We start from the raw sequence: 56221 nt of genomic DNA on the forward strand, positions 1-56221 counted from the left end.
TGCCAGTGTGGCCGCGGCGCCCGCCGTGCAGCAGTGCAACGTCAGGAAAGCGCCGGTGGGCGGTAGCCGGCGCAAGAAGGGCACACCGCCCGGCCCGCGGCGCAGTGACATCGTCCACACAGGACGAGCGCGAGGAAGGCAGCTACCGCGCTCAGGGCGCAGGTCCGCACCATCCCCGGGACGGGTGGACACAGCACTCACGAGCTGGTACACGCCCTCGCCCAGGACGATGAGGACGAAAGGCCCGAGCCGTTCACTGAAGTGCCCGTGTCGAGGAGGGCGGGGCCTCGGCCAGGGGCGGGGGCTTCCGTCGGCTGCGTTCCTGCGGTGCCGTGCTGGCCAGGGCGAGTTTATGAGCGGGAAGGCGATGTCCGCGGCCGCTTGCGGGGCACGGAAGACTCGGGTGGCGTAGGTGACGCCGGCGTCAACCTGCCGTTCGGCAGCTCGGGGAAGGCCCAACGCGTCGAGCCATTGGGGTGTGCGGGATCCGCGTCCCGAAGCGTCGATGATCAGGTCAGCCGGCAGTGTCGTGTGTTCGTCGCCGTTGCGGGTCCGGACTGCGGTGATGTGAGCGGCATCGCCTTCCAGTCCCACCGCGATGGTGTTCTGTCGTAGGGTGATGCGCTCGTCTGCGAGAACGTGTTCACGAAGGACGCTGTCCAGCAGGTTGCGGGAGCATACGAGGTTGCGGTGGTGAGTGGCGAGGAAGCGCCTGAACCAGACCTCGTTGGGCGCACGGGAGACCATGTCGGCCATGATGTGAGCCAGACGTCCGCCGCGGGCGACGACCTCGTCGACACTGCCGGGTAAGAGATCGTTGATGGCCTGTACCCCTCCGCTCCAGACGAGGTGCGCATGCCTGGCCTGCGGCGTATCACGGCGTGCCGCCGGCCCCTCTGGCAGGAGGTCACGCTCGATGATGACAACGTCGGCGAAGTCGGTCAGAGCGGCGGCGGCAAACAGGCCCGTCGCACTGGCTCCGATGATGACGGCTGTGGGCCGGCTGGTGCTAGGAGACATCTGTACTGATGCTTTCTGTTCTGGTCATCCTCTGACGGAGGCATCCGGCGTCCGAGTTGAGGAGAGACGGCGGACGGCACCACCTTGCGTACGGCCAAGCAGAGAGGCCGCAACCACCGGTGCTCACGCTGCGCGCGGGCTCGGGTCTGCAGGGAGGGCCCGACCAGCGAGCGTTGATCGCACTGCCTGAGCACCTGGTGCCGGGTATCAACGTCCTTGACGCGTGTCCCGGCCGGTGGGCGCGTTGGCGTCATCGGTGTCGGCGGGCGAGGAGTACGCGGTTCTGACGTCGTCCGGCTGGCTGGTGGGTGAGGGCTCGCTCGGACGGGCGGCGGCTGGTGGTTCCGTGGGGTGCTCGCGCAAGTAGTCGGCGAACGGCTGGGGTGAACCGAGGTGTTCCAACTGTTCCGGAGGCACGGTGGCCGCGTCGACCCACTCGAACGTACGCGCTGCACCAGTGCCCTCTGGCGCGAGCACCAAGGCGGCTTGTGAGGCGGTCACGGCGGTTACAAGCAGGAGACCGGCAGCCAGGAGACCCCGACGCGAGCGGCGTGGCGTAATCATGTTTCACGTTATCCTTTTAGCCTGAGGTCAGGTCACTGGAACGCTCTTTGTCGGCCAAGAGACCAACCTCAAGGGCTGGTCCCGCCCCCACAACAAGGCGAGATCGATGTGCCAGCCGCCTCCACCGCCGCTACGAACGTGGAGCCAGCGCTTCCTGGTCTTCACCGCCATCGCCTGTGCCCTCATTTGCTACCGCAGACCGACCGCACCCCTTCACCTCGCGTCATTCAAGATCATGAGGTGCTCGGGGTGCGGAACGGGGACGAAGCCAGCCTTCGCGTAGACGTCGTGCGCGTCGCGTGTCGAGAGGAGCACACGCTTGAGTCGATAGGGGGCGAGGTGGTCACGAATTGCTGTGGTGAGCCATGTCCCCAGTCCCTTGCCTCGGTGGGCGGGAGCGACGTAGACATCGCACAGCCAGGCGAAGGTGGCGCGATCGGTGACCACACGGGCATAGGCGACCTGGTCACCGGTGGCGTCGTGGACGGCGAAGTTGAGTGAGCCGCGCACCGACTCCTCGACTGTTTCCCGGGTGCGCCCAAGTGCCCAGAACGCATCGGTTGACAGCCATCGGTGCACCAGATCCACGTCGAGGTGATCTGGGTCCATGGAGAGCTCGTACCCGTTGTTCCAGCTGTTGGCGATCATGGCGGGCCAGCGTAGTCATGAGCACTTGGTTTTTCCAAGTGACATGCCTCGAAGGAGATGCCCGCCAAAATGCTGCCGCCCGGGCGCGGTAGCGCGCGGACGACCGACGAGTCCGCCCTCGACCGGGGCGGCTGCCTGCCCGGCCTGGCTCACCTCGGGGCTGACGCCACCGCCGACTGCCGGTGCACCCCGTGCGAGGGCGGGGCCGGTGAAGTCGGGTCCGTGCCGGTACAACCCTCGCGGCCCGTCCCGAGTCTGATATGCGATGAGGTGAGGGCCTGCCCCCGAGCCACCGGGCCTCGGTCGGCACGGAGATGGCATACGATCCGCATGCTCGCCGTAAAGATCAAGTAAGAGGATGTACACGTCATGGCTGCCCGTGCCCCCTATCGTTCCCTTCACGGCATATCCGCCGTTGCCGCCCTCCTCGCGCTCGGCGCGGTGGGGTGCTCGGACGTCACCGACGCCGTCGACAGCGCCAAGGACGGCGCGAAGAAGGTGGCCCGCCAGCGCTCGGTGTTCTCGTTGGACACAGGTGACTGCTACAACCCGTTCGGCAAGGCCGAGGGGACGGCGTACACCGTCGAGATCGTGCCCTGCGGCGAGGCGCACCAAGGCCAGGTCGTGGGCGAGTTCTCGATCGACGAGGGTAAGGCGTACCCCGGCGACGACAAGGTCTCGGCAGTCGCGGACACCCGCTGCCCGGTGGAGGCGCAGAAGTACGCCCCGGACACCTGGGCGCTCCCCAAGGGCGCCGAGCTCTTCTACTACACCCCGACCGCGGAGAGCTGGGCGACGGGCGACCGCTCGGTGAGCTGTACCTACACCGCCGGGAAGGGCGCGCTGAGTGGCACGCTGAACACCGCGAAGTCCCTCAAGCCCGAGCAGCTCACGTACCTCGAGGGGGCCAACGCGGTGTACGAGGCCCTGTGGGGGAACCAGCCCGAGAAGGACTCCGTGGAGGACGACCTGCCCGGTTACAAGGCGCAGGCCAAGGCCGTCGCGGATGCTCTCCAGACCCACGTCGAGAGCCTCAACGGCATCGACGGCGCCGAGGTCGGCGCGCTCCGGACGACGCTGACGAAGGCGGCCGGCGACTGGAAGAAGGCCGCGGACGCCGCCGACGCCGACACGTTCTACGCCGCCTACGACCCGGCGTTCACCGGCATCGACCCGAACAAGTCGGTCGCCGCCCGCAAGGAGCTGGGCCTGGCCACCACTGTTCCGGCCGAAGAGGCCGAGGTCTGGGCCGGTTGACACTTCTGAGGTGCGGGCACCGGTCGGCCGGTGCCCGCACGTGTTCCGTCACGAGGCGGGATGAGCGAAGTCCCCCGTTCATCCCAGGGTGGCCGCACCCCTTCGTCGCCGACCTTGGATCGGGAGCCACCTCAGGGTCGTCGGTCCTGGACGTGGGCCGACTCGGACCCAAGCCCGAAAGCCATGTCCCGTTCCCGCGGGCGGGGAAACCCGGGCAGTGGTGCTGTCAGCGCATGCCTCTAGATTCACCACGTGACTGAGCCCTCTTACCTGGCTGAGGTCCGGGAGTCGTACGACACCGTGGCCGACGCTTACGCCGCCCTCGTCAAGTCCCCAACAGAACTGGACCCGCTGTCACGCTCGATGCTGACCGCGTTCGCCGAACTCGTGCAGGCATCTGGCCAAGGACCGGTCGCAGACCTGGGCTGCGGCCCGGGCAAAGTGACGGCGCACCTCGCCGGGCTCGGGGTGTCACCGATCGGCATCGACGTGTCCCCCAGGATGATCGAGCTGGCGCGCACCGCTTTCCCGGACTTGCCCTTCTCCGTGGGATCCATCACCGCCCTGCCGTTCGCAGACGACGTGCTCGGCGGCATCCTGGCCTTCTACTCCATCCATCACACGCCCCCCGAGCTGCTGCCGCTCGTGTTCGCCGAGTTTCACCGCACCCTGGCACCCGGTGGTCGTCTTCTCCTCGTGAGCCATGTCGGTTCTGGTGAGCACCGTCGTCCTGAACAGGCCTACGGTGGCCTGCCCGTGTCCTTCGAGTCCTATCGCCTGCCTCCAGGCCGGCATGCGCGGATGCTGAACCTGGCCGGGTTCGCCGTCGACGCTCAACTGGTTCAGGAGCCCGACGAGAGCCTGACATGGAAGATCGCCAGCTTTCTTGCCCACAAGCCGACTGTCGACAGGCGCTCCCCGGGGGCCGAGTCGTTCAGCTGACGACGATTTCCGGCTGGTAGAGGTCCAGCCACAGGGCGAGATCGAGGGCACGTTCCAGGCCGCGCCGGTCTGCCTGGCCGCTCATCGGCGCCTCCCGCTCGGCGGCTCGGCGCAGGCGGTCGGGGTCGACGAGGTCGAAGACGGGGTGGCCGCTACGGGCGAGCAGGTCCTTGGCCTGGTCCTGGAGGGCCGCCGCGTACTTGGGATCCTGAGTGGACGGGTAAGGGCTCTTGACCCGGTCGTACACGGACTTCGGCAACACGTCCGCGGTCGCCTCGCGCAGCAGGGTCTTCTCCCGGCCGTCGAAGGACTTCAGCGCCCAGGGAGTGTTGTACACGTATTCGACGAGCCGGTGGTCGCAGAAGGGGACGCGGACCTCCAGGCCGACGGCCATGCTGGCGCGGTCCTTGCGGTCGAGCAGGATGCGTACGAAGCGGGTCAGGTGGAGGTGGCAGATCCGGCGCATCCGGTACTCGAAGTCGCTCTCGCCTTCCAGGCGCCGGATACCAGCCACGGCGTCGCGGTAACCCTCGGCCACGTACGCGGGCAGGTCCAGTTTCGCCGCCAGGTCAGGACGCAGCACGTCTGTGTCCTCCCCCATGTGGCGGCTCATCGACACCAGCCAGGGGAAGGTGTCGGCACGGCGTGCTTCCTCGTCGAAGAACTGCAGGTAGCCGCCGAAGACCTCGTCGGCGGACTCGCCGGACAGGGCCACGGTGGAGTGGTCGCGGATCGACCGGAAGAGCAGGTACAAGGAGGCGTCCATGTCGCCGAGGCCGGCCGGCAGGTCCCGGGCGCGGATGACCCTGGCGCGGATCTCGGGGTCGGCGAGGGCCTGGGCGTCCAGGACGATGTCCTGGTGGTCGGTGCCCGAGGCGCGAGCGACGTCATGGACGAAGGGAGTGTCGGGGGTGCCCCGGAGTTCGTCGGCGATGAAGTTCTCGGTCTGGCCCGCGAAGTCCACGGCGAAACTGCGTACCTTCTCGCCGTGTTCGCCCAGCTGCCGGGCTGCGAGCGCGGTCATCGCGGATGAGTCCAGTCCGCCGGAGAGCAGGGTGCAACGGGGCACGTCGGCGACGAGCTGACGGCGCACGATGTCGTCGAGGAGCGAGCGGACGTGTGCGACGGTGGCGTCCCTGCCGTCCGTGTGCGGACGGGTCTCCAACTCCCAGTAGCGGCGCTGGTGCACGCCCGAGTGGTCGACCGTGACGACGGTGCCCGGTTCGACCTCGCGCATGCCGTCCCAGACGGCGTGACCGGGTGTCTTGATCATGGTGAAGAGTTCCCGAAGCCCGTCGAGCCGGACCCGTCGGCGGGCCAGTGGATTGGCGAGGATCGCCTTGGGCTCGGAGCCGAACAGGACGCCGTCCGCCGTCGGGTGGTAGTAGAACGGCTTGATGCCCATGCGGTCGCGGACCATGACGAGCTTGTTCTCGCGACCGTCCCAGAGGGCGAAGGCGTACATGCCGTTCAGACGCTCGGGAAGGGTGTCACCCCATTCGAGGTAGCCGCGCAGCACGACCTCGGTGTCGGAGTCGGTGGCGAACCGGTGCCCGTGGTCCGTGAGTTCACGGCGGAGCTCGGTGAAGTTGTACGTCTCTCCCGAGTAGACGAGCGCCACCGTGCCGTGGGGGGTGTCGACGCTCATCGGTTGCCGGCCGCCGGGCAGGTCGATGATGGCGAGCCTGCGGTGGCCGAGCGCGGCGGGCCCCTGCGCCCAGACGCCACGGTCGTCGGGTCCGCGACAGGCCATCGTCTCGGTCATCGCGTCCAGCGCCGCTTTCTCGGAGCCGAGATCGCGGTCGAAGGAGACCCAGCCGGTGATGCCGCACATACGCAACCTCCTGCGTCCTGCCCGCCAGGCGACCCTGCCCGACCAGCCGTTTCGCGACTGCGAGCGGATCGACGACGAACCAGTTGTAGTAGCCATCTATAGCTTCGAGCGTGCGACATGTGAGCTGGTGAGGTCAATGCTGTGGGTGCCGAAGGGACACAGAACTTCTCTTCATTTCAGCCATCCTTTGCGATCGCGATACCTTTTATCACCCTCAGGCAGGGCTTCCCGCCGCACCGAATCGGCCACGGGCAAAGTCTTCGCCAACCGTTGACCGCCGACGCCGCGGAATCCTGCCTCGGCCACCGCCGGCCGACCACGGTCGGTGCGCGGCACCGCGCGCTTCCGTCAACCGGCACCGCCCCACGAGGACTTCGAGCCCGACCCGGGCATGCTGGAGACATCTCTCTCCCCATGTGGGCGGATCGGCCACGAACTCTCAGTGCCGGCGAGCTGCATCAGCCCCGCGACATCAGCCCCGCGAGGAGGCGTTCGACGCCCCGGGCAGCCGGGCTGCCGTGCGGATGTGGAGGTGCATCCTGGCAGCGTCGGTGTCCAGTCCTCGGTCGGTGTAGATCGCGGCGGCCTCCCGCCAGCAGTCGATGGCCTCGTTCACGCGTCCGAGATGGGCCAACGAGGTGGCCAGCACGGCGAGGGGCACGGCAAGGGTTTCGTCCTGACCCCCGAGGGACGTGCGGCCGAGCGCGATGGCGCGTCGGCAGTGAGCGATCGCCGTGCCGTGGTCGCCGATGCCCTGCCAGCCTCTGGCGATGTCCGCGAGCGCACATGCCTCGCCGTCCGTGTCGCCGAGTTGCCGGCGTAGCGAAGCGCTGCGCATGCCGTGGTCGATGGCCTGCCGGTGGTTGCCGAGGTCGGCGTGGAGTGCAGCGGTGTTGCCTTCGGCCACGGCTTCCCAGCGTCCGGTGTCGAATCCCCGGCTGAGGGCCCGCGCTTCGTCGAAATGGTGCAGTGCCTCGGTGAGACGGGTTTGCCGCCGTAGCAATCTACCGAGTTCGGTGCGGGCGGCAATCTGGATGTGGATGTTGCCGACATCCTCCGCGAGTGCGCAGGCGCGGGTGAGGTCTGGTTGGGCGTCCGGGTGGTGCAGGTGGGCCAGCGCTTCTCCTCGAGCAAGCAGCACGTTGGCTTCGTGCTCGGTCCGACCGGACCTCTGGGCAGCGCGCAGGGCGGCAGTGGCGGTGTCGATGCGTTCCTCCCAGCCGCCCATGAGTACCAGAAACCCGAGCGCGTCGATGAGGTACAGGGCGTGCCGGTCCATGGCGCGGTCGACGGCGTGGTACAGGGCTGCGGCCAGATTGGCCCGTTCCGCGGTGAACCAGGTCCAGGCGTGGGCGCGGTCGGGCATGGCATGAGGGTGGGCAGGCTCAGCGGGGTCCGATACCACGCGCGTGCAGGTGGGGTACAGACGTCTGTCGGCAACGTGAGCCGTGTGGCTGTACCAGGTGAGCATCGCATCGAGGGCGTCGCGGCGCTCATCCTCGGTCTCCTGCTCATCGGCCAACTCGTTCGCGTACGCACGCAGGAGGTCATGGAAGCGGTACCGGTCGTGCGTGACCGGTTCGATGAGGTGCGCGTCGCCCAGCGCCTTGAGCAGGTTCCGTGCCTCGCGTGGCGGCAGGTGCGCGAGGGCCGCCGCGGCGGGCGTGGAGATGTCCGGGCCGGGGTGCAGGCCGAGACGCCGGAAGAGAAACACCTGCGATGGGGTCAGCTGTTCGTAGGACCAGTCGAGTACCTTGCGGACCGCGGCGTGAGGATCTTTGCCCCAGCTCAGTGCGTCGAGTCTGGAATCCCGGGCGGCCAGTTCGGCAACGATGTCGGCGACGGCGGCGCGCCCGTGAGCGGCCGCACGCCCGGCGGCGATCCGCAGTGCCAGCGGCAGACGCGCGCACAGCCGAATGAGCTTCTCCACCGCGGCCGGCTCTGCTTGGGCTCGGCTGGGGCCGATGATGCCGACGACCAGGCTCAGAGCCTCGGCCGGCGACAGCACGTCGAGCGTCAACCGGTGGGCGGCCTCGGTGACCACCAGACCGGTCAGGCTGTCACGGCTGGTTACCAGCACCATGCAGCCGGGTGTTCCCGGCAGTAGAGGGCGCACTTGCTCGGCGCTGTTGGCGTTGTCCATCACGATCAGCATGCGCCGTCCCGCCACAAGCGTACGGAAGAGACCGGAGCGCGCTCCGGTCCCGGCGGGCACCGCCGCGGGGGGAATTCCGAGGGCGACTAGGAAGTCGTGGAGGGCCTCCTCCGGGAGCGCGGGCTTCCCGGGGCCGTACCCGCGCAGATTGGTGTGGAGCGTGCCATCGGGGAAGCGGCCTTGGACACGGTGCGCCCAGTGCACCGCGAGCGTCGTCTTGCCCACGCCGCCTGTTCCGTCGAGTGCGGTGATCACCACGGCCTGCCCGTCGGCCGGCGGCAACAGGGCGTCGAGCTCAGCCAGGTGATCGGCGCGGCCGGTGAAGTCGCGAATTGCCTGGGGAAGTTGCCTCGGTACCGGCGGAGCGACGCTCGGAGGCTGCCTCGGGTTGGGCACCGCGCCGGCGGACCGGGCACGGTTCATCGCGCGGGATCGGGGCTCACCGCGCAGGATCAGCTCATGCAGGCGCTGTACGTCGGGTCCGGGGCCGACTCCGAGTTCCTCGACAAGCCGGGCTCTGAGACGGTGGAACACCTGCAGTGCGTCCGCGCGTCGGCCACAGCGGTCCAACGCCGTCATCAGCTGCACATGCAGCCCTTCACGCAGTGGATGGTCGTGCACGAGATCGGTCAGGTCCTCGATGACCTCCTGATGCTGACCGAGTTCCAGCCTCCATCGGACAGACAACTCCAACGCGTTGAGCCGCTGCTCGTCCAGCCGTGCTGCCACCCTGTGCAACGCCGCCGTGCCCAGTCCGTCGAGTGCGGGCCCACGCCACAGGCTCAAGGCCGTCCGGATCGCTCCGACCGCCAGCTCCATCCTTCCCTCAGCTGCCTGACGGCGGCCGTCGGCGACCCCGGCGGCGAACCGAAGCCAGTCGAGATCGTGCTCACCGACACGGATCAGGTAACCGGGCTCCTCCGTACGGATGAGCCGCTGCTCGGTGTCACCCAGCCGTTCACGCAGCGCAGAAACGGAGTTCCGCAGCTGCTTGACAGCCGTGGCAGGCGGCTCGTCCTCCCACGTCATCTCCGCGAGCCTGGACAGCGGCACCACCGAGTCCGGTGTCAGCAACAAGGCGGCCAGCACCCGCTGCCGACGCGCTCCGGGCACCGGCATCCGCTGTTGTCCGGACCAGACCTCAAGCGCGCCGAGTACGCGAAAGTCCATCCCCCGAACTTCCCTCTTCACCGAAAGCAACCGAATGGAAGCATAGCGTGCACGGGAACGCCCTCCCGACGCCGATGGTGACGCGGTGATGACGCCATGGGGACGGTGTACGAGACGGTGATCGACATCGCCACCCCTCCCCCCGCAAGCCGGGGTGGGGCGACAGGGCGAGGGCCTTCCCGAGCACGATCGACGCAGAGGACGAGACAATGAGAGAACTCAGGATCCCGACAGAGCCCCGTCAAGACCGGGCCGCCTCGGCAAAATCCACGCGGTGGCGCTACGCCACGACCGCAGCAGCGCTGGCCGCGACCAGCGTCGTAGGTCTGGTGACCGCAGCGCCGGCGAGCGCCGCGGTGAAGCAGACGTGCGGCACCTACATCTGCGTGGCCACCGCCTACCAGGGCACCCGCTACGTCCAGGACATCACCGTCTTCACCAGGGACGGACTGCCGGGGACGCTGCGGGCCTTCGCGGCCGACTACCGGAATTCCAGGGCCAACGACGACCGCCACGTGTTCACCGTCAACCGGGAACTCGGCCAGCCTGGAACTGGGCGATTGGCCGTCTGCGGAGGTCTGGACCGTAGCGGCAGAGTGATTGAGAACCACTGCGTCCTGATCCCCTGATCCCCTGACCCCCTGATCCAAGAAGTGCCTGCGTGCCGTGGGCGGACAACCCGTACCCGCCCACGGCTGCTCGTCCACCGCTGGCAGACGCACCACGGTGCAACGAGGCACGCGCGGCCATGACCGTCACCGCAAGGAACGGGGACGATCGCCGGATGAGCGCACCGTCCGCTGCCCAGACGCCAGGACGGAACTCACCCAGCACCTCGATCATGGTCGGCCGTCGTGCGCGGCCTCACCCTGCCAGCCTGTCGATCAGGCGGGCGAGCTGCGTGGGCGCCTCCAGGTGAACGAGGTGACCCTGACCGGGTAGTTCGTGGACCGTGGCGGCGAGGACACGCCGGCGGATGTTGTCGAAGGCCGTCCCATAAGGTGGGGTGCCCCGGTTCGCACCGCCGACGATCAGATCGACGTGGTCCGCCCGCCGGGCCAGGAGGTCAGGCAGCGGTTCGTTCACGGCCAGTGTCTCGTCGTACAGTGGCGCGCTCAGGCGACGGAGGGTCTCCCAGACCTCGCGGTCCGCCCGCAGGGCCTCCACCCGGGCGGAGTCGAGGCCAGTGATCTTCCGGTTGACGATGTCAACGGTCGTGTCCCAGTCTTCGTTCTCCCGCGCCTTCTTGAGGTCGGGCAGGGCGTGACGGCCGAAGGGCCGCATCACGGGCTCGTAGGCGATCAGCCTGCGCAGGGGGCGCTCGTCGGCGGTGAGCAGCGCGATCAGGCCTCCGTAGCTCCAGCCGAAGACCGCCGACGTGTCGGCGAAGGCGTCGAGGACGGCCTCCAGGTCCTCGACTTCGGTGCGCAGCGAATAGCTGTCGGTCAACGGCCCCGAGGGGGTGCGGCCCCGACGGTTGACGACCATGACGGAGGGCCAGGCGCTGATGGCCGAGGCGACGTGGCGCCACGCGTGCGCGTCGCTCATCACGCCGGGGAGGACCACGAGGCCCGGAGCGCCGGGGTCGCCGTGCACGTCGACCGTGACCCAACTGCCGCCACCGACCGACACTCTTTTCTGAATCGTTTGCTCCATAAACTGATTATGGAGCAAACGCTCTACAATGCAAGAGTGGAACAACGACAGCGGGGGCGCCCCCGAGCCTTCGACCGGGATCACGTGATCCTCGAGTCCGCCCGTCTGTTCTGGCGGAGCGGCTACTCGGGCACCTCGACGCGTGCCCTGAGTGCGGCGACCGGGCTGTCGACATCGAGCCTCTACGCCGCGTTCGGCAGCAAGGCCGGGCTGTTCGACGAGGCCGTGCGGACTTACGCCGAGCGCTACCGGGAGATCTACGCACGGGCCGTCGAGGAAGGGAACGTCCACACCGTGGTCGAGCGCGTCCTCGTCGAGTCGGCCGACGAGTTCAGCCGACCGAGCGACACCCACCCGGGCTGCCTCCTCAGCAGCGCCGTGATGACGGACAGTACGAGCACGCTCGACGCGAGCGCCTACTTCGCCGAACTCCAGAGCTCGAACGAACGGACCCTGCGGGAGCGTATCGAGCGGGCGACCCGGGAGGGCGACCTGGTCGCGGACACCGACCCCGCGACCCTCACCGGACTCGTCCAGTCCGTCTGGCACGGACTGTCGGTACGCGCCCGGCTCGGCGCGTCCCGTGAGGACCTGCTCGCGACGGTACGGCTCGTCCAAGACCTGATCCGTGAGCGGCTCACCCCGTGAGGGCCCAACCCCCAGATGTCGGTTCAGGCCCGGTCCCGGTGTCGGCAGCCAGGGCGCTGCCCGCCGGGAATCTCGATGCCGGGGTCGGCGCTGTGGGCCGGCCGCGCCCCTGGCTCGCCCCCGTTCGGGCGAGGGTCCTCGCCTTTCGGTCCGCACCCCTCTAACGTGGGCGGCAGCCGCCGAAGGGAGGCCACCATGTCGAACGAGCCACTGGGCCCGCTGGGTACGGCAATGCGGGAGGTCACGTTCCCGGACCAGTCCCGCGGGATCATCTTGGTACAGGCGGGAACACCGCAGGACGAGGCGGAGGAAATGGCCGCACGCGTGTGGGCTGAGTCTCCGAAACGCTGAAGACCTACGGCGGCACGCCCCACCCGTGACACGGGTGGGGCGTGCCGCTGCCTGCGACGGTCGCCGACAGCGGCAGCGGCAGCGATCCTGCTGGGACGGTAGGTCCCGGAGCGGGGGCGTGTGGTCAGGGACCGACGAGTGCCTTGAGGACTTGGCGGTCGGCCATGACCCGGTAGGCGTCCGAACGGATGTGACGGCGCGGCGCGACTTCAACGACGTGCCCCGGATGCGCTCGGACCGTCGCCTGCGCAGGGCCGCACCATCCTTGCCGAGCCGGACCTGGGACCGCTTGGCGGCTCACCGGTGAAGCTCGGGTCCGGACCACGGCTCTGGGAGTCCCCCGACGCACTGCTCGCCCGGTGCCACCGACCGTCACCGCCGTGGTCCTCAGCCCGCCGCCACCGGCTCCGTCGCGAGGAAGGCTTCCACGGCCTTCCTCGCGCGACGGTCGAACTCGGCGTACTGCGCCTCGCGTTCGGCTCCCTCGACCGACTCGCCGACGAGCAGGTTTCCCTCGGCGTCGAGTCGCTGCGGGCGCTCCTCGGCATCGGGGAGGAGCGCGACGGAGGAGTGGGAGAACCCGCAGTAGTAGGCGATGCCGTCACTCAGGCTGGTCTCCAGCACGGCACGCATCCCCTCCGTGACGGGATCGTCCGCGGTGGCACCGGCCAGGCCCAGCCACAGCATGCCTTTGCCGGCCAGACGGGGCTTGCTGCGGCCGTAGGCGAATCCGTAGTTCCAGACCCGGTCGATCCAGCCCTTAAGGAGGGCGGGCGCGCTCTGCCAGTACACGGGGAACACGGCGACGACGAGATCGGCGTCGAGAATGCGCCGCATGTGGGCCCGGACCTCCTCCGAGTACGGCTTGTCCCTGTCACCCCAGTCGGGCTGGTCCTCCGCGTTCATCCGCGGATCGAAGCCTTCAGCGTCCAGGTCGAGCAGGTCGACGTCGTACCCGGCGTCCTCCAGCTGCGCGACGGTACGGCGGGCCGTGTGCGCCGTGAGGGAATCGGCGCGGTGGTGAGCCATGACCACAAGGGCGGTTCCGGCTGGGCTGTCGAGGTACGACATCGTTTCTCCTGACTGGTCTCCATCGGGGCTGCCACCAGTACACGGGTGATCGACTGGATGATCCATGAGAGAAACGCTCCATGGCATAGGAGTTCGTCTACGATGGCCCACGTGGATCCCTTGAGTTCTCTGCTCAGCGGCATCCGAGCCGAGGGCTCGGTGGTCAGCCACGCGGTACTGAAAGCGCCCTGGACCATCCGCTTCGCCGACGGGGCCCCTCTCACCATGCTCAGCGTGCTGCGCGGTGGCGGCGCCCTGCGCCTGCCCGACGGAACCGAACGAGCGGTGCGCGCCGGTGACACGGCCCTCGTACGCGGTCCGGGCACGTTCCACCTCGCGGACGCGCCTGCCTCTTTCGACCGCCCCCACGTCGAGTACGAGATCGCCTGCTTCACGGAATCCGTCGAGTGCTCCGGCCAGGATCTCGGCGGCATCCGCTGGGGCAACGATCCGGACGGAGCGACCGCGCTGATCGTGGGCGCCTACCGCGCATCAGGCCGTCGCCACGAGCGACTGCTGCGTGGCCTGCCACCGGTACTGGTGGTCAGCGAGGATGCCGAGGTCTGCGAGTGGCTGGAGCAGGCCGCCGCCGACGCCGCCCTGCGCTCGGCCGGCTCGCAGGCGCTGATGGACCGGCTCCTGGACTGGGCCCTCGTGTGCACGCTGCGCGCCTGGTTCGAGCAGACGAGGTCGGACGCCCCGCACTGGTATCGCGGCCTGGCCGACCCGATGCTCGCCCCCGCGCTCCACGCCTTCCACGCCCGGCCCTCCCAGAGGTGGACGGTGGCCGCGCTCGCCGCCGAGGCCGGTGTCTCGCGCGCGTTGTTCGCCAAGCGTTTCACGGAGGTGATGGGCCGTCCTCCGCTCGCCTACGTGACCCAGTGCCGCATGGACGAGGCGGAGGCACTGCTGTCCGACACCGACCTCGCCATCGCCCAGATCGCCCGAACCGTCGGCTACGCCGATGCCTTCGGCTTCAGCGCCGCGTTCAAACGGCACCGGGGCCTGAGTCCCAGCGTCTTCCGCACCGCGGCGGTCTGATTTCTCCCTCAACGTCGAGCGAGGCGAGGGCGGTGGGGCGCATCGCCCCGGTGGCGGCTGGGCCCTCCGAAGTGGTCCACGACCGGCCCGTCCACGGTGGCCGCCAGGGTGGCGCAGAGGCGGGCGACCTCGAGCCACCCGGTCACCGTGGCGGACGCGCGGCAGCGCGGTTACCGGTTGACCGAACGCATCCCCGCCTCGTCGTACCGCTCCCCCGCCGCGTCCGGCAGCTCCTCGGCGATGCGCGCCAAGTCCTCCTCGGTCAGCTCGACGTCGACCCCTCCGGCGTTCTGCTCCAGGTAGCTGCGGCGTTTGGTACCGGGGATCGGCACCAGGTGCTCGCCCTGGGCCAGTACCCAGGCGATCGCCAGCTGGGCGGGAGTCGCCTCCTTCTCGGCGGCGATCTCCTTCACCTTGGCCGCCAGGCGCAGGTTCGCCTCCAGGTTGGCGTCCTGGAAGCGCGGGTTCTGACGGCGCCAGTCGTTCGCATCCAGCTCGTCCGGCGTGGTGAACCGCCCGGCGAGGAAGCCCCGCCCGAGCGGCGAGTACGGCACGAATCCGATCCCCAGCTCCCGGCAGGCGGGCAGCACCTCGGCCTCCACGTCCCGCGACCACAGGGAGTACTCGCTCTGCACGGCCGTGACCGGGTGCACGCTGTGAGCCCGCCGGATCGTCTCCGCGCTCGCCTCGCTCAGCCCGATGCACCGCACCTTGCCCTCGGTCACCAGTTCGCCCAGCGCGCCGACGGTCTCCTCGATGGGCACATCGGGGTCGACCCGGTGCTGGTAGTACAAGTCCAGGTGGTCGGTGCCCAGGCGCCGCAGGGAGCCGTGGACCGAGCTGCGCACGTGCTCGGCGGAGCCGTCCTGCGGGCCGATGGTGCTGGTGTCGCCGGGTACGGCATCGTCCATCCGGTAGTTGAACTTGGTCGCGATCACGTACTCGTCGCGACGGCCCCGGACCGCCTCGCCGACCAGTGACTCGTTGGTGAGGGGGCCGTACATCTGTGCCGTGTCGAGGAAGGTGATGCCGAGGTCGAGAGCGTGCCGGATGGTGGCGATGCCCTCGGCCTCGTCGGCGGAGCCGTAGAACGCGGACATGCCCATGCATCCCAGGCCGACGGCCGACACCTCCAGGTCCCTCAGACTGCGCTTCCGCATGACGTGTACGGTCCCTTCTCGCAGGTTCGTTCGTAGTCCCGGAGGCGCGCTTGCCCCTCCCCCATCTAGCGACAGATGGCGCTTACCGGCATCTCGAGCCGGCGCAACGAGCCCGTCGCGTCGTGCGGCCGCTGCTTCCCCGTCCTCCTCGGGCCGGCTCTCCGCCCGCCGGCCGGAGTGCCGGCCCGCGGACGCGACGCCCGCTACGACACCGTCGCCACGGCAGCCCCGGCCGCTGCGCCCCGCCTCTACTCCTGGTACTGCGTCAGGTCGATACTGAATACGGTCAGGTCGTCTCCGTGAACCGGATGCTGTGCGGCGCCTTCCGCCTGCATGCCGAGCTTGTCGATCACAGAAGCGGAAGCACTGTCACCCGTCCGCAGGACCGCGACCACGCGTTCCAGACCGCGGTCCTGAACGGCGAACTCCAGTGTGGCGTGGGCTGCTTCGGATGCGTATCCCTGTCCCCAGAAGACTCGCCCCAGCCGCCAGCTGATCTCGACCTGACCGGCCACCTCTGTCGGTGCGTCGGCAACGGACAGACCCACGGCACCCACCAGTTCGCCCGAGCCCAGCAGCTCGACCGCGAACACCCCGAATCCCTCCTCGTCCCACTCCTCCTCCCATGCCTCGATGTCCTCGGCGGTCTGCTCCACCGAGCGCGGCCTGCCGTCGCCGATCCTCCGCATCACGAGGGGATCGGCGTGGATCTCGGACAACGGGACGAGGTCTTCCTCCAGCCAACGGCGCAGGACGAGACGAGGGGTGCGGATCTCGGTCATGCCCCCATCCTGCCGACGCGGCGGCGAGAGCGCGAACCGCGACGTCAGGTGCCTGGCACGGCAGCGATGCGTCCGCGTCACGACTCGGTTCGGCGGCCGCCGCTCCGGACCGCGTCCGTACCGGCGGGCCGGCCCTCCCGGGGCTCGCTCTGCGGCCGCCGGCAGGCACGACGCCCCACAGGCGCTACCGCTGAGTAGAATGTTCCTTGTGCTTTCGAGTATCCCGCCCGTGCGTGGCGAGACGTACATACGCCGGGCCGTCGCGCGGGACGCCAAGCGGCTGACTCGACTCGTGCGCGGCTCCCGCGCCTACCAGGGCCAGTATTCCGCGATGGTCGCGGACTACCGCGTCGGGCCCGACTACATCGAGAACAATCTGGTATTCGTGGCCGTCGACTCCGAGGAAGCCACGGGCCGGGTGCTGGGGTTCTATTCGCTGGTGATCATGGCTTCGGAGCTGGACCTGCTCTTCGTCCAGGACGGAATGCAAGGTCGCGGCATCGGGCGGAGGCTGGTGGAGCACATGAAGTCCGAGGCGCGCGCGGCGGGACTGGAGCGTGTCCGTGTGGTGGTGCACCCCCCGGCCGAGGGCTTCTACCTCCGCGTGGGTGCGGTGCCCATCGGGACCGTCTCCGCCAACCCGCCCGCAGTGGCGTGGGACCGGCCCGAGATGGAGTTCCCGACCCTGTGAACGGCACCCCCGGAAAGCCAGGCGGTGGCTGCCGTCCGGGCCGGCGGGGAGGGGGTGTGCTCAGCTACTGGTTTCCTGGTTCTGGCTGTCCGCTGCGGTGTCCTCGGCTCCGGTCCCGGTCGGCGGTGCTTCGACAGGGAAGAGGATCGGACTGATGAGGTACTGCGAGCGGTCGGGCGACGGCTCGTTGGCCAGGTGGGGGGCGATCGCCTCCCGCATCCCGTCGATCATCCCGCGCAGTTCCGCAGAGCTGAGCCAGACGGCGTGCTGCCGGTAGCCGACCAAGTCGGTCACCGGGTCGGCCGTGTCGCGGTCGAGATACGCGGTGAACTCGGCTGTCAGGACCGCCAGAGCGGCAGCGAAGGCGTTGCGGTGGTCGTCGAGCGAGAGCGAATGGACCGTGTCCGTATTGATCCCGGCGCGGTCGCCGCGCAGCCGGTAGTGGCGCTCGACCGCGCCACGCACGCGTCGCTCCCGGGCGATTTCCAGGACCCCAGCGGCTGCGAGCAGGTCGACGTGCCGGTACACCGTGGCCTTCGAGACGTCCCGAATGCGGTCGCACAGCTCTGCGGTGGTCAGTTCCCTGCCGCCGCGCATCGCATGAACCACTCGCAACCGCACCGGGTGGGCCAAGAGTTCGAATGCATCCATCCCGCAACGATCTCACATCATGCTACCGTTCGCACCTCTTGAGAAAGGTTGTGATGGGATGCCTGACAGCGCTGCGACCGAGTCCATATCCGGCTCGGAACCCGCTTGGATGCCACCGCCCTACGCCGAGCCCCGCCGCTTCAGCGAGCACGAGGTCACCGTCGGCGCCGGCCCGCGCGCGGTGTCGGGCACGGTGAGCGTCCCCCGCGGGCAGGCCCCCGGCCCCGGCGTGGTGCTGCTCGCCGGTGGTGGACCGTTCGACCGCGATGAGACCAGTGGGCCGAACAAGCCGCTCAAGGACCTGGCCTGGGGGCTCGCCAGCCGCGGGACGACAGTGCTGCGCTTCGACAAGGCGACGTACGCCCACCCCGCTACGGCCGCGGCAACCGACCTGACGATGACGCAGGAATACGTGCCGCACGCCGTCGATGCGGTCGGCCTGCTCCGTAGCCATCCCTCGGTGGACCCCGAGCGGGTCTTCGTCCTCGGCCACAGCATGGGCGGCAAGGTCGCCCCCGCCGTCGCCGTCGCCGCACCCACGGTTGCGGGCCTGGTGATCATGGCCGGTGACACGCAGCCGATGCACCACGCCGCTGTCCGCGTCGTGAGCCATCTCGCCACCGTGCTTCCCGACCAGGTCCCACCCTCGGTCGTCGAGACCTTCCAGCGACAAGCCGCCCTTGTCGACAGCGCGGAGCTCACGCCCTCGACCCCCTCGGCGGATCTGCCGTTCGGCCTGTCCGCGCCGTACTGGCTCGAACTGCGTGACTACGACCCGGTCGCGATCGCGGCCGCACTCGGCAAGCCGATGCTCATCCTCCAAGGGGGACGCGACTACCAGGTCACTGTCGCCGACGACCTGGTGCGATGGCGGACGGGCCTGGCCGGCCGCCCGGATGTCGACATCCGTGTCTACGAAGCCGACAACCACCTGTTCTTCCCCGGCGCCGGACCATCCACCCCAGCCGAGTACGGAACTCCGCAGCACGTCGACCCCGCCGCCGTCGCCGACATCGCTCGTTGGCTGAGCCACGGCCAGGGATGAGCGTTCGCGCCGTCTGCGAGGCAGCAGTCGGGCAGCACCCTGGCGGGCCACCAGCACGCTTCAGCGCGTGCCGATGTCGTGAGCGGTGCCGTCGCTGACGGCTTGGAGTTTGTCGGGGTTGGCCACGTTGTGGATGGCGGTGATACGGCCGTCGGCGTCGAAGTCGAAGGTCACGGTGGCGATCACGCGCTCCGGCCCGCTGAACACCATGCCGGGCCCGCCGTTGACCTCCACGAGTTCGGCCTTCATGTCGGCGGGCTCGACGCCTTGGTAGGTAACGGTGCCGATGGCCGCGAACCAGGCGGCCACCGTGGACGCGCCCACCACCGGGCGCAGGGCCTGGCGGACCTTGCCTCCGCCGTCGGTCCACAGGGTGACGTCCGGGGAGAGCAGTTCCATCAGGGCGTTGACGTCGCCGCCGGTCGCGGCGGCGAAGAACCGCTCGGTGGCTTCGCGCTGCCGCGTCCGGTCGGCGGCGAAGCGGGGCCGCCGGGCCCGCACGTGTTCGCGGGCCCGGTGTGCGGCCTGCCGTACCGCGACTTCGGAACGCTCCACCATCTCGGCGATTTCGGCATGGCTGAAGTCGAAGACTTCCCGCAGCACGAACACCGCGCGCTCCAGCGGGCTGAGCGTCTCCAGCACCACCAGCATGGCCATGGACACCGACTCGGCGTCCGTGACGGCCTCGGAGGCGTCTCCGCCGGTGAGGATGGGCTCCGGCAGCCAGGGCCCCACGTACGTCTCCCGCTTGTGCCGGGTGGAGCGCAGCCGTTCCAGTGCCAGGTTCGAGACGATGCGCGTCAGGTACGCCTTGGGGTCGGCCACCTGTGAGCGGTCCGCGGCGGACCATTTGATCCAGGCGTCCTGGACCGCGTCCTCGGCGTCGGCCGCGGTGCCGAGGAGGCGGTACGCCACGGAGAACAACAGCCGCCGGTGCTCGTGGAAGACCTGGTGCCCGGAGTGGGCGGAGTGGGTGGTCGGGTTGGTCACTTGGCCCTCCGGAGCCGGGTGAAGCGGCCCCCGCGGGGCCAGAGCGCGCCCGAGGCGGGCATCTTCTTCATACGGCCGTAGGTCGGCCAGGGCGAGGCGGTCACCGTCTCCTTGTACCGGACGGCCATGCGTCCGGTCAGGCAGATCCGGCGCGGGCTGTCATCGGGGCGTGTGAACTGCACCACGGCGTCACCGCGTCCCAGGCTCACCGGTGTGTGGTAGTAGCCGAAGCGGAACGGCTTGGGCTGCTTGCCCTTGAGTGTCCGGTCGATCGACAGCGCGGCGTGCACCCCGGTGGGCATGCCGCTCTGGCAGGTGCCGTGCATGACGCCGTAGCCCTGTCGGATCGCGGCCGCGTCGCCGATGGCGTACACCTCGGGGTGGGACACCGACCGCAGCACGGTGTCGGTGAGGATGCGTCCCCGTTCGTCGACGGCCAGTCCGGCGGCGGCCGCCAGCGGTGACACGCGCGTGCCGCTCGTCCACAGCACCGCGTCGGCCGCGATGCTCTCCCCGCCCGCCAGCTCCACCGCGTCGGGCAGCACCTTCACCACCTCGACGCCGGTGCGTACCTGGACGCCCAGCCGGTCGAGCGCGGCGTGCAGATACGACTTCGCCCTCGGGGTCATGGCCGCACCGGGCTCCTGTCTGCCCAGGAGCACGACGTTCAGCTCCGGGTGCCTCTCGGCGATCTCCGCGGCCGACTCGATGCCGGTCAAGCCGCTGCCCGCGACCACCACCGTGCCGCTGCCGAGCCGTGCCAGGCGGTCGGCCAGCAACTCGGCGTCCTGGACGCTGTTCAGGGTGTACGCGTGGTCCTCGGCTCCCGGCACCGCCGGGGTGTCGGCGACACCGCCCAGCCCGTACACCAACGTGTCGTAGGGCAGCACCTGGTAGTCATCGATCCGTACGGTCCTCGCGTCCGCGTCCACCGCCGTGACCCAGCCGCGCACGAATCGCACCCCCATGCCCTCCAGCAGTTCCGGGACGCTCGGCTCGGCGAGGCGCCGACCGGTCGCCGTCATGTGCAGGCGCATGCGCTCGGTGAACCGCTCCTGCGCGTTCACCACGGTCACCTGCACCCCCTCGCGTCGCTGCACCCGGGCCGCCAGCTGGACTGCCGCGGCCATCCCCGCGTATCCCGCCCCCAGAATCACTACTCGGTGCGTGGTCGCCGCGCTGGTCTCTCGTCGTGCGCTCATCGTCCTGTCCTCCTTGGCTCGCTTGCCGACGCCCACCAGATGGGAGCAGGCGGCCTGGACGTGACATGGGGTGGATGTGATGCACGACACAGGCCGGACCGGGGTCGGTCGGATGGCAGGTGAAGAGGTCCGCGAAACGGCTGTCGGTGCGTCGGTGCCCTGGTCAGCGGGGAGTCTCCGCCGGGGAGACGACGGTGCTGTTGCCGGGAACCGCCTCGACGGGTGCGTGCCGAGGACGCGGCCGACGGCGCAGGGATGAGGTCCCGAACGTGTCGTGGGTACAGCCCGGTATCCGGCACTCCGACACAGCGCCCCGCCCTGTCGGCGCTGTGCGCGGGAGGACCGCCCGATCAGTCCACCGGCTTCGCGGACTGTGCCACCTCGTCGACCAGTCGGGCGACAGCCGGCAGGGCGATGCCGTGGACGGCTCCGGCACGCAGGACGGCTCCGCCGATGGCGTCGAGTTCGAGCGGGCGGCCGGCCTCGGCGTCGCGCTGCATCGAGGACCTCATCGTCCCGGGGACGCGGTCGAAGAAGGAGAGCAGGTTCTCCGCGGCGACCGGTGCTCCGGCGGCGCGGGCCACGGCCGCGATCTCGTCCAGGACCGTGAGCAGTTCGGGCCGATGGTGATCACGCACGGCACCGACGTCGGTGCGGTGGCGGGTGGTCAGCAGCGCGAACGGGGCGAGGAAGGCCAGCTTGTCCCAGAGCATCGCGCTCTCGTTCGCGCGTACCGTCACGCCCAGGCCGGCCTGGCGCAGCAGTTCCACGAAGTCGTCCGCGGGAGCGGCGAGTTCGATGTCGGCGAACGGGCTGGTGTGGGCTACACGGCCGGGCGCCGTGCGGGTGGCCTCCACCCGGACGGTGCCCGCGACGACCCGGGCGGACGGGAAGCGCTCGCGGAGCACGGGGAGATGGTCGATGCCGTTGAGCAGCGGGACCACGACCGCCGTGCCGAGCACGTCGACCGGGATGCGGTCGAGCGCGTCGGCGAGCGCGGTCTGCTTGACCGTCACGAAGACCGCGTCCACCGGCTCGCGCAACTCGGTGTCGGCCTCCACCGCCGCGGTGAACTTCCCGTACCGGTTGCTGTCGACGCGCAGACCGTCCCGGCGCAGCACGGCGGCCGTCTGCTCCCCCGCCAGGCAGACGACGCGGTGTCCGGCACGGGCGAGCAGCGCGCCCACCAGGCCGCCGACGCCGCCCGGGCCGAGGATCGCCACGGTCGTCCTGGTTGCGGTCATGTGTGCTCCTGTCCGGGAACCAACGAGTCGAGGGACCGGGCAGCCTGGGCGGGTTGCCGGTCGGGGCCGTGGCGGGTCGGCACCCGCGCACGTCACGTCCGCATCCGGATTGCGGAAGAGACAGTGAGCGGGTTGCCGCCCTGGGCCCAACACGATGATCGAACCTGGCGTGACCCAAGTCAATCCACGACTTTGCTGGCAGGCACCCCAGCTTAAGCTTGGGTCTCGTGACACTTGACGATCTCCGTGTCTTCGCCACGGTCTGCCGAACCGGTTCCCTCAGCGCTGCCGCCCGTGACCTGGGCTGCACGCAGTCGGCCGTCAGCCAGCACGTGAAGCGACTCGAGCGGAAGATGGGCCTCAGCCTGCTCGAACGCCACCCGCGCGGGATCGCGCCGACCTCTGCGGGGCGTCTGCTCCACACGGCGGTGACCGAGGGGCTGGGGCGCATCGACGAGGCCGTGCGACGGATCGAGGAACTCGCCCGCGCGGAAGGCGGATCGGTACGCGTCACCACCGGTGCCACGACCGTCCGGCACTTCATGGCCGCTGCCGTGGTCGACTTCCGCCGGCGCTTCCCGCGAGCCAGCCTCGAATTCCAGACCGAGACGTCCAGCCGTGGCTGCTTCGACGCGCTTGCCGCCGGTGCGGTGGACCTCGCCTGGATCACCCTGCGGTCGGCAGGCAGCGCCGTGGAGCAGCGTCCCGTCGTCCACCTGCCCTGGTCACTCGCCGTCGCGGTCAGCGACCCGCTCGCCGCCAAGTCCTTCATCGAGCCCGCCGACCTGCAGGACGCCCGGCTCATCGGGCTGCCCGAGAACTCGACGGCGCGTGTCCAACTGGGCTCACGGCTCGCCGAATCGGGCATTTGGCCGATCTTCGACACCAGTGTCACCGACTGGGACACCGCGATCCTGCTGGCCGAGCTCGGGCTCGGTCACGCGGTCGTTCCGACCCTGCCCGAGTGGACCGGGCCCGGCCACCCCGACCTGCGGCTGATCCCGATCCCCGCCCTCCCCGCGCTCACCGCGGGCTGGGCCGTCCGACGCTGGGACGCGCTCTCCCCACTGGCCCGCGCCTTCGCCGACACCGTCGCCCACCACTGCGCCCGCCAGTCCGGAAAGTGAGACGGGGAGATGGGACGACGGCCGAGGCAAGCGTGCTCGTGGGCCAAGCCGGTGCGGGGTGTACCGAAAAGCTCGGTGCGGACCGTGCAGGTGTGCACGCTCGGTGTGGGTGTCACAGGCCGTGAGCCGGCGCTTCCAGGATCCGGGGTGGCCGAGACCCTTCCTCCGAGCCGAGCTGGGGACCGAGGTGCTGGCGTCGGCTCTGTTCGGTGGACTAGGTTGTGGGGATGACTACCGGGACGGCATTGCGCCACACACGGATCGGTGACCCGGTGCTCCTCTGAGTGCCGTACGGGCCGGTGCGGGCCCGACGTTCGACCGAGGTCCTTGTGCTGCTGCGCGGGCTCCGCCTCCGTCGTGTTGATCGCAGGACACATCAACCACGACAGGAGAGAACATGCCCACCAAAATGCTGCGGATCCCCACCCCGGACGGCCAGGCCGACGCCTTCGCCGCCCTTCCCGACGACGACAAGCGGCACCCAGGGGTGCTGATGTACGCGGACGGCTTCGGCATCCGGCCCGTGGTGCGGGAGATGGCCCGCGACCTGGCCGGCCACGGGTACTACGTACTCGTCCCCAACTTCTTCTACCGGCACGGCCCGGCACCTGTGGTCGAACTTCCCGAGCACATCGGAGAAGAGACGCGGGCCGTGGTCATGAGCCGGATCATGCCACTGATCGAGGGACATACCGTCGAGCGGACCCTGCTCGACGCCGACGCCTACCTCAGCTGCCTGACCGCACAGCCCGAGGTCAGCGCCGGACCGGTCGCGGTGACCGGTTACTGCATAGGCGGGCTCCTGGCGGTGCGCACCGCCGCGGCCCACCCCGGGCAAGTGGCCGCCGTCGCCGGTTTCCACGCCCCCGTGGGCGCCGCCGGGCCCGACAGCCTGCGCCGGCTCACCGCCCAGGCCCATTTCGGCCACGCCGAGACCGACCTGACACCCGAGGCTCTCGCCGAACTCAACCAGGTCCTGGACGCCTCGGGTGTCGACTACACCTCGGAGATCTACCCCGACACCGTCCACGGCTTCACCATGGCCGACACCGACGCCTTCAACCCCGCCGCGCTGCAGCTTCATTGGGACCGTCTGCTCCCCCTCCTCGGCAGCACTCTGGCCGACCGTTGAGGCTCCGGCCGACAGCGACTGATCAGGGCCGCTGCGGCAGTAGGGATGAAGACAGGGAGACGGGGTGGCACGCGGGCACCGGCCGCGCGTCCGCCGCTCCGGCGTCTTGGGCGGTGCCGGACTCGCCACCGGTGAAGCACTGAGGGCAGCTCGGACACTTTGAACGTAATCGAAAAGATTTTCCTACGCGGGGATATCCGGAAGCATCGTGCTGGAAGGCGGCGTCGCACCGGGCGATGCCGCACATACCCTCAGCGCTTCGACAAGGGGAACCCATGCGTTTTCGTCGTTCTTTGGCTGCCGCGGCACTCGGCACCGCGCTAGGAATCGGTACCTTGGCAGCACCGGCCCACGCTGCCGAGCCGGTCAGTGACACGTCTTCCTCTGCCTTCGTTCCCGTCGGGAAGACGCAGGCTGACGACCCCTCCTACCCCTGGGCCTTCGTGGGGTACTACTACTGGAACTCCGACTGCCTCTCTGCCGGCGACCGGGGACTGCAGCTGCAGAGCTGGACGAGGTACCAGTGCATCAACGGCGGCTGGTTCCCCGGCGACGACTACGAACTCTGGGTCATCTGGAAGTGAGGTCCGAGGACGCCGCCGGCCATCACCCGCTGAGGGAAACGGACATCTGCGGCGGCGAACGTCTTCGCGGCGTATCGACGGCCCCATCCCCTGCGGGATGGGGCCGTCGTCATTGAGGTCGGCACCGTACGATCCGCGGCCGGCCACTCAGAGCCGGCGGGAGCGTCGTTCCCGGGACCGCCTCCCGTGCCATGGTCACCGGAAGCCTTCCGGTACCTTGCGGGCTTGCGACAGCAGGTCCACCACGGCGTCGCCTCGTTCTGTACGGCCGATCCGTACGTTCCGTCCCTCGCGGTGGCGTTCGAGGAGCCCGGCGTCCACGAGGTGACTGCAGTGATGGGTGGCGTTCGCGGGGCTGCAGTTGAGCAGGACCGCGAGTTCCCCCATGGCCAGCGGTTGTGCCGCCGCGCGCAGAATCACCGCCCGCAACTGGCCGACCACCAAGGACAGCGCATCCTTCGTCGGCTCGACGGGCACCGCAGAGCTTTCCCACAACCGGCCTATACCGGGCAGCGGATAGCCGATCCACACCATGTCCGTGCGGTCCATCGCGAACATGGAGGCACCGGGCCCCGACACGACGGGCACCAGGACCAGGCGTCGCTCATCGAGCGTGTAGGTGGTCCCTTGCGGGTCTGGCAACTGAAGGCTGTCGCCCGCCAGATGGAAGCGTCCACTCAAACCCTGGAGCACCGCCTCGGCACAACCCTGCACGAGTGCGGCACCGACTCGCTCCGTCTCCCTGCGGATGAGCCCTTCCGCACTTCTCCAGATCGGATGGAACTCCCGCCACACGCACTGGAGCAGACCGACATAGGCGTGGATCCACTGCTGCGGGTGATCCACGACGAGTCTCCATTGGGGCGGCACGGTGCCGCCGAACTCCGTTTCGAGTTCATCCAGGAGGGTGTCGGGCGAGAGATCGGCCAGCTGCGCGAACTGGGAGGCCGCGTCGCCGTCCGGCATACACACCGTCGGGGTCACGCAGTCCGGGATGACCGAGTATCCGGGGGCGAACAGAGGATTGAGCACGGTCGGTCCGACCCTGGACACCGCGGTGCGTATCAACTGCCGCCAGCGCCGGGGCACACCGTGGCTCCGTCCTCCGAAGACATCGGCCACCAAGGACAGCAGAGTGGCACCCTGATGAGCCACGAGGGACATCCTGACCTCATCAAGCGAGCCGAGACGCAGGTCCGTGTGTCTACCCATGAAGTCGCTCGCTCAGGTGCCCGCCCATGCCGCTCCCGTCGTGTTCTCCGAAGCCCTTGGGGGGCGGCGAAGACAGCCCTGCACAGGTACGCACGTCGCGTCTTCCCCCTTTGCCGCAGACGGCGTTGTCGCAGGCGGCGCCCCGTCGAGCCGCCGTCGGTTCTTTCTCGTCCGTGGCCCAGGTGACGAGCGTAGGCGCGGTCCGAGGTGCGAGGGCACCAGTACGTGCTCCCCGACTCTCCAGTTCGTGCACGACGCGGCGTTAGAGTGGCGACGCGGACGGGAATCTGGGGGTACCCGAATGGCGGACAGCAACTCTTCCCGCTTAAGCGGCGTGGAGCCGTTCGAGGCGGCCGCTTCGTCCCTGTTCGCTCCGTTGCGGGTGACGGATGCCGACCCGCCGGCGTTTCGTGCCGTGGTCGGCCACACGGACATCGGGCCGGTGACGGTGGCCCGGATCCAGGCCACCCCAGCGACGGTCATCCGGGACCGTCGCACCATCTCTTCCAGCGACCACGAGTTGATGCACCTCACCCTGCTTCACCGCGGTACCGTCGCGGTGAAGCAGGACGGCCGGACTGCCGCCCTGGAACCCGGTGAACTGTTCGCCTGTGACAACACGCGGCCCTACCGGATCATCGGCGCCGCCCCGACCGACATGACCGTCCTGTGTGTTCCGCGGGCGAACCTCGGCAGGCACGCGGACTCCATCGGTCGCCGCACTGCGCTTCCCCTGTCCGCCCAGGACGGGATCAACAGACTCCTCACCCGGACGCTGTCCACGGCCGACGAGGACCTGCCCGGGCGGCGGACTTGCGCGCACCTACCTGGCCGACGCGCTCACCGCTCTGCTACTCGCCGCCTTCGCCGACACCACCCCCGAGCACGCCCCCGTCGCCAGCGACCTCACCGACCGAATCCGCGTCTATGTACTGGCCCACCTTGGAGATCCCCGGCTCAGCGCCGAACGCGTGGCACGCCGGCACCGCATCTCCGTACGCCACCTCCACACGCTGTTCCAGGGCGCTGATCTGACCTTTGCCGCCTGGGTCCGGCACGAGCGTCTGCTGCGAATCCGCCGCGACCTGCTCGACCCGGCTTGTGCGAACCGATCCACGGTCGCGATCGCCAGGCGGTGGGGAGTACTCGACGCCAAACACCTCGGCAGAGCACTGAAATCCGAGTTCGGCGAGACCGTGAAAGACCTGCGCCGTGCGTCAGAGACAGTCGAGTAGGCCGCCGCCTGTGCATGACTTACCGATCGCCTCAAAACGCCGTCCTGCGGAGACGCCTACGGCCCGCGGAACAATCCCTTCAGTCACGGGCTGAGGGAGTAACTCCGCATGGAGTGCCGACTCCACAACTGCCTGCAGCGGGGACAGCTGTTCGGGGAGGTCGTCGCTTTTCCCGTCGCAACCATCGGCGCCCCAGCGGGCGTAGCAACAGGTGCTGCCTCGGCCCAGGTAGGCGCGCGAGCGGTCGCCCTGGGTTCCACCCGCCGGAATCGGTTCGCGACAACAGTTGGTTGCCACCCGTGGGGCACTCGGCTTGTCGCAACTGCTCGATCGACAGTCCCCCCCCCCGTCACCTGGAGATCGGGAAGTCGCCCAGTGATTGGTACTCATCGTGAGGACGGGACGGAGATGGTCATCATCATCGTCGTGGGGGTGTCACCGGCGTTGCTGTAGGTGTGGGCGGTGCTGGCTTCGAAAGAGGCGCTGGAGCCGGCCGGGACGTGGAAATCGGAGCCGCCGACCGTGAGAGTCAGTTCGCCCCCCGTGACGTGGATGAGTTCGAACGTGCCCGCGGGGTGCGGGTCGGAGGAGCTGCTGTCGCCGGGCATCAGCTGCCAGTCCCACATCTCCAGGGGGCCGGGGGCCTCGGCGCCCGCGAGGAGGCGGTTGTAGCTGCCGGCATCGGTGTGCCACAGCCGTACGGCCTGCTCGGCGGAGACGATACGGACCGCGGGCCCCTGTGCGTAGTCGAGCAGGGTGGTGATGCTGACCCCGAGGGCGTCACCGATCTTGACGACGGTGCCGATGCTGGGGTTGGTGCGGGCTTGCTCGATCTGGACGAGCATGCTGCGGCTGACGCCCGCCCGGGCAGCGAGCGCGTCGAGGCTGAGGCCGCGCTCGGTGCGCCAGCGCCTGACGTTGCCCGCCAAGGACTGGGTCAACTGTTCGAGGTCCGACACGATCCACCCACAAGGTTGTTTACTATTTTGGACGTTCCGGTTACTTTATCGCACTACACTGAACCAACCTGACCGTCCATTAAACTACACTGCGAGGCGAGCTGTGACCGCGTTGTTTGCCCTGGCCACCAGCGTCCTTTACGGGCTGGCCGACTTCGGCGGCGGGCTGCTGACGCGCCGCATTCCCGCCCTCACCGTGGTCGTGGTCTCGCAGCTGATCTCCGCGATCGTGCTCGGCCTGGTCGTCGCCGCCACCGGGGCGTGGGGCGAGGCAGGACCGCGGCTCTGGTTCGCCGTCGCGGCCGGACTGGTGGGACCGGTCGCCATGATCGCCTTCTACCAGGCGCTGGCCCTGGGCCCCATGGGCGTCGTCTCCCCGCTGGGCACCCTGGGCGTGGCCGTCCCCGTCGGCGTCGGTCTCGCCCTCGGCGAGCGCCCCGGCCTGGTGGCGGTCGGCGGCATCCTGATCGCCGTCACCGGCGTCGCCCTCGCGGGCGGACCACAGCTCAAGGGCGCCCCGGTGCAGCGGAGGGCCGTCCTGCTCGCGTTGGTGGCCGCACTCGGCTTCGGCACGGTCTTCGCGCTGATCGCCGAGGCGTCGACGACCGTCCCCGGACTCTTCCTCGCCCTGTTCGTCCAGCGCGTCACCAACGTCGTCGCCGGCGGTGCCGCACTCTGGGTCTCGGTGCGGCGCGGTACCCCTGCGCTGCCCGACACCGGCTTCCCGTGGACCTCCCTGCCGGCCCTCGCCTTCGTCGGCCTGGCCGACGTCGCCGCCAACGGCACCTACTCCATCGCCGCCCAGCACGGACCCGTCACGGTCGCCGCCGTGCTGGCATCGCTCTACCCGGTGGTGACCGCCCTGGCCGCGCGCGGCTTCCTGCGCGAACGGCTGCAGGGACTGCAAGCGGTCGGCGCGGGCCTGGCACTGGCCGGAACAGTGCTCCTGGCCGCTGGATGACCCGAAACCCGACCGACGCGACGAACCGCCACGCGCGCACCACGCAGGAGCACCATGATCACCCGCAGCGACATCACCAGCGCGCTCGACGCCGTCGGCATCACGTTCTCCCTCGTCGAGCACGAGGAGGCGCGAACGACCGCGGAGGCCGACGCCTTCATCGAGGGCTACGAAGGCGTCCGCACGAAGAGCCTGTTCCTGATCAACCGCAAGCGCACCGCATGGCCCGCTCCGTCCGCGCCCTCCTTCTCCACGAAGGTTCCGAAGACACCGCCACCACCGCACCGGCCCACTGGCGCTGGCGGGTGCGCGCAATCACCCGCAAGTTCCGCCGGGCGCCTGAGGGACGAGGCCAAGGGCTCGTCGAGGGCCCGGCGGTAGCCCGGACTACCGGGAGCCCGCCACCGGGCGCGACTTGTAGAAGGACTCCTCCAGGTAGGCGGCCTCGTGCGGCTGGTAGGGCGCCTCCAGGTAGGCGGCCTCGTCCTCGTCGAGTTCGACGTCCACCGCGGCGAGCGCGTCGGCCAGCTGGGCCGGCTTGGTGACCCCGACGATGGGCGAGGTCACCACCGGGTTGCGCATGACCCAGGCCAGGGCGACCTGGGCCGGGGACAGACCCCGCTTGCCGGCGATCTCGTGGACCCGCTCGGCCACCGCCTGGTCCCCGTCGCGGTAGAGGATCCTGCCGCCCTCGTCGGTCTCGGCACGCGCCGAGGCGGTGTCCCGGACCCGCGTCAGCCTCCCCCGCGCCAGCGGGCTCCACGGGATCACGCCGATGCCCTGGTCGGCGCAGAGCGGGAGCATCTCCCGCTCTGCTTCCCGGTGGATGAGGTTGTAGTGGTCCTGCATCGACACGAACCGGGTCCAGCCGTTCAGGTCAGCCAGGTACAGGGCCTTGGCGAACTGCCAGGCATACATGGAAGAGGCTCCGATGTAGCGGACCTTCCCGGACCTGACCGCGTCGTGCAGCGCCTCCAGGGTTTCCTCGATCGGGGTGTCGTAGTCCCAGCGGTGGATCTGGTAAAGGTCGATGTAGTCGGTACCCAGTCGCTTCAGGGAGGCGTCGAGCTCGGCGAAGATCGCCTTGCGGGACAGCCCGGCGCCGTTCGGGCCGGGGCGCATCCTCATCCAGACCTTGGTGGAGAGGACGACCTCCTCGCGCCGGGTGAAGTCCTTGACCGCCTGACCGACGATCTCCTCGCTGCTTCCGTCGCTGTACCCGTTGGCCGTGTCGAGGAAGTTGACGCCGCCTTCCAGGGCCTGCTTGATGATGTCCCGGCTGTCGTCCGCGCCCAGCGACCAGGGCTCGCCGCCCCGGTCGGGCTCGCCGAAGCTCATGCAGCCCAGAGCGAGGGCGGAGACTTCCAGACCGGTCGTTCCGAGTTTGATGTATCGCATGCCTCGGAACCTAGGAGTTGGAGTGCACTCCGACGCAAACACCTTGTCGATCGTGGCACCGCTCCGGGTGCCGTATCGCACGGCGTTCGCCCAGGGGCGCTGCTGGAAACTCATCGAAATCATGTCCCTGCCGCGGCCCTGGACGGGCCCGTTCTGACTCCTGACGGACGGCTGGGCGGCCTCGGGACGGGGGCACGGAGGGGGAGCCTGTCGGTGACCTCAGCGGGGTCGCAGCAGCCCGTTCCAGCTACCGCCATACGCCGGTTGACCTCGTCTTTTACTCCCCTCGTTCCTATGATCGACCTCGTCGAAAGGGGGCCGGGTGGACCGGACCGTACGCACCGTCGAGGACCTTCTCACGCTTTTGGACGGGCTCTTCACATCCGAATCCGAGGCCGGCCGCTTGGGGACCGGCGACGGCAAGGACTTCTGGGACGACTTCTACACCGACCGGTCGAAGCCGGTCCCGTTCTTCGAGGCGAAGCCGGACGAGAATCTGGTCGCGTACGTCGACCAGGGGCTGATCGCTCCGGGGCGCGCCCTCGATCTCGGGTGCGGGGCGGGGCGCAACGCCCTGCACCTCGCGTCGCGCGGCTTCGAGGTGGACGCCCTCGACCTCTCCCCGGCGGCCATAGCCTGGGCCGAGGACCGGGCTCGCCAGGCCGGGGTCGCCGTCCGCTTCTTCTGCGGTGACGCCTTCGCCTTGTCCACCGCCGAGTTGGCCGAGCCGTACGACCTGGTCGTCGACTCGGGATGCTTCCACCACCTGCCGCCGCACCGCCGCATCAGCTACCTGGGTCTTCTCGACCGTGTTCTGGCCCCGGGCGGGCACCTCGCGCTTACCTGCTTCGCCGCCGGCGAGCAGGGCGTGGGGTCGGAGCTCACCGATGCGGCCCTCTACCGCGAGCGCGATCTGCAGGGCGGCCTCGCCTACACGCCCGAAGCACTGCGGCGGATCTTCTCCGATCTGACAGAGGTCGAACTGCGGCGCATGCGGGTGGAGTCGCGCGAATCACCACTGTTCGGCGTGGCCTTCCTGTGGACCGCGTTGTTCCGTCGGGACGCGGCTGTCTCAGGCAGCGTGCACCCTGTTCACGACCTCGCGTAGGCGCTCGTCCTGAAGTCCGGCGAGTCAGCCCGCCGCAGGACCGTCCCGGGGCATGGTCTTCCGGCATGCCGCCGGGTCCCCTTTTGGCGGGCCCCGGCGGCGTGCTGGTGTGCACGAACAGCGTTGGAGTCGACCAGCCCGATCCAGTCGAGAGCCGAAGGAAGCGGCCTAGCCACGGTCGGGCCAGACCGGCCCCTGATCGCTCCAGGTGACACCCTTGTTGCGGCACAGACAGAAGGGATGCCCGATCGGGTCCGTGAAGACCTGCCAGCCATAACCGTTGGGGCCGATGAAGTCCTGCTTCAGCGTCGCACCGAGGGCGACGACGCGCCTGCTTTCGGACTCGATGTCGTCCACTTCGAAGTCGATGTGGAATTGTTTGGGGTGCTCGGTGTCGGGCCACTGCGGAGCGCGGTAGTCATCCACCCGGATGAACGCCAGCTCGATCTCGCCGAACCGGATGCCTGCCCAGTCCGCCGAGCTGTCGTCCTTGATCGGACGGCCCGTCACCGCGGAGTAGAAAGCCGCCAGCTCCAGCGTGTCCGGACAGTCGATGATGAAGTCGGTGAGTCGCAACATCCCGCGATCTTGGCACAGGCTCACCCCGTCCGGACCTCGCGTTTCCGCATCGCCTGCGGCTGGTGTGGTCGGCCCTGCGGCGGCACCCCTTATGACGCAGCGCGAGGAAGTTACTACTGGACCTGCTGGACCTGCTGGAGCCAGCGTGTCAGCTTGTCGAAGTATCCCGGGGCCGGCTCAGCGGCGTTCGGCAGCCGCAATCGGTGATCTGCTCCCGGGAGCACCTCCACCGTCAACGTCGCGCGATGGGGACGCGCCGTCCGGCAGACGGCCGTTCCGAACTCGCGGAGGCTGTCGGCAATGGGGACCAGCCGGTCCTCGCTGCCGAAGAACGCCAGGAGCGGGCAGCGCAGCCCAACGATGTCGCCGATCGGGTCGTGATCCTGTTTGCGTTTGAGGAACGTCCAGAGGTGTTCGTCATCGTGGGCGGCCCAGTAGTACGCCAGCCCGGGCGGCCGGCCGGCGGACTCTACGAGTCGCACCGCCGTTGCGAGGTCCGCGTCATTTCGGCCGGCCTCGATGAGACGGTCGTAGAGGTCCAGAGTGCGAACGATGTCGTCCTGGCTGTCCCGGCGTGTCTCTCGCAGGTGATGTGCCAACGCGTGGCGTTCCTGCACTGCCGGGCTCACTCCCGGGCAACTGCTGGTGACGACCCAGGGGATGTCCTCCCGTCCCGTCGCCGCCCGGAGAACCACCCACCCACCCTCACTGTGCCCGAAGAGGCCCACCTGCTCGGACCGCACCTGGGACTGGCGGCGCAGGAAGTCGACCGCGGCGTCCGCGTCGGCCGCCAGGTCGGTCAGGGTGGCGCCGCGCCAGTCACCGGTCGACCCGCCGACGCCTCGCTTGTCGTAGGAGAGCACGGCGATCCCGGCGTTCAGCAGGTGCTGACGCAGGGGCGGAAAGAACGTGTCGTTGTGCCGGTCGGACGGTCCGGATCCCCCGACCAGCACCACACCCGCACAGGTCGCCTCTCCGCACTGCGGCACTCCTAAGGAACCGGCCAGCTCCACCGACCCGTTGGCGAACACGACGTCTCGCGTGACGATGTTGTCCATCGCTCCAGTGTGCTGCCGTGCCCAGGTCCGTGGGAGAGTGCTCCGGTGCCTGGTGGCAGCAAGCCGGTGGCTGTCGAAACTCATCCTTCCGGTGCGGGGCAGGGCTCCTCCTCCGATTCCAAGAAGTCCATGACGGTCTGTGCGAACTCCGTCGGTCGGGATGAGTGGATCAAGTGGCCGGCCGGAATGGTGACGACGTGCCCGTGAGGAACACGACGGGCCAGCTCGGCGATGCCGTCCTGGGGCACGTGACTGCGTGGCCCGCCGGCCACGACAAGGGTCTTCGCGGTGATCCTGCTGAGGCGCTGCAGCCATTCCGCCTCGGGCGCGTCGATTTGCCGCCTGATGGCCAGCACCATGTCCCAGTCGAACGTCAGCTTCCCGTCCGGTTTGGTCGGAGTGGTCTGCTCCCGAGGGCGTGGGATGGGAACGTCCTCCAGGACGAGCCGGTCCACGCGCTGCGGACAGTCCTCGGCGAGCAGATAGGCAACTACCCCTCCCATCGAGTGCCCCAGCAGGTCCACCCGGTCGAGTGCCAGTGCGTCCAGGAATCCGAGCACGTCGTCCCGCATGCGTTGCAGCGAGTACTCCCCCAGCCAGTCACTCCGGCCGTGACCACGGAGATCGAGAGCGTAGACACGCCGGCTGCGGGCGAAGACAGGTGCCACCACGTCCCAGTCCGCGGCATCCTCGCCCAGCGCGTGCAACAGGACGAGCGGCGGAGCGTCCGACGGTCCCGAGGCCTGACAGGCCAGCCGGACGCCCTCCACGTGAATCGCGTGATGATCAACCATGCCGGGAAAATACCGGGACGCCCGCGCCGCGGAAGCGCCGTTCACCAACGGCCGAAACGACTTCTGCCGGCGGTGGTGGGAATGACCCTGCCTCTGTGACGTCTGTCGCGCTTCGGCTCAGCGGACCGGTGTCGAGACCGTCGTGCCGAGCCGGGTCAGAGTTCGAACTCCAGGTGCTCGATGTCCGTGAAGCGAACCTCCTCCAGTTGGCCTGCACGGCGGCCGTCGTCCTGGAAGTACACCTCCTTGATCGCTTCGGCGGCGATCTGCTGGAGCTGCCGGTCGTCGGCGCCCCGGTCCTGGGCGTCGAAAAGGCGGGCGGCGTACTGCGGCGGTAGCGCGACGGTCAGGTGCCGCAGCCGGTCCTCGTCCGTCGTCCCGATGGGCGCGGTGTAGCCGATCCGGGCACGGGTGTCGATGACGATGCCGTCCGTACTCGCCGCCTTCCGGCGCGCCTTGGCACGGATCTGCGGCTGCCACCGCTTCTTCACCTCACGCTCCAGGCGCGCGGCGAGCTCCGGCCGGGGCTTCTTGATCTGGTCCTTCACGTAGCGTTCGACGGTGCGCTGGGAGATGCGCAGCATCTGGGCGACCGCCCTGGTGCCCTTCAGCTGCTTGACCAGGTAGCGCATCTGCGCGCCCGCCGTCTTGGGTGCCGGGCGAGTGAACGCCTTCTGCACCGCGGCGTCCAGGCCGTTGTGGAACAGACTCATCGCGGTCCGCCTACTCCCCGGTGTCCTGGTCGGTGACCGTGCCGTCCTTGATGTACCGGGCGAGGTTGAGGTCCGGGGCGCCGAACTGCTCGCGCACGCCTTCGCCCCACAGCACCGTCTGCGTGCCCTCCCACTTCACCAGGCCCGGGTTCACTCCGAGTTTGAAACCGCCCGGCAGCGGCTTGCCGTCCCGGTAGGGCAGGAAGTCCAGCGGGGAGGGCCCGTCGGAGGCGTAGACGGCGCAGTCCGAGAGGACCGCCACGGGGTACTCACCGGTGAAGGCGGCGTGCTTGACGATCTTGCGGTGCATGTTGATCCGGGTACGGGAGATGACGGCGGCCCTGATGTCGGGGCGCCACGTCGGCCGGGCGAGCGCCCGCCACGGTTGCCCGGGCTTCCAGCCTTCCCCGCGCGGGCGTTCGCGCAGCTTGCCGATGCCGCCCTTCACCGTCGCCTTGATTGCGGAGACCACGATCGCCAGCTCGGGGTCACGCTGCCGGTAGCCGTCCATCGCCGCGAGGAACTCGTGCGGCGACAGGTCCGCGCCCACTCCGAGGTCGGCCATGGTGGCGAGATAGGCATCGCGCAGCCGGCTGTACCAGGCGTCCAGGTAGCGTCCGTTGTCGTGGCGCAGGTATGCCTCGACGGGGCGTACGTCGTAGCCCAGCTCCACCGCGTACGCCACGGTCGGTGTCGCGTACCAGGCCGGGCCGGTCGGGCGCTCGCCCTTCGGGGTGAACGGGCTCGGCAGCAGGTCGCCGTCCAGGTGCGTCCACTGCTTCGCCAGCTTCACACGGGACAGGTCGACGTGGCTGAGGTCGACCAGCCAGGAGCCGGGCAGTTTCGGATCGAAGACGGGCCTCTCGACGCGTGTCGGCGCGCCCAGGCCGACCGTGAGGCCGTTCGCACCGGCGGCGAAGGCCATGTTCACGTCGATGCCCACCAGGTGGGGGCGCAGACATTCGGCGTCGGTGAGCGGACGCGCCCAGTCGTACGCCTCCTCCACCAGAACCTCGGCCGGCGTGCGGCGGTGGAAGCGCGGCAGGTCCGCCAGGACCGGGTGTCCGTCGGGGGCCTCGCACGGCGCGCAGTCCACCGGTTCCCTGCCCAGCGAGCCGGGGTTGTGCTCGGAGTGGCGCGTGCCCGTCGCGTCCGGTTGGGACGCGCGGGTCGGCGGGTGCAGGGCGGTCATCAGTTCCAGGCCGGTCACGGCGGTCGATCCGCGTGGGGTCATCACGCGGGCGGCATAGGTGCCGAGCAGCCGGGCCAGGTCCGCCGGCGGCAGTCGTCCCGCGTTTCCCCAGTGCCGGGCATCGAGCGCGTCCCACGAGGGGATGCACAACTGCACGCAGGAGCGCTCCGCGCCCGGTGCGGGACGGTAGATCCGCACCCACGGCCCGAACCCGCGTTTCGTCAGCTGCCAGTGGGCGCGCGCCAGCTGCTTGACGACCTTGTGGCCCTCCGGCAGCCGCCCGGCCAGACGCTCCTGCCGGGTGAGCGTGACGGGCAGGCCGTAGTGCTCGCACGCGGCCTCGGTCAGCACGACCAACGGGTCGGCGTCCTTGCCCGGCCCCGACAACTTCGGCTGACCGAGGCGTCCTTCGCGCAGCGTCCACTCCACCAGTGCGGGCAGCGACTTCGCGGCGACGTCCAGGACCAGTCCTCCGACGCAGTGCGCCAGCACCTGGCCGTCTGCGTCGACGTCGACGACGGCGAGCGGGCCGTTCTCGAAACGCGGATCGGTGTCCCCGGCAGGGGTGCGTGCGGGAGCGGCCCTGCGCTCGGCCGGACGGCGCGCCGTCGGTCGCCCGGCCGGGACCGCCGGAGTCGGTGCAGCAGCAGGGTCGGTGGGGGCGGGTGCGGTGCGGCGTGACGGCGAGCCGGTGTGCGCGGGCTGCGCGGGCGGACGTGTGGGTCCGCTGCGGGCTCGGGCCGGTTCAGGCGCCGAGGCCGCCGAAGCCGCGGGAGCGGCCACAACGGCACGTGCCTCGGGGGCCGCCGTGTCCTCGGCAGGCAACGGGGCGTCGGCGGGGTACAGCCGGGCGAGCTGCTCGAGCATGCGGGCGTATGCGTCGCGCTCCGGCGGCCTCGGCTCGGTCTTGCCGGCCTCCCAGCCGCTGACCGTCGCCCGCCGCACCCGCAGTGCGGTGGCCACCTCGTCCAGCGTCAGGCCGTGCGCCTGGCGCAGCCGCTTGCGCTCCGCCGGGGGCGGCAACGGGGAGCGGGACGCGATGAGCGCGTCGACGGCGTCGAACAGCTCGGACATGCGGCACCTCCTGCCGCAACCCTAGCGCGAAGCGTACGCATCGCGTACGAAGCGCGTACGGATCCCGAAAACGGGGAGTGGTGGCGCGACTGCCTCCTGACGCGGGACCCGGCTCAGCCGAGACCGCGATGGGCGGCCCACAGCGTCCCGGCGCGGCCGGCGGCCTCGGAGATCAATGCCGCCAACTCCGGCTGGTCGGGCACCGGGAACGAGACGTATGCGCCCCGGCCACCACCGACCGGTCGGCCATAGGCCTTCGCGGCGAGACGGCCGTCCGGGAGGAGCCGGATGTTCAGTGTGGTCAGTTGGAACTCCTGACCCCGCCGGGTGTCCGTCCAGCGGAGCGCCTGCGGGATCGTGACGTTGACGGCCAGAGCACTCACTTCCAGGTCGCTGCTCATGGACGGGATGATCCCACACGGGCGGGCTGAGGACGTTGGTGAGGACCGTGGGCGAAGACCGCGGTGCGGATCGCCCGTAGGAGGATCGCCCGGTAACCACGAAGCGTCACCGCTCAACGAGCCGCTGTGTCGGGTGATGTCGCCGTCGGCGTCAGGCGGGCGGCGTCGGCGGGGTGCAGGCGTCCGCGACGGCCTGCGTGTCCCAGTAGAACGGACGGACCTCGGTGATCCTCCCGTTCCTGACCGTGATCGCTTGCAGGAGCGGGAAGCCGAGTTCGCGGCCGGTGGCGCGGGCGCGGGCCCGGATCTGTGTGAGCACGACAGCGGTCTCACCGGTGGCGAGAAACTCCTGCTCCACCATGTCGAACGACTCCCAGACCTCCCCCATCACGAGGAAGAACCGCCTGATGCCTTCGTGTCCCCGCCAGGTGCCTCCGTAGGGCAGGGCGTCTGCCTGATGCAGCTCGACATCCGGTGAGAAGAAGGGGGCGAGCAGGTCGAAGGAGGCCTCGCCGGGGCCTCCCGCCGCCAGGTACTCCGCCTCGGCGGCGTACATGCCGGTGAGGACTCTTGCTGACTCCGTGGTGAGTGACATCGTCATACCGCCAGCATGGGCAGCATGGCAGGACTCTGCTGGCGGTTCACGGACATCGTCGTGCCGCGGCCGGCCGCCGCCACCACGGCGCGGCTGTCCGCGTGTGTCTCAGGCTGTGGGGTCCCAGAGCCCGCCGGCTTCGCCGTCGGCGAGGCGCTCGGCGTAGACGCCGACCTTCCAGGCGATGACGGATCGGCACTCCTCCAGAGCCCGGATCTGTGCGTCGACGCGCTGCCGATGGGCGTCGAGCAGGCGCAGGCGTTCCGCCTCGTTGCCCGGTCCGCGGCGTACCAGCTCGGCGAAGTGCTTGAGGTCGGCGAGCGGCATACCGGATTCGCGGAGCTTGACACAGATCAGCAGCCAGTCGACATCGACGGAGGTGTAGCGCCGTCGGCCGCCCGACGTACGCCGGACCGGGCCGACGAGCAGGCCCTCGCGCTCGTAGAAGCGCAGGGCGTGCACGCTCAGGCCGGTCCGCTCGGCGACCGCTCCGATGCTCAGCGGCTGCGCGGCAGCTCCGGTGGTCGTCATGCCGCTCACCCCTGGACTTGATCTAGACCTCGCTCTAGATCGTAGCGTCCTCGGCATGACCGCTACCGATCAGAAGCCGCTCGGCTCGCCCTTCTCCGCTGCCGCCACCGCCGAGGACGTCGTGGCCGGCCATGACCTCTCCGGCACGACCGCCGTGGTGACCGGGGGCTACTCCGGGCTCGGCCTGGAAACCACCCGGGCCCTGACCGCCGCCGGAGCCCGGGTCGTCGTTCCGGCTCGCCGCCCACACGTCGCCCGGGCCGCTCTGGAGGAGGTGAAGGGCAGCGAGGTCGTCCCCATGGACCTGGCCGACCTCGACAGCGTCCGCTCGGCCGCCGCGCACATCGGCGACCGGCTCGAACGGCTCGACCTCCTCATGGCTGTCGCCGGCGTCATGGCCACCCCGGAGCGGCGCGTCGGACCGGGCTGGGAAGGCCAGCTCACCGCCAACCACTTCGGGCACTTCGTCCTCGCCTGCGAGCTCTATGCGCTCCTGGCCGCGGCAGACGGTGCGCGTGTCGTGGTGAACAGCTCCGCCGGACACACCCTGACCGGTATCCGCTGGCACGATCCGCACTTCCGCACCGGCTACGACCGGTGGCTGGCCTACGGCCAGGCCAAGACCGCCAACGCCCTGTTCGCCGTGCATCTCGACGCCCTCGGGCAGGGCGACGGAGTCCGGGCGTTCAGCCTCCACCCCGGAAAGATCATCACGGGTCTCCAGCGTGAGATGTCACTCGAGGAGCAGATCGAGCGCGGGTGGGTGGACGAGCACGGCCATGTGGTCGGCGCGGACTTCAAAACCCCCTCCCAGGGGGCAGCCACCGGCCTGTGGGCCGCCACCTCACCGCTGCTCGACGGCCGCGGCGGGCTCTACCTGGAGGACTGCGACGTCGCTCGCGTCTCCGCACCCGGCACCCCCATGGACGACGGCGGCGTGCGCACGTACGCCGTCGACCCCGTGGAGGCCGCCCGGCTCTGGGAGCTGTCGCTCGCCGCCACCGGTGCCACGCCGATCACCCGCCCGTGCGTGCCCACTGTCCCGGTCGGGGCTCGCCGCCCTGTCCCTGGGGGCACCTCCTAGCCTGGCCCCATGCCTGCCCCTGTGCACGCACTGGCCCAGTGCTCCCTGTCTCCGGCCGCCGTGGCGGAGTTCCTCGCCCTGCCTCGACAACCGGTGTCAGGTGAGGAGTTCGACGTGCTCGACGCCGCCGTGCGCGCACGGGGCTGGAGTCGGGAGCACGATTGCCTCACCGACGCCTACCGCACGGGCTTCGGGCATCTGCTGTGCACCGAGGGCAACTCCCCGTCCGCGGATCCGGCAGCGCGACGCTTCCTCGCGTTCGGGGAGCTCTGTCCCCTCGACCCGGACGACGAGGACCTCGCCAACCTGTCCTGGCTGGGCGAACTCGTGGACGACTGGGGTCGGGCTCCGGGCTGGACCGTCCGGCGCCCGAGCACGGTGGAGGCGTGCGTCGAGGTACTCGACCGTGCGGCGGACGCCGTCACCGCCCATCTCGGATCCCCAGCCGAACGGACGGTCACCAGCGACGCGGCCGTGGTGACGGGCCCGGCGATGCCTCACCGGATCTGGCGGACCGACACCGAGGCCGTGATCGTGGGCCCACACGCGGACAACGGCCCGTACGGTTACCTCACCCATCTGCAGCTCGCCGCCTCTCCCCTCGGCCTGGCCCCCGAGTTGCCGCCCGCGGACGACACCGCGGCGCTGGACCGCTGGATCGAGACGCACGTCGACTGGTGACATGACCGGACGGTCGGGTTCGTCGGTGCTGCGCCGGTCGGGCGAGTGTGCGGTGCCCCGAGGGTGCGGCGACGGACGCCGGGCGGGAGGGCTCGGCAAGATGTGGCGTCCGCGGAGTGCGTGGTCGAGGAGCGGTGCCGGTGGACCGCCAGGGAGGGACGCCGATGCCGAAGCTGCCGTCGCCCGCCGAGTCGTTCGGCGGGAGCGGGCGCGCGGTACGGGTCTCCCTCGCGTCGGCCGCCGGGTTCTATCCGGCGGCGTACGTCATGGACCGGCCGGTCGTCGCGCTGTACGCCCTGTTCACACCCATCGCCTTCGGTGTCCTGTCCCCGCTGCCGGGTTCCGGGCGCCGCTGCGCGGGAAGTGTGCTGCGCGCCGCGCCGGCCGCCGCCGCTCTGGTCGCCCTCGGCACCGCCCTGGCGGTGGCCACGTGGGCGGCGGCCGTCGGCATGCTCCTCGTCACCCTCGCCCTGACGTTCGGCGCGGCGTGCGCCCCGCGGCTCGCGGCTGTCGTCCCCGGGCTGCAGCTCTGCTACATCCTGGCCTGCTTTCCGCCGTACGCCCCCGCCACCCTGCCCGAACGGCTGGGCGGCCTGGCCCTGGGCGCGACGGCGCTGCTGCTGGGCGAGCTGCTGCTGTTCCCGCCGCCGGTACGACCGGCGTACGCCGCGCGGGTCGCGGACGCCCTGGACCTGGCGGCGCACGGGGCCAGGCTGCTGTTGCGGACCAGAACCATGGACGACGGTACGGCCCGTCGCCTGCGGACGACCGGCAGGGAGCTGCGCTTCTCCCGGCAGCCCCACGGCGGGCGGCCGACCGGCGCCGGACGGACCGACCGGGCCCTGGCGCACGCGGGTTCGGCCACTCGCCGGCTCCTGGACCAGCTGGCCGCCCTCGGTGAACTGGCGCCGGCTCCCGCCGACACAGCTTCGCAGAGCCTGCTCCGCGGTATCGCGGCGGCCTGCTCCGACGCCGCGGGGGTGCTGCGTGACGGCAGGCCGGGGCGCGGCGCCGAGCTGATCGAGGAGATGACGGCGCGGTTCCTGGAAGAGCGGGGCGACGAGCCGCGGGGCCGTGACGACCGTCCGTACGCGCTCCTGCGGCGCCGGTCGACGCTGCTGACGGTGGCGGTGTCAGCGGTGACGGTGCGCACCGCCGTGGACCTCGCGGCGGGCGGCGACCATGCGGTGCCCGGGCTTCCGCACGAGCAGTTCTGGTACGCGAGGGTGCCGGCGGTGCGCCTGTGGCTCACGCGGATCCACGGCAACCTGACCGCTCGTTCCGTCCTGTTCCAGAACGCTGTCCGTACGGCCCTGGGGCTCGCCCTCGCCCGTCTGGTGGCCGGGTCGCTCGACCTGTCGCACGGTTTCTGGGTGCTGCTGAGCGTGCTCACCCTGGCGCGGACGACGGCGGTCGGCACCTGGTCGGCCGTGCGGTCGGCGGCCGCGGGAACCCTGTGCGGCGCGGCGCTCGCGGGCGCGCTCGTCATCGGGGCGGGTGACGCGACCGCGGTCTACGCCGCGCTGCTGGTGCCGATGATGGTGATCGCCTTCGCGGTGGGGCCCGCCGGCGGGCCCGCGTGGGCGCAGGGGTTGTTCACCCTGGTGGTGTCGACGGCGTTCGCCCAGATCGCTCCGGTGACCTGGCGGCTGGAGGAGGCACGGCTGGTGGACGTGCTGACCGGCAGCGCGATCGGGCTGGTGTGCGGGCTCCTGGCGTGGCCGGCCGGTGCGCGCAGCGAGATGCGGCGCAGTGGGGCGGCGCTGCTGCGGGCCACCGCGCCCGTGGTGCGGGACACCGCCGACGCGGTGGCCGACCCCGGCGCCGGCGTGCCCGCCGACACCGCCGAGCGGCCCACGATCGGCTCCGCGGCGCCCGCCCTGCACCGCCTGCGTATCGCGGAGGCCGCCTATGCGCAGTTGCGTACGGAGCCCGTCCGCCAGGCGGACGACGACGGCCCGGACTGGCTCGCCGCGCTGAACTACGGCTCCCGGGTCCTGACCGCCGCCTACTGGTTGCCCCCCGCTCAGGGCGCGCCCGGTCTTCCGCCCGGTGCGCGGCAGTGGGCGCAGACGGCCGCGCGGCAGGTGGCGACCGCCTCGCTGGAGGCGGCCGGTCTGCCCGCGCGGGGGGTCAGGGTCCGCATCGCGCCGCTGCCTCCGGCCGTCCCGTCCGCGACGTCGACGGCCGCGCTGTCCCTCCTGGTCGACCTGGAGGTGTGGTTGCACGCCCTCGCCGCGGACCTCGCCACTGCGACCGGTGCGGACTACCAGGCGTAGGCCTCGGGTGCCTCACCGCCGGGGCCGGGCCAGATCTCGTCGAGCCGCTTCAGGGCGTCGTCCGGGAGATGCACGTCGAACGCCCGAAGGCCGGCGGTGAGTTGTTCGGGGGTGCGCGGGCCGGTGAGCACGGAGGTGAGGACCGGGTTGTGCAGCAGCCACGCCAAGGCCACGTCCGCGGGCTCCGCGCCGATGTCGGCACACAGCGTCTCGTACGCCTCCAGTCGGGGCCGGTGGCGTTCGACGGTCTGCCGCGTCTGCGCCGAGACCCGGCGCCCGTTCTCGCTCTTCTTCAGGACACCGCCGAGCAGGCCACCGCCCAGCGGGCTCCACGGGATCAGCCCGATCCCGTGGTGGCGCAGGGCGGGGACGACTTCGAGTTCGATGGTGCGGGCGGTGAGGTTGTACAGGCTCTGCTCGGAGACCAGACCCAGGAAGTTGCGGGCGCGGGCCTCGCTCTGGGCGGTCGCGATCTGCCAGCCGGCGAAGTTGCTGCTACCCACATAGGTGATTTTGCCCTCGCGGACCAGCTGTTCCATCGCCTGCCAGATCTCCTCCCACGGCGTCGACCGGTCGACGTGGTGCATCTGGTACAGGTCGATGTGGTCGGTCCGCAGGCGGCGCAGGCTCGCCTCGGCGGCCCGGCGGATCTTGTAGGCGGACAGGTACTTGTCGTTCGGGCCGAGGCCCATCGGCTGGTACAGCTTCGTGGCGAGCACGATCTTGTCGCGGCGTCCGCCGCCCCGGCTGAGCCAGCGTCCGATGATCTCCTCGGACAGGCCGTAGCCCTGCTTCATGCCGGGGCTCTGCGGGCCGCCGTAGACGTCCGCGGTGTCGAACAGATTGATACCCGCGTCCACCGCGGCTTCCATGATCGCGAAAGCGGCGGCCTCGTCGGTGGCGTCCCCGAAGTTCATGGTGCCGAGCGCAAGACGGCTGACCTTCAGACCGCTGCGGCCGAGATGTGCGTACTGCATGGAATCCCTTCTTGGCGGCGCGGACCGGGCGAGTGCCCGTGCCCGGCCGGTGCGTCGACGGCGTGGGCGTCGACGCGGTGATCGGTGCTCTCCCTGTCGGGGCGGGTGGCGTCGGGTCTCAGTCGGTGGCGGGAGCGGCTGCGTACTCCTCGTCGGTGACGGGGGTCAGCCAGTGCACGACGTCGTGGTCGGCGTCCGCCTCGTTGATGGCCAGGTGGACCATGAGGCGGTGGGGTGCCGCACCGTGCCAGTGCTCCTCGTCGGCTTCGAACAGGACGCGGTCGCCGGGCCGGATGACCTCGACCGGTCCGCCGCGGCGCTGGCACAGGCCGACGCCTTCGGTGACGAAGACGGTCTGGCTCAGGGGGTGGCGGTGCCAGTGCGTCCGGGCGCCGGGCATGAAGTGCACGAGGTTGGCGCCGACGCGGGAGGGCTCGGGGGCCGCGGCGACGGCGTCGATGTAGACGTCGCCGGTGAACCAGTCGGCGGGGCCCTTGACGGTGTTGATGGAGCTTCGGGTGATCTGCACGGTGGGTTTCTCCGCTTGCGTGAATCCGGGGGTTCCGGGTGCCGTGTTCCGGGTCTCGGGGCGGGTGGCAGCCACCCGGCGGGGCCGGTGGCTCGCCCCTGCGGTCGGGGGGGGTGGGTGGGGGTGTGCGTCAGGGCGTGAGCAGGGTATTGACGGCGCGGCGCTCGTCCATCGCCTTGCAGCCCTCGGCGACCTGGTCCAGCGGGAGGGCGAGGTCGAAGACCTTGCCGGGGTCGATCGCGCCGGACAGGACGCGGTGGATGAGGTCGGGGAGGCAGCGGCGCACGGGTGCGGGTCCGCCGCGCAGCCCGACATGCGAGAAGAACAGCTCCTGACCGTCGACGGCGACCTCGTGCGGGACGCCGACGAAACCGACGGTGCCGCCCGGCCGGGCCGAGTGCAGCGCCTGGCTCATGGCCTGTGCCGTGCCGACACACTCCGGCACGGAGTCCGCGCCGATCCCGCCGGTCAGCTCCTTGACCCGGGTCACGCCTGCCTCGCCACGTTCGGTGACGATGTCGGTCGCCCCGAACTCCCGCGCGAGCCGTCGGCGGGTCTCGCGTCGGGACCTGGCGATGATCCGCTCGGCGCCCAGTTCCTTGGTCGAAGCCGACGTACTCGTGCCCCATCGGGTGAGGCCGGTCGGTCGGCTCCGCGCCCCGGTAGGGCCACAGGTCCGGGGGCGTGGATCACTGCACCGCTCATGGGGGTGCCTCCTTGCACGTCGTACTCGATGACGGGGGCGGCCCGGGCGTGCCGTCCGGGCGCCGCGGGCCGAGGCGGCCGGCCGCCGGGACGGGCGGCGCCGTTACCGGTGGCGTGCCGGACGCCCTGGGTTGCCCGGTTTCCAGGAAACCGCCCTTTCCCGTGCGCAGCGAGTCACCAGTGAGGGGTGTACCGGCAGTGCATGCCTTTCCCGCCGGGCGGGTCGTACCGTCGAAGACATGGACAACCGTGAGGAGGTCCGCGAGTTCCTCACCTCGCGGCGAGCGAAGATCACCCCGGAGCGGGCCGGCCTGCCCTCGGGCTCCCGCCGGCGCGTGCCCGGGTTGCGCCGGAGCGAGGTCGCGGCCCTGGCCGACATGAGCGTGGAGTACTACGCCAAGCTGGAGCGCGGCCATCTCGCCGGTGTCTCCCCCGCCGTCCTCGAGGCCGTCGCCCGCGTGCTCCAGCTCGACGACGCCGAACGCGCCCATCTGCTGAACCTGGCGCAGGCCGCCGACGGCACCGACGTCCTCACCCGTCCCCGGCGCCGGCACACGACGAGCCGGCAGCAGGTCCACCGCAGCCTGCAGTGGACGCTGGACGCGATCACCGCCGGGCCCGCGGTCGTGTGCAACGGCCGGCTGGACATCCTTGCCTCGAACGCCCTCGCCCGCGCCTTCTACGCCGAGCTGCTCGCCGACGCGGCCAGCCGGCGGAACCTGGCCCGCTTCCAGTTCCTGGCCCCGGCCTCACGCCGCTTCTACCCGGACTGGGAGCTGTTCGCCGACATGGCCGTCGCGATGCTGCACGCGCAGGCCGGCCGCAACCCGTACGACAAGGACCTGCACGACCTCGTCGGTGAGCTGTCCACCCGGTCCGAGGAGTTCCGCACCCGCTGGGGTGCTCACAACGTCCGCCGGCACGGCACCGGCACGAAGCGGTTCCACCACCCGTCCGTCGGCGAACTCGTCCTCGCTTACGAATCGCTCGACCTCGCCGCCGACCCCGGTCTCCACATGACCGTCTACGCGGCAGAGCCCGGCAGCCCTTCCGAAGAGGGGCTGCGCCTGCTCTCCTCCCTCGCCGCCACCGGGGACGGCACCCTGGCCGCGGACCGCCCCGCCGGCTGAGTGTCGAGCCGTGCCCGCGACAACCGGGCGGTGGCCGTGGTCGAGGGGCGCTCCGCTTGACCGGAGCGGCTGTCGCCGCCGGCTCAGGACCGAGTGATGTTCGCCGACGTGTGGGAGCGGCCGGGGCTGTCGCCTCGGGACCGCAGCCTGGTCACCGTCAGCGTGCTGGCCGCCCTGTATCGCACCGAGCAGGTGGAGTTCCACCTGGGTGTGGCTCTGGACAACGGCCTGAGTGTGGAGGAGCTGTCCGAGGCGATCACCCACCTCGCGTTCTACGCCGGGTGGCCCAACGCGATGAACACGATCACCCAGCTGAAGAAGATCGCCGACGAGCGCGGCATCTGACCCCCGCTCCTCCCGCGCCACAGCTGCGTCGCGGCGTGCTCGTCCGCCTTCAACTTCCCGGTCTGCCCGTCCGGGCGGGCCCGGCGACGGTAGGCGGCCGCGTTCATCCGGCTGCCGCGGCGCCTGCGGGGAATTGAACGGCAGCACCCTTCCGGTACGCGGTACGGTGCGCCGATGTCAGCGATCAAGAAGTTCCAAGTCACCTTCGACTGCGCGGACCCCGAGCGCGTCGCTCGCTTCTGGTGCGAAGTACTGGGGTACGTCGTACCGCCGCCACCGGAGGGGTTCGCCACCTGGGACGAGTTCAACCGCTCCCAGCCTCCGGAGAAGCAGGGGTCGTCGTTCGCCTGCAGCGATCCCTCGGGGGTGGGCCCACGTCTGTACTTCCAGCGCGTGCCCGAAGGCAAGACCGTCAAGAACCGCGTACATCTCGACGTCCGGGTCGGCACCGGGCTCGTGGGGAACGAACGCCTCGCCGCACTCGAAGCCGAGTGCGCCCGGCTGGTCGCGCTCGGCGCCACCCACGTGCAGACGCTGTACGCCGACGAGGAGAACGAGTCGTGCATCCCCATGCTGGACATCGAGGGCAACGAATTCTGTATCGACTGAGCGTTCTTCTCCCGGCAGCGTGCGACGGGAGAGGACGCGTCGACCTCCCCAGGTTCTGCGTCCTCCCCCGGCCCGCCCGGTGACTACCCGCCTGGACCGTTCTCACCCCTGCCTCTATTCCGGGTGATTGACCGTCACATCAATACGTCGACACGTCGACATGCAGATGGAGGACGCGCTCCGTACCCACGATGCTCGAGGACTACCGCGCGGGTCTCAAGCCCGGGGGCAGGTGCCGCCGGGACCCGGTCATGCCGCCTTCGAGGCCTCTGCGGACTCTGCGGCCACGAACGGACGCAGCAGCGCGAGCAGGGCGCGCGGCCGGTGCAGGGGGATGATGTGGCCGCAGTCCTCGATGACGTGTCCGGTGAGATCGTCGGTGACCGGACGGAGCTGGCGTTCCAGCGCGGCGCCGACGGGCCGGGCGCCCACCGCCATCGTCGGCACCGTCAGGCGGGCGGCGGCGACCGCGCGCTCGATCTGCGCCGCGCTCTCCGGCAGGGCCCGGTAGTACGAGAACGCGCGGCTCAACGCCTGACGGCCGGTGTACGCGCGGACGAAGGCGTCGCGGAGCGCGGGGCGCACCCCGTCGCCGAGGGTGCCCGTGTGCAGAAACCAGTCGACGTAGGCGGCCTCGTGGCCCTCCAGCACGGTCTCGGCGAGGCCGGACGCGGCGGAGTGGAAGCCGAACCACCACGGCGGCCCGTCGGCGAGGAAGTCCTCGGCGCCGGGCAGCCCGCCCAGCAGGGACTCCATGACCACCAGGCGACGGACGAGACCGGGGCGGCGCAGGGCGAGGAGGAAGGCAGGTGCGGTGCCCGCGTCGATGCCCACCACCGCGGCCGAGGACACCCCGAGCGTGCTCAGCAGCGCCTCGGCGTCCTCGGCAAGGGTGCCCGCGTCGTACCCGGAGGCGGCCCGGCTGCTCGCGCCGAATCCGCGCAGGTCCGGCGCGATGACGAGGTGGCGCCCGGACAGGTCGGCCATGACGTCCGTCCACAGCTCCCAGGTGTGCGGGAAGCCGTGCAGCAGCAGAACGGCCGGGCCCGATCCGGCGAGGGCGACGTTGAGTTCGACACCGTTGGCGGGGATGCGGCACAGCTCGGACATGGAGTGCTCCAAGGGGTGCGGTGAGGAAGGTGAGTTGAGAAAGGGGTCGGTGAGAAATGATGACCGGGTGAGGAATGGTGACCAGGAAACGGTAGGGAACTAGAGTGGTCCTCCCAAGACGGCACTTTCCCTTCAGGTGGTGAGCCCGAGGTGACCACGTCCAGGCGGGGCGGAAGCGACCAGCGGCCCGGTGAGCGCGGAGACCTGCTGGACCCGCACTGCCCGACCCGCCGGCTGCTCGACCGCATCGGCACCAAGTGGACGTCGATGACGGTCAAGGTGCTGGCCGAGGAGGCTCCGGGCGAGCTCCGTTTCGCGGAGCTGCGGCGCCGTGTCCCGGGCATCTCGCAGAAGATGTTGTCCGTCACCTTGCAGAGCCTGGCGCGCGACGGCCTGGTCGAGCGCCGTGTGGAGCCCACCGTGCCGCCCGCCGTCCACTACCGGCTCACCGGCCTCGGCCTGTCCCTCGAAGGACCGCTCTCCGTCCTGCGGGAGTGGGCCGAGACACACATGTCGGAGATCGACCGCAACAACCGGCTCACCGACGAGTCGCCCCGGCCAGCACATGCGTCGACCTCGCGGGGCACAGGCGCTCGCCGATGACCGCGCCGAGGGCCGGTCACCTCGTGGCGGACCGCCGACGTGACGCACCGCCCGCTCGTCGCGCCGCCGGCTCGTCGCCCCCGACGTGTCGTGCGGCGAGACGGTGATGACTGCGCGATGACTCGCATTTGGGAACCGGTTGGGTTGCACCGGACGAGCCGGTTCTGGTTAGGGTCGGTCGCAGTGCTTGGGAAGCAGGTGCTGCTCGCGGCCGGCCCGGAGGACGGCGGTCGCGGTTGCTCGCGTCGCCTGCCGTACCGCATTGGAGCTTTTCCATGGCCCCGCTGTCCCAGTACCCGAGTGGAGAAACCACCCCGACGCCGCCGTCCGGCTCCGGAGAGAGCCCGAAGGATCCGCGCTGGGCGCAGGAGCAGCTCGACCTGCGCAACCGGCAGTTGGGGCACGCCGGTGTCGCCCGCGCCCAGGGCATCCTTGCCGGGCGGTACCGTCTGCAGGGCTCCGAGGAGGCGTTCGCGCTCCTGAAGACCGCGTCGCAGCAGTCCAACATCAAGCTCCACACACTCGCCGACGCGGTCGTCCGCACTCCGGCGCCGGACCCGGAAGCGACGGCCTGGTTTCCCGGTCGGGCCCGTTCCCACCCTCCCCGCCTGCCCTGGCTCCGTCCGGAAGGAAGCGCGCGACACAATCAGGGAGCCGTGCTCAAGGCGGCACTGCACCGTGTACTGACGATCACGCAGACGCCCATGGGCAATGTTCAGCTCGCGGAGAGCGGCCGGCTTCACCTGGCCCGGCACACCGGGCTGAACGAGTACTTCACCGACTTCTTCGCCTTCGTCGACGCCCCCACCACCTCGTGCGCACAGGCGGCTTCCGCCCGCCGCCAGGTCACGGTGCGGGACGTGGGAACCGCGGCCGTCTTCGACGAGGCCTCTCGGCACGCCATCCTCCAGACAGGCAGCCGGGCCGCCCACAGCCTCCCCTTGGCCAACGCCAACGGCCAGGTGCTGGGCATGATCTCCTCCCACCACGAACGCCCCAGCAGCGGCTTCACCCGTGCCCAACTCGCCGCGCTGCAGCAGACGGGAACCGACGTGGGCCGCTGGCTCTCCTGGCACTGGCGCACCGTCGTCCTCGACGCCCTGGAACACCTGCACACCCAGGCCGTCAGCACCTGCCGCCGCCCCGACGGCGCTCCCGTCGGACCGTAGCGGGCGGGTGGGGGTCCTCCGCGGGCCCTACGGCCGGTGGTCGGGCACGTCCGTGGCGAGGCGGTACCTCACGGTCACGTCGCGGTAGTCCCGCCCCGGGGTCACACGGTGCGGAAGGTTGGTCCGCTCGGAGCGGGACTCCGACGCGCGGCCTCCGGCGCCGGGGAAGGACACCCGGGTCCGTGGTGCCTGCTCGAACTTCAGACGGTCGCCGCTCACGACCGCGTCGAAGCTGATGGCCGGCCCCGTGTCCGCAGGGTCGCCATCGGGGTCAGCCGCGGTTCGAGGCGGTGACGCGCCCGTTCACGGCGGCTCTCCGCGCCCCTCGTCCGCACGGCGCCGGACGGGCCGGGTCGCTCCCGACTCGTCGTCCGCTGCACGGCGCCGCCGGGTGGCGGAACGCCGGCCGGTCTCCTGCTTCGCCTCTCTCGCTCCGGCATCCTTGGGCGTGCGTCGCACGCCGCGCACGGCAGCCCGCCCGGTCTCCGCAGCCACGTCGCCCTCGTCCTCGCCGTCGCCGTCGCCGATCCGGGCTGCCGCTCCGCCGACGTCACCGACGGCCTTCCCCGTGTGCTCCCCGACGTTCCCGGCGGCATCGCCCGCACCCCGCGCGACCTCTCCCACGGCGTCTGCGGCAGTGCCGCCGATGCCCTCGACCGCCGAGCCGGCTCCCTCCCCGACGTCCTCTACCGCCGAACCGGCTCCCTCGCCGACGTCCCGCACGGCCTTCCCGGCGCCGCGGCCCACGTCGTGCACGGCAGATCCGACACCGCGGGCCAGGTCCTCCAGGATCTGCGGGTTGCGGTCGAGCGTGGTGAGCACCCGGTTGATGATCAACGCGACGTTGTCCAGCCGCACCTTGAGCCGGGCCTGTGCCTCGACTCCGGCGATGTCGAGGTGGACCTGGCCGAGCGCCACGTCGGCGCCCACGTTCAGCTTGAGCAGGTCGAGCACCTCGGCCTGGAGGGACACCCGGGCCCGCAGATCCTCCACGTCGAGGTGGAGCTCGTCGACCTTGAGCTGGGGAACGTCCAGGAAGACGTCGGGGCCGTGCTCCTCGGCGACCGACGCGGCCTCGTCCACCGCCCCGCCTTCCTCGACCGGCTCGGCCCCGTCGTCGATCCCGTCGTCGTAGACCACGTCGTCGTAGGGCTCCGGCTCCTGCGTGGGGCCCGTGTCCGTCGTGCGGTCCTCGTCGTCCTCGGCGTGGTGCTGCATCGCTGCGCCTCCGCGAACTCGTCCCGTCCTACTTTCGTCACATTTACTCCAGTATGGGGCGAAAGGGGGTGGTGAGATCGAGTGCGCGGGCGTCGCGGGGTCAGGCTTCGGTGACGGTGGTGGTCACCGGCGTGCCGATCTCGACGGTCCTGCTCACGGTGCAGAGGCTGTCGTGCGAGGCCTTGACCGCACGGGGCAGGATCGCCCGGGCGCGCTCCGCTCCCTCACCCTCCGGGAAGGCCACGGTGAAGGCGACCTCCAGGTTCGTCATGCGGTTGCCCTGGTCGTCGCTGACCTTGTCCCCCCTCACCGTCACGGAGAACCCGGCGGGCTCGGCGTGACGGCCGGTGGCGACGTCGACGTCGACGGCCGTGCAGCCGCCGATCGCGGCCAGGAACAGCTCGACGGGGGTGAACGCGGTGCCCTGGTCGTCGTCCGAGGCCGTGCCGAAACTGATCGATCCGCCGCGTGCGTTGGTGGCCACGAAGCGGCCGCTGCCGGTGCGTTCGACGACGACGGAACGTTCCGAGTGTTCGCTCATGCCGCTCACACTAGCCACATCGACGCACCGGCTCACGGCACCGGTCCGGCACCGTGTCCGGGGTTGCCGGAGAGCCGGAGCGACACCGGCCGCTCCCCCGCGAGCCCGCCCGGGGCCCGTCCGCGTCTACCGGAAGCCGAGGTGCGGATCCGCGCCGGTCAGTTCTCCGCTGGCGGCCCACAGGCGCGCCGCGACGGCCGGGTCGGCCATGTGCGCGGGAACGGGCTCTCGCCGCGGTTTGCCGCGCAGTCCGAAAACCCTGGGGCCCCACAGCTGCCCGCCGCGCACGGCGGGGTCGAGGACGGCACGGACGAGGGGCCACGCCCCGGCGTACTTGCCCTGCACCACGAGCGCGGAGGGCAGGCCGCGTAGCCGCTCGCCGGGGGTGGTCTCGCTGACCTGTGGACGGGACGGGGTGAGGGAGTCCAGCGCGCCGCCGGGGTGGGCCACCACACTGAGCACCGGGCTGCCGACCGCACGAAGCCGGCGGTCGAGTTCGAAGCCGAAGCTCATCTGTGCCAGCTTCGACCGGCCGTAGGTGCGCTTGGGCCGGTAGTCGCGGGCCGACTGCAGGTCGTCGAGGTCCAGCCGTTCGGACCGCGCCGCGAAGCTCCCCACCGTCACGATCCGGCCCGCCGGCGCCGCGGCCAGGAGAGGCGCCAACCACTGGGTCAACGCGTAGTGGCCGAGATGGTTGGTGGCGAACATCAGCTCGTGGCCGTCGGCGGTCCGCCGGCGGGGCGGGTCGTCGAGCGCGACACCCGCGTTGTGGACCACCGCGTCGAGACCGTCCACGTCCAGCGCGCTCACTGCGCCTCTGAGGGACGACAGGTCGGCGAGGTCCAGTCTCAGGTGCCGCACCCGCGCGCCCGGAACGCGCGAGCGGATCGACGCCATGGCCCTGTCGGCCTTCGCAGGGTCACGGCTGCCGATGACGACGAGGGCACCGGTGGTGGCGAGCTGCTCCGCGACGAAGTAGCCGATGCCGGCGTTGCCCCCGGTGACGAGGAAATTCCTCCCCTCGGCGGACGGCAGCCGGTGAACGTCCCACGGTCGGTTCCGGGATGCGGAGGTCACGATGGCAGACTCCTTGCGCTGGCGGACGGGGTGCTCTCGGGCGGAGCACCGACTCGCCCAAGGTCGCACCGGCCGGCGACAGATCCCCGACGGATCGGCGACAGATCGCACTCACCACCGACAGATCGGTGACAGATCGCGCCCGCCGCCGACAGACGACCCGCACCCGGCCCTCAGGCCACCGTGAGCACGATCTTGCCGGTGGTCCGGCCCTGCTCGCCGATCTCGTGCGCCTTGGCGGCCTCGGCCAGCGGGAGGGCCGTCTCGACGACCGGCCGCACCGCGCCCCGTTCGACGAGCGCGGCGATCTCCCGCAGACCGTGGTGGTCCGGTTCGACCAGCATCCACGTCGCCAGCACTCCGTCGGGAGCGGCCGGGACGTCGTCGGGGCCGGGCAGCGTGATGAGGCGGCCGCCGTCGCGCAGGACGCCGATCGACCGCTCCGCCGTCCCGCCGCCGATCCCGTCCAGCACCACGTCGACGTCGGACACGGCGTCCTCGAACCGCACCGAGCGGTAGTCGATCATCTCGTCCGCGCCCAGCTCCCGCACCAGGGCGTGCTTGGCGGCACCGGCCGTGCCGATGACGTACGCGCCACGCGCCTTCGCGATCTGCACCGCCAGGTGTCCGACGCCTCCGGCCGCCGCGTGCACGAGGACCCGCTCGCCGGGCCGGACGTCCGCGGTGTCGACGAGGGCCTGCCAGGCGGTCAGTCCGGCGAGCGGCAGCGCCGCCGCCTCCGTGTGCGTCAGACCGGCCGGTTTGCGCGCCAGGTGCCGGGCCGGCGCCACGACGTACTCGGCGTACGCCCCTGCCTGGCGGGGGAACCTCGGCATCCCGAAGACCTCGTCGCCGGGGCGGAACAGGCCGACACCGGGGCCGACCGCCTCCACCGTGCCGGACACGTCCCAGCCGACCGCCGGTACGGCGTCCCAGCCGATGAGGGAGCCGGAGGCGCGGGTCTTCCAGTCGACGGGGTTCACGCCTGCCGCGTGCACGCGCACCAGGACCTCGTTCAGTCCGGGTTCCGGGCGCTCGACCTCGCGCTCGACGAGTTCCTCGGGTCCGCCCCACCGCTCCACGACCACCGCACGCATGTCTCTTCGTCCTTCGTATCGATCGGAGTGGCGCCGGGTGCTTCCCGGCGCCGCAGTTCACGATCGCCGGTCCGGACCCCGAACAGTGTTGGCCGTACGGCCACTGTGTGACAGGATTCGGCCATGGTGAGCGACGCACGGCGGACGGCGGTCCCGGCAGCGCGGGACGGCGGGGACGGGCCGCACCGGATCGCGGTGCTGGCCCTGCCCGGGGTCCCGCCCTTCGAGCTGGGCATCCCGTCCCGCGTCTTCGGCAGCGCGCTGGACGACGAGGGCCGTGCGCTGTACGAGGTCACCGTCTGCACCGCCGACGGCGGTCCCGTCCTGAGCGACGCGGGTTTCGCCGTACAGCCGGCCGCCGGTGCCGCGGCTCTCGCGGAGGCGGACACCGTGATCGTCCCGCCCACGCACGCCATGCCCGAGCTGGGCCGCGGGGGTCCGCTGCCGCCCGAGGTCACGGCCGCGATCGCGGGCATCCGGCCCGGTGCGCGGCTGGTGTCCATCTGTTCCGGCTCGTACGTGCTCGCGGCGGCCGGACTGCTCGACGGGCGGCCCGCCACCACGCACTGGAACCTGACGCCCGAGTTCCGTCGCGCCTATCCCCGGGTGAAGGTCGACGAGGACGTCCTGTTCGTCGACGACGGTGACGTGCTGACCTCCGCGGGCGTGGCCGCCGGGGTCGACCTGTGTCTGCACATGATCCGCAAGGACCACGGGGCCGCCGCCGCGAACCGGGCCGCCCGCATGTGCGTCGTGCCGCCCTGGCGGGACGGGGGGCAGGCGCAGTACATCGACCGTCCCATCCCGGACCCCACCGTGGCCGGCACCACCGACACGCGCGCCTGGGCGCTGGAACACCTCGGGGAACCGTTGTCCGTGGCGCGGCTCGCCGGGCACGCCAGGATGAGCCTGCGCTCCTTCAGCCGCCGGTTCCGCGACGAGGTCGGCATGACGCCGGTGCAGTGGCTCACCGCCCAGCGCCTGGAGCTGGCGAGGCAACTGCTGGAGACGACCGACCTGTCCGTCGACCTGGTCGCCCACCGGTCCGGTTTCGGCTCGGCCAACTCCCTGCGGGCGCACATGAGATCCACCTTCGGCGTCTCACCCGCCCACTACCGTCGCAGCTTCAGCTCACGCGCCGACGTCGGAGCGTAGGTTCCGCCCCTTCGGTCGGCGCCGGGCGCGGGTGACGGTGATGACCGCGGTACGGCGACCGCGCTTGGGGCCGGGGGCGCGCGGTTCGCCGCCCTGGGGTCGTTGTCCCCGGCCAGGAGGGCCGGCTGACGGGTCCGCCCGGGTTCCGGCCACCTGCGCCGGCCGCCGCGGACGGGGCGCCGGCAGGGCTGTCCCCGCCGAACGCATTGACGGTCCGTCGGCGTCGCCACTAGGGTCTCGACGATTTCACGAACAGCGTTCGACATAGCGAACAGCAGGGGTCCTTCCAACCGTCCTGCCCCTTCACGGAACGCAAAGGTGGTCTCATGCCCGCTCCCCTCAGCAGAAGGCGCATCCTCCAGCTCGCCGGGACGACGGCCGCCGCGAGCGCCGTCGGTCCACTCTCCGGCGGCTCCCCCGCCCACGGAGCGGCCCTCCCGCCGGCCCGGGCCGACATCGGGGCCCAGGTGTTTCCCTTCGACCTCGGCCAGGTCAGGCTGACCTCGAGCAGGTGGCTGGACAACCAGAACCGCACCCAAGCGTATCTGCGGTTCGTCGATGTCGACCGGCTGCTGTACAACTTCCGCGCCAACCACCGCCTGTCCACCAACGGTGCCCCCGCGACCGGCGGCTGGGAGGCCCCCGACTTCCCCTTCCGCAGCCACGTGCAGGGGCACTTCCTGACCGCCTGGGCGCAGGCGTACGCCGTGACCGGGGACACCGCCTGCCGGGACAAGGCCCTGTACATGGTGGCCGAGCTGGCCAAGTGCCAGGCCAACAACGGCGCCGCGGGCTTCGGTGCCGGATACCTCTCCGGCTACCCCGAGTCGGACTTCACCGCTCTGGAGTCCGGGACGCTGAGCAACGGCAACGTGCCGTACTACACGGTCCACAAGACGCTCGCCGGCCTGCTGGCCGTGTGGCGGCTCCTCGGCAGCACGCAGGCCCGTGACGTACTGCTCGCCCTCGCGGGCTGGGTCGACCGGCGCACCGGCCCGCTGGGCACCACCCGGATGCAGGCCGTCCTGGGCACGGAGTTCGGCGGTATGAACGCCGTCCTGACCGATCTGTGCCAGCAGACCGGTGACACGCGCTGGCTCGCCGTGGCCCAGCGGTTCGACCACGCCGCGGTGTTCG

General features: G+C 70.6%; 54 protein-coding genes and 3 pseudogenes (1 of these 57 running past the window's edge). 25 read left to right on the plus strand and 32 right to left on the minus strand.

All coding sequences use genetic code 11. The features are described 5' to 3' along the window. Positions 1–348 precede the first annotated feature (348 nt). Both EV562_RS00280 and EV562_RS00285 read right to left on the minus strand, forming a co-directional pair. Positions 349–1020: pseudogene (locus EV562_RS00280) on the minus strand (FAD-dependent monooxygenase); the annotation flags it as partial. A gap of 777 nt (positions 1021–1797) precedes the next feature. After that, on the minus strand, positions 1798–2232 hold the full coding sequence (locus tag EV562_RS00285; protein WP_133884574.1) for a GNAT family N-acetyltransferase: 435 nt from the start codon (positions 2230–2232) through the stop codon (positions 1798–1800). Positions 2233–2601: 369 nt separating this feature from the next. On the opposite strand from EV562_RS00285, the gene EV562_RS00290 reads away from it, so the two are divergent. Then, positions 2602–3489 carry a septum formation family protein gene (locus EV562_RS00290; protein ID WP_133884575.1) on the plus strand — a complete coding sequence of 296 codons (888 nt, stop codon included), beginning with the start codon at positions 2602–2604 and terminating at the stop codon, positions 3487–3489. Positions 3490–3741: 252 nt separating this feature from the next. Beyond that, complete coding sequence (locus EV562_RS00295; RefSeq protein ID WP_133884576.1) at positions 3742–4431, plus strand: class I SAM-dependent methyltransferase; 690 nt, start codon at positions 3742–3744, stop codon at positions 4429–4431. Here EV562_RS00295 and asnB read toward each other — a convergent pair. Together asnB and EV562_RS00305 are read right to left on the minus strand one after the other, a co-directional pair. After that, on the minus strand, positions 4424–6265 hold the full coding sequence (gene asnB / locus EV562_RS00300) for an asparagine synthase (glutamine-hydrolyzing) (protein ID WP_133884577.1): 1842 nt from the start codon (positions 6263–6265) through the stop codon (positions 4424–4426). The two genes, EV562_RS00295 and asnB, sit on opposite strands and share 8 nt — an antisense overlap. A 472-nt stretch (positions 6266–6737) precedes the next feature. After that, on the minus strand, positions 6738–9590 hold the full coding sequence (locus tag EV562_RS00305) for a BTAD domain-containing putative transcriptional regulator (protein WP_133884578.1): 2853 nt from the start codon (positions 9588–9590) through the stop codon (positions 6738–6740). Between the two features lie 329 nt (positions 9591–9919). Here EV562_RS00305 and EV562_RS00310 point away from each other — a divergent pair, with 329 nt between their 5' ends. Next, the gene (locus EV562_RS00310) at positions 9920–10219 is read left to right on the plus strand and encodes a hypothetical protein (protein WP_243859934.1); all 300 of its coding nucleotides are present in this window, start codon (positions 9920–9922) and stop codon (positions 10217–10219) included. A 235-nt stretch (positions 10220–10454) separates the two neighbouring features. Here the strand turns inward: EV562_RS00310 and EV562_RS00315 are convergent, their stop codons facing one another. Next, entirely contained in the window at positions 10455–11246 is a 792-nt protein-coding gene (locus tag EV562_RS00315; RefSeq protein ID WP_133884579.1) for an alpha/beta hydrolase, read from the minus strand. Between the two features lie 36 nt (positions 11247–11282). On the opposite strand from EV562_RS00315, the gene EV562_RS00320 reads away from it, so the two are divergent. Further along, positions 11283–11894, plus strand: a complete 612-nt coding sequence (locus tag EV562_RS00320; protein ID WP_133884580.1) for a TetR/AcrR family transcriptional regulator — start codon at positions 11283–11285, stop codon at positions 11892–11894. 738 nt (positions 11895–12632) lie between these two features. Here EV562_RS00320 and EV562_RS00330 read toward each other — a convergent pair. Next, a complete protein-coding gene (locus EV562_RS00330; RefSeq protein WP_133884581.1) occupies positions 12633–13316 on the minus strand; it encodes an NAD(P)H oxidoreductase in 684 nt (227 codons plus the stop codon). Positions 13317–13418: 102 nt separating this feature from the next. On the opposite strand from EV562_RS00330, the gene EV562_RS00335 reads away from it, so the two are divergent. Continuing rightward, complete coding sequence (locus EV562_RS00335; RefSeq protein WP_133884582.1) at positions 13419–14357, plus strand: AraC family transcriptional regulator; 939 nt, start codon at positions 13419–13421, stop codon at positions 14355–14357. Positions 14358–14527: 170 nt separating this feature from the next. On the opposite strand, the gene EV562_RS00340 is transcribed toward EV562_RS00335, so the two are convergent. Further along, positions 14528–15517, minus strand: coding sequence for an aldo/keto reductase (locus tag EV562_RS00340; RefSeq protein ID WP_133884583.1), 990 nt, complete (start codon positions 15515–15517; stop codon positions 14528–14530). A 248-nt stretch (positions 15518–15765) separates the two neighbouring features. Beyond that, complete coding sequence (locus tag EV562_RS00345) at positions 15766–16299, minus strand: GNAT family N-acetyltransferase (protein WP_133884584.1); 534 nt, start codon at positions 16297–16299, stop codon at positions 15766–15768. Between the two features lie 229 nt (positions 16300–16528). Between EV562_RS00345 and EV562_RS00350 the strand changes: the two genes are divergently transcribed. Next, complete coding sequence (locus EV562_RS00350; protein WP_347877060.1) at positions 16529–16990, plus strand: GNAT family N-acetyltransferase; 462 nt, start codon at positions 16529–16531, stop codon at positions 16988–16990. Positions 16991–17050: 60 nt separating this feature from the next. Here the strand turns inward: EV562_RS00350 and EV562_RS00355 are convergent, their stop codons facing one another. Next, positions 17051–17641 (minus strand): helix-turn-helix domain-containing protein, encoded by a 591-nt coding sequence (locus tag EV562_RS00355; RefSeq protein ID WP_133884586.1) that lies wholly within the window; start codon positions 17639–17641, stop codon positions 17051–17053. Between the two features lie 58 nt (positions 17642–17699). Here EV562_RS00355 and EV562_RS00360 point away from each other — a divergent pair, with 58 nt between their 5' ends. Then, the gene (locus EV562_RS00360) at positions 17700–18686 is read left to right on the plus strand and encodes an alpha/beta fold hydrolase (protein WP_243859935.1); all 987 of its coding nucleotides are present in this window, start codon (positions 17700–17702) and stop codon (positions 18684–18686) included. 60 nt (positions 18687–18746) lie between these two features. Here EV562_RS00360 and EV562_RS00365 read toward each other — a convergent pair whose 3' ends face one another. From EV562_RS00365 to EV562_RS00375, 3 genes are all read right to left on the minus strand, one after another. Next, on the minus strand, positions 18747–19676 hold the full coding sequence (locus EV562_RS00365; RefSeq protein ID WP_133884588.1) for an RNA polymerase sigma-70 factor: 930 nt from the start codon (positions 19674–19676) through the stop codon (positions 18747–18749). Beyond that, positions 19673–20878, minus strand: coding sequence for an FAD-dependent oxidoreductase (locus tag EV562_RS00370; protein ID WP_133884589.1), 1206 nt, complete (start codon positions 20876–20878; stop codon positions 19673–19675). Before EV562_RS00370 ends, EV562_RS00365 begins: the two co-directional genes overlap by 4 nt. A gap of 350 nt (positions 20879–21228) precedes the next feature. Continuing rightward, entirely contained in the window at positions 21229–22122 is an 894-nt protein-coding gene (locus tag EV562_RS00375; protein WP_133884590.1) for a 2-dehydropantoate 2-reductase, read from the minus strand. A gap of 227 nt (positions 22123–22349) precedes the next feature. Here EV562_RS00375 and EV562_RS00380 point away from each other — a divergent pair, with 227 nt between their 5' ends. The 3 genes from EV562_RS00380 to EV562_RS34960 all read left to right on the plus strand — a co-directional run bounded on the left by EV562_RS00380 (position 22350) and on the right by EV562_RS34960 (position 24965). Next, a complete protein-coding gene (locus EV562_RS00380; protein ID WP_133884591.1) occupies positions 22350–23249 on the plus strand; it encodes a LysR family transcriptional regulator in 900 nt (299 codons plus the stop codon). A gap of 397 nt (positions 23250–23646) precedes the next feature. Beyond that, complete coding sequence (locus tag EV562_RS00385) at positions 23647–24381, plus strand: dienelactone hydrolase family protein (RefSeq protein ID WP_133884592.1); 735 nt, start codon at positions 23647–23649, stop codon at positions 24379–24381. Positions 24382–24824: 443 nt separating this feature from the next. Next, complete coding sequence (locus EV562_RS34960; RefSeq protein WP_166661504.1) at positions 24825–24965, plus strand: hypothetical protein; 141 nt, start codon at positions 24825–24827, stop codon at positions 24963–24965. A 195-nt stretch (positions 24966–25160) separates the two neighbouring features. Here the strand turns inward: EV562_RS34960 and EV562_RS00390 are convergent, their stop codons facing one another. Next, entirely contained in the window at positions 25161–26087 is a 927-nt protein-coding gene (locus tag EV562_RS00390) for a helix-turn-helix domain-containing protein (protein ID WP_133884593.1), read from the minus strand. A 391-nt stretch (positions 26088–26478) separates the two neighbouring features. On the opposite strand from EV562_RS00390, the gene EV562_RS00395 reads away from it, so the two are divergent. Both EV562_RS00395 and EV562_RS35390 read left to right on the plus strand, forming a co-directional pair. Beyond that, a complete protein-coding gene (locus EV562_RS00395; RefSeq protein ID WP_243859936.1) occupies positions 26479–27207 on the plus strand; it encodes a hypothetical protein in 729 nt (242 codons plus the stop codon). Then, entirely contained in the window at positions 27149–27412 is a 264-nt protein-coding gene (locus EV562_RS35390; protein ID WP_243859937.1) for a helix-turn-helix domain-containing protein, read from the plus strand. Before EV562_RS00395 ends, EV562_RS35390 begins: the two co-directional genes overlap by 59 nt. A 386-nt stretch (positions 27413–27798) precedes the next feature. Here EV562_RS35390 and EV562_RS00400 read toward each other — a convergent pair whose 3' ends face one another. After that, positions 27799–28371: an XRE family transcriptional regulator gene (locus EV562_RS00400; protein WP_133884594.1), complete on the minus strand. Its 573-nt coding sequence runs from the start codon at positions 28369–28371 to the stop codon at positions 27799–27801. Positions 28372–28474: 103 nt separating this feature from the next. Here EV562_RS00400 and EV562_RS00405 point away from each other — a divergent pair, with 103 nt between their 5' ends. Both EV562_RS00405 and EV562_RS00410 read left to right on the plus strand, forming a co-directional pair. Next, a complete protein-coding gene (locus tag EV562_RS00405; RefSeq protein WP_133884595.1) occupies positions 28475–29332 on the plus strand; it encodes an EamA family transporter in 858 nt (285 codons plus the stop codon). Positions 29333–29386: 54 nt separating this feature from the next. Next, positions 29387–29713, plus strand: a complete 327-nt coding sequence (locus EV562_RS00410) for a hypothetical protein (protein ID WP_133884596.1) — start codon at positions 29387–29389, stop codon at positions 29711–29713. A gap of 6 nt (positions 29714–29719) precedes the next feature. Here the strand turns inward: EV562_RS00410 and EV562_RS00415 are convergent, their stop codons facing one another. After that, a complete protein-coding gene (locus EV562_RS00415; protein WP_133884597.1) occupies positions 29720–30730 on the minus strand; it encodes an aldo/keto reductase in 1011 nt (336 codons plus the stop codon). A 322-nt stretch (positions 30731–31052) separates the two neighbouring features. On the opposite strand from EV562_RS00415, the gene EV562_RS00420 reads away from it, so the two are divergent. Beyond that, on the plus strand, positions 31053–31838 hold the full coding sequence (locus tag EV562_RS00420; RefSeq protein ID WP_133884598.1) for a class I SAM-dependent methyltransferase: 786 nt from the start codon (positions 31053–31055) through the stop codon (positions 31836–31838). 168 nt (positions 31839–32006) lie between these two features. On the opposite strand, the gene EV562_RS00425 is transcribed toward EV562_RS00420, so the two are convergent. The 8 genes from EV562_RS00425 to EV562_RS00460 form a co-directional block, all read right to left on the minus strand. After that, positions 32007–32417 carry a VOC family protein gene (locus EV562_RS00425; protein WP_133884599.1) on the minus strand — a complete coding sequence of 137 codons (411 nt, stop codon included), beginning with the start codon at positions 32415–32417 and terminating at the stop codon, positions 32007–32009. Between the two features lie 113 nt (positions 32418–32530). Further along, the gene (locus EV562_RS00430; RefSeq protein WP_166661505.1) at positions 32531–33475 is read right to left on the minus strand and encodes an alpha/beta hydrolase; all 945 of its coding nucleotides are present in this window, start codon (positions 33473–33475) and stop codon (positions 32531–32533) included. A gap of 80 nt (positions 33476–33555) precedes the next feature. Further along, positions 33556–34269 (minus strand): alpha/beta hydrolase, encoded by a 714-nt coding sequence (locus EV562_RS00435; protein ID WP_133884601.1) that lies wholly within the window; start codon positions 34267–34269, stop codon positions 33556–33558. Between the two features lie 155 nt (positions 34270–34424). After that, the gene (locus tag EV562_RS00440; protein ID WP_133884602.1) at positions 34425–34982 is read right to left on the minus strand and encodes an XRE family transcriptional regulator; all 558 of its coding nucleotides are present in this window, start codon (positions 34980–34982) and stop codon (positions 34425–34427) included. Between the two features lie 10 nt (positions 34983–34992). Then, a complete protein-coding gene (locus EV562_RS00445; RefSeq protein WP_133884603.1) occupies positions 34993–37248 on the minus strand; it encodes a helix-turn-helix transcriptional regulator in 2256 nt (751 codons plus the stop codon). Positions 37249–37361: 113 nt separating this feature from the next. Next, positions 37362–37649, minus strand: coding sequence for a hypothetical protein (locus EV562_RS00450; protein WP_133884604.1), 288 nt, complete (start codon positions 37647–37649; stop codon positions 37362–37364). A 151-nt stretch (positions 37650–37800) separates the two neighbouring features. Then, positions 37801–38250, minus strand: coding sequence for a nuclear transport factor 2 family protein (locus tag EV562_RS00455; RefSeq protein WP_166661506.1), 450 nt, complete (start codon positions 38248–38250; stop codon positions 37801–37803). Positions 38251–38352: 102 nt separating this feature from the next. Continuing rightward, positions 38353–38775 (minus strand): MerR family transcriptional regulator, encoded by a 423-nt coding sequence (locus tag EV562_RS00460; protein WP_133884605.1) that lies wholly within the window; start codon positions 38773–38775, stop codon positions 38353–38355. Between the two features lie 55 nt (positions 38776–38830). On the opposite strand from EV562_RS00460, the gene EV562_RS00465 reads away from it, so the two are divergent. The 3 genes from EV562_RS00465 (at position 38831) to EV562_RS00475 (ending at position 42819) form a co-directional block, all read left to right on the plus strand. Continuing rightward, positions 38831–39859 (plus strand): SDR family NAD(P)-dependent oxidoreductase, encoded by a 1029-nt coding sequence (locus tag EV562_RS00465; protein WP_133884606.1) that lies wholly within the window; start codon positions 38831–38833, stop codon positions 39857–39859. Positions 39860–39868: 9 nt separating this feature from the next. Next, positions 39869–40540 carry a hypothetical protein gene (locus EV562_RS35395; protein ID WP_243859938.1) on the plus strand — a complete coding sequence of 224 codons (672 nt, stop codon included), beginning with the start codon at positions 39869–39871 and terminating at the stop codon, positions 40538–40540. A 164-nt stretch (positions 40541–40704) separates the two neighbouring features. Continuing rightward, positions 40705–42819 (plus strand): FUSC family protein, encoded by a 2115-nt coding sequence (locus tag EV562_RS00475; protein ID WP_133884607.1) that lies wholly within the window; start codon positions 40705–40707, stop codon positions 42817–42819. Here the strand turns inward: EV562_RS00475 and EV562_RS00480 are convergent. The 3 genes and pseudogenes from EV562_RS00480 to EV562_RS00490 form a co-directional block, all read right to left on the minus strand. Further along, entirely contained in the window at positions 42807–43796 is a 990-nt protein-coding gene (locus tag EV562_RS00480; RefSeq protein ID WP_133884608.1) for an aldo/keto reductase, read from the minus strand. The two genes, EV562_RS00475 and EV562_RS00480, sit on opposite strands and share 13 nt — an antisense overlap. A gap of 118 nt (positions 43797–43914) precedes the next feature. After that, positions 43915–44325 (minus strand): cupin domain-containing protein, encoded by a 411-nt coding sequence (locus tag EV562_RS00485; protein ID WP_133884609.1) that lies wholly within the window; start codon positions 44323–44325, stop codon positions 43915–43917. A 130-nt stretch (positions 44326–44455) separates the two neighbouring features. Further along, positions 44456–44932 (minus strand): annotated as a pseudogene (locus EV562_RS00490) (zinc-binding dehydrogenase); the annotation flags it as partial. A 337-nt stretch (positions 44933–45269) separates the two neighbouring features. On the opposite strand from EV562_RS00490, the gene EV562_RS00495 reads away from it, so the two are divergent. The 3 genes and pseudogenes from EV562_RS00495 (at position 45270) to EV562_RS00505 (ending at position 47114) form a co-directional block, all read left to right on the plus strand. Further along, on the plus strand, positions 45270–46160 hold the full coding sequence (locus EV562_RS00495; RefSeq protein WP_133884610.1) for a helix-turn-helix transcriptional regulator: 891 nt from the start codon (positions 45270–45272) through the stop codon (positions 46158–46160). A 93-nt stretch (positions 46161–46253) separates the two neighbouring features. Continuing rightward, positions 46254–46505 (plus strand): annotated as a pseudogene (locus EV562_RS00500) (carboxymuconolactone decarboxylase family protein); the annotation flags it as partial. Positions 46506–46679: 174 nt separating this feature from the next. Beyond that, positions 46680–47114, plus strand: coding sequence for a VOC family protein (locus EV562_RS00505; RefSeq protein ID WP_133884612.1), 435 nt, complete (start codon positions 46680–46682; stop codon positions 47112–47114). 249 nt (positions 47115–47363) lie between these two features. On the opposite strand, the gene EV562_RS00510 is transcribed toward EV562_RS00505, so the two are convergent. Next, entirely contained in the window at positions 47364–48224 is an 861-nt protein-coding gene (locus tag EV562_RS00510) for an alpha/beta hydrolase (RefSeq protein ID WP_133884613.1), read from the minus strand. A 150-nt stretch (positions 48225–48374) separates the two neighbouring features. On the opposite strand from EV562_RS00510, the gene EV562_RS00515 reads away from it, so the two are divergent. Continuing rightward, positions 48375–48827, plus strand: a complete 453-nt coding sequence (locus tag EV562_RS00515) for a helix-turn-helix domain-containing protein (protein WP_133884614.1) — start codon at positions 48375–48377, stop codon at positions 48825–48827. A 275-nt stretch (positions 48828–49102) separates the two neighbouring features. Beyond that, positions 49103–49996 (plus strand): ANTAR domain-containing protein, encoded by an 894-nt coding sequence (locus EV562_RS00520; RefSeq protein WP_133884615.1) that lies wholly within the window; start codon positions 49103–49105, stop codon positions 49994–49996. A 27-nt stretch (positions 49997–50023) separates the two neighbouring features. On the opposite strand, the gene EV562_RS00525 is transcribed toward EV562_RS00520, so the two are convergent. From EV562_RS00525 to EV562_RS00545, 5 genes are all read right to left on the minus strand, one after another. Further along, a complete protein-coding gene (locus EV562_RS00525) occupies positions 50024–50215 on the minus strand; it encodes a hypothetical protein (protein ID WP_133884616.1) in 192 nt (63 codons plus the stop codon). 84 nt (positions 50216–50299) lie between these two features. Further along, the gene (locus EV562_RS35300) at positions 50300–51214 is read right to left on the minus strand and encodes a hypothetical protein (protein WP_208298260.1); all 915 of its coding nucleotides are present in this window, start codon (positions 51212–51214) and stop codon (positions 50300–50302) included. A gap of 100 nt (positions 51215–51314) precedes the next feature. After that, positions 51315–51755 (minus strand): OsmC family protein, encoded by a 441-nt coding sequence (locus EV562_RS00535; protein ID WP_133884617.1) that lies wholly within the window; start codon positions 51753–51755, stop codon positions 51315–51317. A gap of 126 nt (positions 51756–51881) precedes the next feature. Next, positions 51882–52832 (minus strand): SDR family NAD(P)-dependent oxidoreductase, encoded by a 951-nt coding sequence (locus EV562_RS00540; protein WP_133884618.1) that lies wholly within the window; start codon positions 52830–52832, stop codon positions 51882–51884. Positions 52833–53005: 173 nt separating this feature from the next. After that, entirely contained in the window at positions 53006–53929 is a 924-nt protein-coding gene (locus EV562_RS00545; protein WP_133884619.1) for an NADP-dependent oxidoreductase, read from the minus strand. 123 nt (positions 53930–54052) lie between these two features. On the opposite strand from EV562_RS00545, the gene EV562_RS00550 reads away from it, so the two are divergent. Then, entirely contained in the window at positions 54053–55084 is a 1032-nt protein-coding gene (locus EV562_RS00550; RefSeq protein ID WP_133884620.1) for a helix-turn-helix domain-containing protein, read from the plus strand. A gap of 326 nt (positions 55085–55410) precedes the next feature. Beyond that, a protein-coding gene (locus EV562_RS00555) for a beta-L-arabinofuranosidase domain-containing protein (RefSeq protein ID WP_133884621.1) crosses the window boundary here: on the plus strand, positions 55411–56221 show its beginning. 1508 nt of this gene lie beyond the right edge of the window; the window shows 811 of its 2319 coding nt (coding positions 1–811); it begins with the start codon at positions 55411–55413; its stop codon lies beyond the right edge, outside the window.

It is taken from the genome of Streptomyces sp. BK208 (assembly GCF_004364245.1).
In the GTDB taxonomy this organism is placed as follows: Bacteria; Actinomycetota; Actinomycetes; order Streptomycetales; family Streptomycetaceae; genus Streptomyces.

Excerpts from the sequence above, each read along its gene's own strand:
- EV562_RS00460 (WP_133884605.1), bottom strand. The coding sequence starts at position 38,775 with ATGACGACCACCGGAGCTGCCGCGCAGCCGCTGAGCATCGGAGCGGTC.
- EV562_RS00305 (WP_133884578.1), bottom strand. The coding sequence starts at position 9,590 with ATGGACTTTCGCGTACTCGGCGCGCTTGAGGTCTGGTCCGGACAACAG.
- EV562_RS00290 (WP_133884575.1), top strand. The coding sequence starts at position 2,602 with ATGGCTGCCCGTGCCCCCTATCGTTCCCTTCACGGCATATCCGCCGTT.
- EV562_RS00435 (WP_133884601.1), bottom strand. The coding sequence starts at position 34,269 with ATGGTTGATCATCACGCGATTCACGTGGAGGGCGTCCGGCTGGCCTGT.
- EV562_RS00315 (WP_133884579.1), bottom strand. The coding sequence starts at position 11,246 with ATGGAGCAAACGATTCAGAAAAGAGTGTCGGTCGGTGGCGGCAGTTGG.
- EV562_RS00385 (WP_133884592.1), top strand. The coding sequence starts at position 23,647 with ATGCCCACCAAAATGCTGCGGATCCCCACCCCGGACGGCCAGGCCGAC.
- asnB (WP_133884577.1), bottom strand. The coding sequence starts at position 6,265 with ATGTGCGGCATCACCGGCTGGGTCTCCTTCGACCGCGATCTCGGCTCC.
- EV562_RS00335 (WP_133884582.1), top strand. The coding sequence starts at position 13,419 with ATGGCCCACGTGGATCCCTTGAGTTCTCTGCTCAGCGGCATCCGAGCC.
- EV562_RS00545 (WP_133884619.1), bottom strand. The coding sequence starts at position 53,929 with ATGCGTGCGGTGGTCGTGGAGCGGTGGGGCGGACCCGAGGAACTCGTC.
- EV562_RS00455 (WP_166661506.1), bottom strand. The coding sequence starts at position 38,250 with ATGACGATGTCACTCACCACGGAGTCAGCAAGAGTCCTCACCGGCATG.
- EV562_RS00520 (WP_133884615.1), top strand. The coding sequence starts at position 49,103 with ATGGCCCCGCTGTCCCAGTACCCGAGTGGAGAAACCACCCCGACGCCG.
- EV562_RS00370 (WP_133884589.1), bottom strand. The coding sequence starts at position 20,878 with ATGAGCGCACGACGAGAGACCAGCGCGGCGACCACGCACCGAGTAGTG.
- EV562_RS00355 (WP_133884586.1), bottom strand. The coding sequence starts at position 17,641 with ATGGATGCATTCGAACTCTTGGCCCACCCGGTGCGGTTGCGAGTGGTT.
- EV562_RS00375 (WP_133884590.1), bottom strand. The coding sequence starts at position 22,122 with ATGACCGCAACCAGGACGACCGTGGCGATCCTCGGCCCGGGCGGCGTC.
- EV562_RS00360 (WP_243859935.1), top strand. The coding sequence starts at position 17,700 with ATGCCTGACAGCGCTGCGACCGAGTCCATATCCGGCTCGGAACCCGCT.
- EV562_RS00475 (WP_133884607.1), top strand. The coding sequence starts at position 40,705 with ATGCCGAAGCTGCCGTCGCCCGCCGAGTCGTTCGGCGGGAGCGGGCGC.
- EV562_RS35300 (WP_208298260.1), bottom strand. The coding sequence starts at position 51,214 with ATGCAGCACCACGCCGAGGACGACGAGGACCGCACGACGGACACGGGC.
- EV562_RS00425 (WP_133884599.1), bottom strand. The coding sequence starts at position 32,417 with ATGTTGCGACTCACCGACTTCATCATCGACTGTCCGGACACGCTGGAG.
- EV562_RS00330 (WP_133884581.1), bottom strand. The coding sequence starts at position 13,316 with ATGTCGTACCTCGACAGCCCAGCCGGAACCGCCCTTGTGGTCATGGCT.
- EV562_RS00340 (WP_133884583.1), bottom strand. The coding sequence starts at position 15,517 with ATGCGGAAGCGCAGTCTGAGGGACCTGGAGGTGTCGGCCGTCGGCCTG.
- EV562_RS00465 (WP_133884606.1), top strand. The coding sequence starts at position 38,831 with ATGACCGCTACCGATCAGAAGCCGCTCGGCTCGCCCTTCTCCGCTGCC.
- EV562_RS35395 (WP_243859938.1), top strand. The coding sequence starts at position 39,869 with ATGCCTGCCCCTGTGCACGCACTGGCCCAGTGCTCCCTGTCTCCGGCC.
- EV562_RS00480 (WP_133884608.1), bottom strand. The coding sequence starts at position 43,796 with ATGCAGTACGCACATCTCGGCCGCAGCGGTCTGAAGGTCAGCCGTCTT.
- EV562_RS00505 (WP_133884612.1), top strand. The coding sequence starts at position 46,680 with ATGTCAGCGATCAAGAAGTTCCAAGTCACCTTCGACTGCGCGGACCCC.
- EV562_RS00535 (WP_133884617.1), bottom strand. The coding sequence starts at position 51,755 with ATGAGCGAACACTCGGAACGTTCCGTCGTCGTCGAACGCACCGGCAGC.
- EV562_RS00395 (WP_243859936.1), top strand. The coding sequence starts at position 26,479 with ATGGCGGACAGCAACTCTTCCCGCTTAAGCGGCGTGGAGCCGTTCGAG.
- EV562_RS00345 (WP_133884584.1), bottom strand. The coding sequence starts at position 16,299 with ATGACCGAGATCCGCACCCCTCGTCTCGTCCTGCGCCGTTGGCTGGAG.
- EV562_RS00495 (WP_133884610.1), top strand. The coding sequence starts at position 45,270 with ATGGACAACCGTGAGGAGGTCCGCGAGTTCCTCACCTCGCGGCGAGCG.
- EV562_RS00510 (WP_133884613.1), bottom strand. The coding sequence starts at position 48,224 with ATGTCCGAGCTGTGCCGCATCCCCGCCAACGGTGTCGAACTCAACGTC.
- EV562_RS00410 (WP_133884596.1), top strand. The coding sequence starts at position 29,387 with ATGATCACCCGCAGCGACATCACCAGCGCGCTCGACGCCGTCGGCATC.
- EV562_RS00430 (WP_166661505.1), bottom strand. The coding sequence starts at position 33,475 with ATGGACAACATCGTCACGCGAGACGTCGTGTTCGCCAACGGGTCGGTG.
- EV562_RS00550 (WP_133884620.1), top strand. The coding sequence starts at position 54,053 with ATGGTGAGCGACGCACGGCGGACGGCGGTCCCGGCAGCGCGGGACGGC.
- EV562_RS00445 (WP_133884603.1), bottom strand. The coding sequence starts at position 37,248 with ATGTCCGAGCTGTTCGACGCCGTCGACGCGCTCATCGCGTCCCGCTCC.
- EV562_RS00415 (WP_133884597.1), bottom strand. The coding sequence starts at position 30,730 with ATGCGATACATCAAACTCGGAACGACCGGTCTGGAAGTCTCCGCCCTC.
- EV562_RS00440 (WP_133884602.1), bottom strand. The coding sequence starts at position 34,982 with ATGAGTCTGTTCCACAACGGCCTGGACGCCGCGGTGCAGAAGGCGTTC.
- EV562_RS00450 (WP_133884604.1), bottom strand. The coding sequence starts at position 37,649 with ATGAGCAGCGACCTGGAAGTGAGTGCTCTGGCCGTCAACGTCACGATC.
- EV562_RS00285 (WP_133884574.1), bottom strand. The coding sequence starts at position 2,232 with ATGATCGCCAACAGCTGGAACAACGGGTACGAGCTCTCCATGGACCCA.